At 69.6% G+C, this 44,815-nt stretch carries 37 protein-coding genes, 1 tRNA gene and 3 pseudogenes (1 of these 41 running past the window's edge); 21 read left to right on the top strand and 20 right to left on the bottom strand.

The genetic code is table 11. The annotated features are described in order from the left end of the window. Both VS93_RS05865 and VS93_RS05860 read right to left on the bottom strand, forming a co-directional pair. Positions 1–965 (bottom strand): HAMP domain-containing protein (locus tag VS93_RS05865; RefSeq protein WP_046468984.1); only part of this gene is annotated, 965 nt, incomplete at its 3' end. Between the two features lie 4 nt (positions 966–969). Continuing rightward, positions 970–1,683 carry a response regulator transcription factor gene (locus VS93_RS05860; RefSeq protein WP_046468983.1) on the bottom strand — a complete coding sequence of 238 codons (714 nt, stop codon included), beginning with the start codon at positions 1,681–1,683 and terminating at the stop codon, positions 970–972. A 956-nt stretch (positions 1,684–2,639) separates the two neighbouring features. On the opposite strand from VS93_RS05860, the gene VS93_RS31095 reads away from it, so the two are divergent. Beyond that, positions 2,640–3,251 carry a hypothetical protein gene (locus VS93_RS31095; protein WP_236700367.1) on the top strand — a complete coding sequence of 204 codons (612 nt, stop codon included), beginning with the start codon at positions 2,640–2,642 and terminating at the stop codon, positions 3,249–3,251. 64 nt (positions 3,252–3,315) lie between these two features. Here the strand turns inward: VS93_RS31095 and VS93_RS05850 are convergent, their stop codons facing one another. Beyond that, a complete protein-coding gene (locus VS93_RS05850) occupies positions 3,316–3,630 on the bottom strand; it encodes a sec-independent translocase (protein ID WP_046468982.1) in 315 nt (104 codons plus the stop codon). A gap of 83 nt (positions 3,631–3,713) precedes the next feature. Beyond that, positions 3,714–4,484: a phosphatase PAP2 family protein gene (locus tag VS93_RS05845; RefSeq protein ID WP_052745558.1), complete on the bottom strand. Its 771-nt coding sequence runs from the start codon at positions 4,482–4,484 to the stop codon at positions 3,714–3,716. Positions 4,485–4,651: 167 nt separating this feature from the next. On the opposite strand from VS93_RS05845, the gene VS93_RS05840 reads away from it, so the two are divergent. Beyond that, a complete protein-coding gene (locus VS93_RS05840) occupies positions 4,652–5,509 on the top strand; it encodes an ion transporter (RefSeq protein WP_236700366.1) in 858 nt (285 codons plus the stop codon). An 88-nt stretch (positions 5,510–5,597) separates the two neighbouring features. Here the strand turns inward: VS93_RS05840 and VS93_RS05835 are convergent, their stop codons facing one another. Continuing rightward, positions 5,598–5,801, bottom strand: a complete 204-nt coding sequence (locus VS93_RS05835) for a cold-shock protein (protein ID WP_046468980.1) — start codon at positions 5,799–5,801, stop codon at positions 5,598–5,600. Between the two features lie 306 nt (positions 5,802–6,107). Beyond that, on the bottom strand, positions 6,108–7,745 hold the full coding sequence (locus VS93_RS05830; protein ID WP_046468979.1) for a dolichyl-phosphate-mannose--protein mannosyltransferase: 1,638 nt from the start codon (positions 7,743–7,745) through the stop codon (positions 6,108–6,110). A 128-nt stretch (positions 7,746–7,873) separates the two neighbouring features. On the opposite strand from VS93_RS05830, the gene rsmI reads away from it, so the two are divergent. The 3 genes from rsmI (at position 7,874) to VS93_RS05815 (ending at position 9,497) form a co-directional block, all read left to right on the top strand. Further along, positions 7,874–8,716: a 16S rRNA (cytidine(1402)-2'-O)-methyltransferase gene (gene rsmI / locus VS93_RS05825; RefSeq protein ID WP_046468978.1), complete on the top strand. Its 843-nt coding sequence runs from the start codon at positions 7,874–7,876 to the stop codon at positions 8,714–8,716. 131 nt (positions 8,717–8,847) lie between these two features. After that, positions 8,848–9,108: a hypothetical protein gene (locus VS93_RS05820; RefSeq protein WP_046468977.1), complete on the top strand. Its 261-nt coding sequence runs from the start codon at positions 8,848–8,850 to the stop codon at positions 9,106–9,108. Beyond that, positions 9,105–9,497, top strand: a complete 393-nt coding sequence (locus VS93_RS05815; protein ID WP_046468976.1) for a hypothetical protein — start codon at positions 9,105–9,107, stop codon at positions 9,495–9,497. The genes VS93_RS05820 and VS93_RS05815 overlap by 4 nt, the downstream gene beginning before the upstream one ends. Before the next feature lie 164 nt (positions 9,498–9,661). On the opposite strand, the pseudogene secD reads toward VS93_RS05815, so the two are convergent. Both secD and VS93_RS05805 read right to left on the bottom strand, forming a co-directional pair. Continuing rightward, positions 9,662–12,351, bottom strand: a pseudogene (secD, locus tag VS93_RS05810) (protein translocase subunit SecD). Positions 12,352–12,422: 71 nt separating this feature from the next. Continuing rightward, on the bottom strand, positions 12,423–12,866 hold the full coding sequence (locus VS93_RS05805; RefSeq protein ID WP_046468975.1) for a hypothetical protein: 444 nt from the start codon (positions 12,864–12,866) through the stop codon (positions 12,423–12,425). Positions 12,867–13,004: 138 nt separating this feature from the next. On the opposite strand from VS93_RS05805, the gene metG reads away from it, so the two are divergent. Beyond that, positions 13,005–14,825, top strand: a complete 1,821-nt coding sequence (metG, locus tag VS93_RS05800; RefSeq protein ID WP_046468974.1) for a methionine--tRNA ligase — start codon at positions 13,005–13,007, stop codon at positions 14,823–14,825. Between the two features lie 102 nt (positions 14,826–14,927). Further along, positions 14,928–15,848 (top strand): TatD family hydrolase, encoded by a 921-nt coding sequence (locus tag VS93_RS05795; RefSeq protein ID WP_046468973.1) that lies wholly within the window; start codon positions 14,928–14,930, stop codon positions 15,846–15,848. 19 nt (positions 15,849–15,867) lie between these two features. On the opposite strand, the gene VS93_RS05790 is transcribed toward VS93_RS05795, so the two are convergent. Beyond that, positions 15,868–16,968 carry a CaiB/BaiF CoA transferase family protein gene (locus VS93_RS05790; RefSeq protein ID WP_046468972.1) on the bottom strand — a complete coding sequence of 367 codons (1,101 nt, stop codon included), beginning with the start codon at positions 16,966–16,968 and terminating at the stop codon, positions 15,868–15,870. 303 nt (positions 16,969–17,271) lie between these two features. Here VS93_RS05790 and VS93_RS05785 point away from each other — a divergent pair, with 303 nt between their 5' ends. Together VS93_RS05785 and rsmA are read left to right on the top strand one after the other, a co-directional pair. Next, positions 17,272–18,495: a ubiquitin-like domain-containing protein gene (locus VS93_RS05785; RefSeq protein ID WP_338022677.1), complete on the top strand. Its 1,224-nt coding sequence runs from the start codon at positions 17,272–17,274 to the stop codon at positions 18,493–18,495. A gap of 75 nt (positions 18,496–18,570) precedes the next feature. Continuing rightward, a complete protein-coding gene (gene rsmA / locus VS93_RS05780; RefSeq protein ID WP_046468971.1) occupies positions 18,571–19,449 on the top strand; it encodes a 16S rRNA (adenine(1518)-N(6)/adenine(1519)-N(6))-dimethyltransferase RsmA in 879 nt (292 codons plus the stop codon). 74 nt (positions 19,450–19,523) lie between these two features. On the opposite strand, the gene VS93_RS05775 is transcribed toward rsmA, so the two are convergent. Then, entirely contained in the window at positions 19,524–21,395 is a 1,872-nt protein-coding gene (locus VS93_RS05775) for a serine/threonine protein kinase (RefSeq protein ID WP_046468996.1), read from the bottom strand. A gap of 247 nt (positions 21,396–21,642) precedes the next feature. On the opposite strand from VS93_RS05775, the gene VS93_RS05770 reads away from it, so the two are divergent. The 3 genes and pseudogenes from VS93_RS05770 (at position 21,643) to VS93_RS05760 (ending at position 24,332) form a co-directional block, all read left to right on the top strand. After that, positions 21,643–22,569, top strand: a complete 927-nt coding sequence (locus VS93_RS05770; protein WP_082126652.1) for a 4-(cytidine 5'-diphospho)-2-C-methyl-D-erythritol kinase — start codon at positions 21,643–21,645, stop codon at positions 22,567–22,569. Positions 22,570–22,686: 117 nt separating this feature from the next. Continuing rightward, positions 22,687–23,373 (top strand): thiamine pyrophosphate-dependent enzyme, encoded by a 687-nt coding sequence (locus VS93_RS05765; RefSeq protein ID WP_046468969.1) that lies wholly within the window; start codon positions 22,687–22,689, stop codon positions 23,371–23,373. Between the two features lie 60 nt (positions 23,374–23,433). Then, positions 23,434–24,332, top strand: a pseudogene (locus tag VS93_RS05760) (transketolase family protein). A gap of 100 nt (positions 24,333–24,432) precedes the next feature. Here the strand turns inward: VS93_RS05760 and erm are convergent. Beyond that, the gene (gene erm, locus VS93_RS05755) at positions 24,433–25,278 is read right to left on the bottom strand and encodes a 23S ribosomal RNA methyltransferase Erm (protein ID WP_046468968.1); all 846 of its coding nucleotides are present in this window, start codon (positions 25,276–25,278) and stop codon (positions 24,433–24,435) included. A gap of 312 nt (positions 25,279–25,590) precedes the next feature. Between erm and VS93_RS05750 the strand changes: the two genes are divergently transcribed. Continuing rightward, positions 25,591–27,366: an ABC-F family ATP-binding cassette domain-containing protein gene (locus tag VS93_RS05750; protein WP_046468967.1), complete on the top strand. Its 1,776-nt coding sequence runs from the start codon at positions 25,591–25,593 to the stop codon at positions 27,364–27,366. A gap of 28 nt (positions 27,367–27,394) precedes the next feature. Here the strand turns inward: VS93_RS05750 and VS93_RS05745 are convergent, their stop codons facing one another. The 5 genes from VS93_RS05745 to VS93_RS05725 all read right to left on the bottom strand — a co-directional run bounded on the left by VS93_RS05745 (position 27,395) and on the right by VS93_RS05725 (position 31,451). Continuing rightward, entirely contained in the window at positions 27,395–28,069 is a 675-nt protein-coding gene (locus tag VS93_RS05745; protein ID WP_046468966.1) for a hypothetical protein, read from the bottom strand. A 142-nt stretch (positions 28,070–28,211) separates the two neighbouring features. Beyond that, complete coding sequence (locus VS93_RS05740) at positions 28,212–29,150, bottom strand: GDSL-type esterase/lipase family protein (protein WP_052745557.1); 939 nt, start codon at positions 29,148–29,150, stop codon at positions 28,212–28,214. A gap of 95 nt (positions 29,151–29,245) precedes the next feature. Further along, entirely contained in the window at positions 29,246–29,755 is a 510-nt protein-coding gene (locus VS93_RS05735) for a MarR family winged helix-turn-helix transcriptional regulator (RefSeq protein WP_046468965.1), read from the bottom strand. A 56-nt stretch (positions 29,756–29,811) separates the two neighbouring features. Next, entirely contained in the window at positions 29,812–30,471 is a 660-nt protein-coding gene (locus tag VS93_RS05730; RefSeq protein ID WP_046468964.1) for a TetR/AcrR family transcriptional regulator, read from the bottom strand. 14 nt (positions 30,472–30,485) lie between these two features. Further along, on the bottom strand, positions 30,486–31,451 hold the full coding sequence (locus VS93_RS05725; RefSeq protein WP_046468963.1) for an acyl-CoA desaturase: 966 nt from the start codon (positions 31,449–31,451) through the stop codon (positions 30,486–30,488). Between the two features lie 416 nt (positions 31,452–31,867). Between VS93_RS05725 and VS93_RS05720 the strand changes: the two genes are divergently transcribed. The 8 genes from VS93_RS05720 to cysN all read left to right on the top strand — a co-directional run bounded on the left by VS93_RS05720 (position 31,868) and on the right by cysN (position 40,081). Then, positions 31,868–31,939 (top strand) — tRNA-Gln (locus tag VS93_RS05720). A 318-nt stretch (positions 31,940–32,257) separates the two neighbouring features. Continuing rightward, positions 32,258–33,733, top strand: coding sequence for a bifunctional UDP-N-acetylglucosamine diphosphorylase/glucosamine-1-phosphate N-acetyltransferase GlmU (glmU, locus tag VS93_RS05715; RefSeq protein WP_046468962.1), 1,476 nt, complete (start codon positions 32,258–32,260; stop codon positions 33,731–33,733). 17 nt (positions 33,734–33,750) lie between these two features. Next, positions 33,751–34,725, top strand: a complete 975-nt coding sequence (locus VS93_RS05710) for a ribose-phosphate diphosphokinase (protein WP_046468994.1) — start codon at positions 33,751–33,753, stop codon at positions 34,723–34,725. Positions 34,726–35,046: 321 nt separating this feature from the next. Next, complete coding sequence (locus VS93_RS05705) at positions 35,047–35,682, top strand: 50S ribosomal protein L25/general stress protein Ctc (protein WP_046468961.1); 636 nt, start codon at positions 35,047–35,049, stop codon at positions 35,680–35,682. Positions 35,683–35,717: 35 nt separating this feature from the next. After that, positions 35,718–36,374, top strand: a complete 657-nt coding sequence (pth, locus tag VS93_RS05700; protein WP_046468960.1) for an aminoacyl-tRNA hydrolase — start codon at positions 35,718–35,720, stop codon at positions 36,372–36,374. A gap of 614 nt (positions 36,375–36,988) precedes the next feature. After that, positions 36,989–37,780: a 3'(2'),5'-bisphosphate nucleotidase CysQ gene (locus tag VS93_RS05695; protein WP_046468993.1), complete on the top strand. Its 792-nt coding sequence runs from the start codon at positions 36,989–36,991 to the stop codon at positions 37,778–37,780. A gap of 46 nt (positions 37,781–37,826) precedes the next feature. After that, entirely contained in the window at positions 37,827–38,759 is a 933-nt protein-coding gene (gene cysD / locus VS93_RS05690; protein WP_046468959.1) for a sulfate adenylyltransferase subunit CysD, read from the top strand. Positions 38,760–38,812: 53 nt separating this feature from the next. Next, a complete protein-coding gene (cysN, locus tag VS93_RS05685; protein ID WP_046468958.1) occupies positions 38,813–40,081 on the top strand; it encodes a sulfate adenylyltransferase subunit CysN in 1,269 nt (422 codons plus the stop codon). A gap of 96 nt (positions 40,082–40,177) precedes the next feature. Here the strand turns inward: cysN and VS93_RS05680 are convergent, their stop codons facing one another. The 4 genes and pseudogenes from VS93_RS05680 to mfd all read right to left on the bottom strand — a co-directional run. Beyond that, the gene (locus VS93_RS05680; RefSeq protein ID WP_046468957.1) at positions 40,178–41,686 is read right to left on the bottom strand and encodes a glycosyltransferase; all 1,509 of its coding nucleotides are present in this window, start codon (positions 41,684–41,686) and stop codon (positions 40,178–40,180) included. Then, positions 41,683–42,141, bottom strand: a complete 459-nt coding sequence (locus VS93_RS05675) for a glycosyltransferase family protein (RefSeq protein WP_046468956.1) — start codon at positions 42,139–42,141, stop codon at positions 41,683–41,685. Before VS93_RS05675 ends, VS93_RS05680 begins: the two co-directional genes overlap by 4 nt. A 123-nt stretch (positions 42,142–42,264) precedes the next feature. Further along, positions 42,265–43,509 carry a phosphotransferase gene (locus tag VS93_RS05670; RefSeq protein ID WP_046468955.1) on the bottom strand — a complete coding sequence of 415 codons (1,245 nt, stop codon included), beginning with the start codon at positions 43,507–43,509 and terminating at the stop codon, positions 42,265–42,267. 594 nt (positions 43,510–44,103) lie between these two features. Continuing rightward, positions 44,104–44,815, bottom strand: a pseudogene (gene mfd, locus VS93_RS05660) (transcription-repair coupling factor) (it continues 2,871 nt past the right edge of the window).

Here is a 44,815-nt window from a genome sequence, read left to right as displayed (position 1 = left end):
GCCGCGACCCGCAGCTCGGCGACCGCCCGGGCGTCGACGGCCCCCGCCGGCTGCGGAGCCGCCTCGGTGCGGGCCAGCGAGAGCAGGCTGTCGCAGATTCGGGTGAGCCGGTCGACCTCGTCCAGCGCCAGGGCGTGGTCGCCGGTGCCGGACCCGCGCAGGTGCGCGGCGAGTCCGTCCACCCTGAGCCGGAGAGCGGCCAGCGGGTTGCGCACCTGGTGCCCGGCGTAGGAGACGAAAGCGCGCTGGCGTTCCAGCAGCATGGTGATCGTCTCCGCCATCCGGTTGAAGGACTCGCCGAGATCGCGGAGCTCGGGCGGGCCGCTTTCGGCGCGGACCCGTGTCGTCAACTCGCCCTCGCTGATGGACCGGGTGGCCTGGTCGAGGTCGCGGACCGGGCGCAGTACCCACCCCGTGAGCGGCCCCGCGGCCGCGATACCGGCCACCAGTACCACCAGCACCCCGCCGCTGATGATGCCCCACTGCCAGACGGTCGCCCTCCGGAGGGCGACGGTGGGCGAAACGGTGATGACCGCCCCGACGACCTCCCCCGAGCGGGCAATGGGCTCGACCACGACGAGGGGCCGGCCGTCCCAGGGCCAGAGGACTCCGTCGACGCCACCGCGGTTGCCCGCAAGGCCGGCGCGGATCAGTCCCGCCGTCTCAGGGGCGGTCGCTTCGAAGCCGGAGCGCGAGGAGACGACGATGTCACCGTTGTGGTCGACGACAGCAGCGCGGATCCGGTAAAGGGAGTCGTAGGCGTCGAGTTCGGAGCGGAGGGCTTCGGTCTCCCCGCTCTCCAGAGCGGGGCCGGCCATGCTGGCGAAGCGCACGGTGTCGTTCGAGCGGTCCATGACCATGTCGGCCGTGTTGCCGGCCGCTATCGCCCCGCACAGCGGAAGTGCCAGGCCAAGGCAGGCGACCACGAGCAGGGAGAGGTAGACGACCACCAGTCGACGGCGCATCGGTTCAGTCCTCGGCGCGGCGGGAGGAGGGGGCGTCCGGCTCGGAATCCGTGTCCGGGTGTCCCGGATCGGGAGCGGCGAGCCGGTAACCGACGCCCCGGACGGTCTGGACCAGCCCCGGCTCACCGAGCTTGGCGCGCAGGGTCCCGATGTGCACCTCAAGGGTGCGGTGTGTTCCCTGCCAATCGGTGTTCCACACTTCGATCAGCAGCCGCTGCTTCGGGACCACCGACCCCGGATCCCTGGCCAGCGCGGTGAGCAGATCGAACTCCTTGCGGGTGAGCGGAATGGGCGCCCCGTCGCGCGTCACCTGGTGGGCGTCCATGTCCAGGCGCAGTGGACCGATCCGCACCGGCTGCGGGCGGCTGGTGCGCACCCGCCGCAGCACCGCCTCCATCCGCGCGGTCAGTTCGGCGAAGGAGAACGGCTTGACCACGTAGTCGTCGGCGCCCACGCGCAGCCCGCTGACCCGGTCGCGTTCGGTGCCGCGAGCCGTCACCGCGATGATCGCGACATCGTCGCGCTCGCGCAGCTTCCGGCACAGATCCACCCCGTCGTAGTCGGGCAGCCCCAGATCCAGCAGGACGAGGTCGGCGGGGGCGGCGTTGAGCGCAGCGGCGCCCGTGGTGACGTGCGAGACCTCGTACCCGTGGGCGCGCAGTGCGCTGGTCAGCGCGTCGGCCAGCCGGACGTCGTCCTCGACGAGCAGCACCTTCATCGCCAACTCCACAGTCTTGGGGCGACGGCCACCTGCCGCGGACATCCGGCGCCCGGTGACCGGCCGGCGGCGCGTTTCCGCGCTGGCCGCCACCGCCTGCGGAGGCCACCATACCGGTACCGACCAGGAACGACCGGGTGCGGCCGTGGGAAACGCAAGCAAGCGGGGCGTCCGCGGGCCGACGATAACGTGCCCCGGAACCCCGACCGCGCTATCGTCGGCCCGATAGTTTCGAGGTCGCGGATAATTCTCCTTCCGAGGGATCGGAATTCCACCGCCGTCCCCGGTGATCAGGGATAATGGTTCCGTGTCGCGGTTCGCGGTGCAGCGCTGCCCCCTCCCGTGAATCGCCGACTTTTTCGTTATGCGGAAGACGTGGTCTCGATGTTGTTCGGCGCGCTCGCGTGTTCTGCGTCGTGCCACGTCGCCGTCGTTGATTGGGCGCCCAGAAGGCGTGTGTGTGAAGATTCCATTTTTTCGCTGAAGTTGAATTTTGTTCTATTTCGGAACATATGTGAATGATCGCCATTGGAATTCCGTTTTGGGGCTTGCGTGTCGTGTGACGGGTAGGTCATCTTATAGAGCGGGGATGGACTCCGTTACCGAGGAAAGGTGTGCTGTGCTCAAGAAGATCTGCGCGATAGTGGCCATCTCCGTCGCGGCGGTGATGGGCACAGGTGCGCCCGCTGCTTCCGCGGAACACTCGGTCGCGACCTATGGCTGGAGTTGGGCACGCTGACCTGACTGCTCGACGCGCCTGGCCCAGTCTCCAAGCGGGTCCCGCGCTCGGCCTCCGATCCGAGCGCGGGCGGGTCTCACCTTCCCGCCAGATTTACCTGTTGATTACGCACAGTGAGATTAATGCTCACTGTGCCGGTGATCCTCCGGGAACGGGCAGCGGCCTCGGCGAGGTGGCCGGACCGCCGTCCGCGGCATCGAGAGGAGGCGTCGAGATCGTGGCCGGAACCCCGGAGCATCCCGAGGAGAAAGACCGGTGGTACCAGGAGCCGCCGAGCAGGGACGAGCCTGCGGAGGGTGCAGGGGAGCAGGGCGGCTACCATTACCCGGAAGCGCCGGAGGTCCGCCAGGCGTGGCGGGACCGGGCGAGAGGGCTCGGCGACACCGTCTGGCACCTGAGACGGCCCACGGGGGAGGACCGGAACACCGGTGACGCTCCGGAGGTGGCCGCCGAACGCTTCCGCAGGACGACCCGGGCCCGGAGCAAGTCGATCCCCGCGCTCCCCGGTCGCGGACACTGGCGGCTGGTCCTGTCCGCGGTGCTGTTCGTCATGGTCATCGGCGGCTCGGCCGACTACATCGACCCCGTAACGCGGATCTCGGGGCACGTGCTCTTCTGGGCGCTGATCGGCCTCGGCCTGCTGGCGAGCGTGTACCGCGAGCAGCGCAACGGGTGGGAGCCGATCGCGCGCTGGCCGTGGCCGGCGGCGGCCGTGGCCGGGACGGTGGTCGCCGAGGTGCTCGTGCTCCTCTTCGGATCCCTGGTGATCATTACCGGTTCGGTCATCCTGCTCGGCCTGGGCTTCTTCGTGCTGCTTCTGCTGGATTGACCCGGACCGGCGGGGCCGCGCCGGGTCCGTGCCGCCGCGGCCGGTCCCGGGGAGGTTTTCGCCGTCAGGTCGCCTCGTCGTCGAAGGGAGGACGCTTACCGTTCAGCAGTGAAGCGCGGCGCTTCGGCCTGCTCTCCTCCTCGTCCTCCCAGAAGTGCTTCTGGACGAAGCGTTTGGGGTGCAGATCCTGCACGTCGAAGTCCTTGAACTCCGGCCCCAACCCCTCGCGGATGTCGTTCTTCGCGCTGTCGGCCATCTGCCTGAGCTGCCGCAGCACCCGTCCGATCTGGCTCGCCGCCTTCGGGAGCTGATCCGGGCCGAAGATAAGGAGCGCCAGGACACCGAGGACGATGAACTCGCCCGCACCAATGTTGAACATGCACTCCTCCATCCGCTCTAGTAGCAGGTTAACCGCTTTCACCCGGCTTGCGGCCGGCGGACCGTCCCAACCGGCCGAGATCATCACCGTCCGCACCGCCCGCCGGCCTGCGCCGCCGGGCCGGCTCCGGTGCCGCCCGGCCCCAGGACCAGGCGGCCGAGAAGCGCCACCACCGCGCCCAGGGCCAGCCCGCCCAGCGCCTCGGTGACCCAGTGGTAGTCCAGCAGGGCCATCATGGCCCCGACGATCAGCACCGGGATGGGCGAGGCGGCCAGGGTCCGGCGCAGCGCGACCGTACTGGGGCGCACCCCGTTCGGGCCGAACAGTAGGAAGGCCAGTAACGGGTAGGTGAGCGCGGCGTTGGCGGTATGCCCCGAGGGGTAGGAGACGAACCCGTCGAAGGGAACGGCGCCGAGAGTCACGATCCACCCCAGCCCGTCGGCGACGTTGCCGAGGCCGGCGTCCACCATGTCGATGCCCATAAGCGGGGGAGTGCGGCCGACGTACACCTTGAGCAGTCCGCCCAGGACCGCCAGCGACACCAGACCGGTTACCGCGGCCAGCACCGGCCGCGGGTCGCGCCGCCGTAGAGCGCCCCACACTCCCACGAGCAGCAGGATCGGTGCGGTCAGCCACCGCTGTCCCAGTCTGGCCGCGCCCACGGCCAGGGTGTGCGCCGCGCCTTCCGGCTGCCGGGCGGCGAGGTACTCGTGCGTTGGCCAGTCGAGCGCGGTGAGCGGCCCCCGGGCGACGACCTGCCAGGTGACCAGGGCGAGTATGGTGCCTGCGGCCATCAGCCCCACCGCGTACGGCCGCCACCACCCCCGGGCCGCCGCGGTGTGATCGGACGCCACCGCCGATCGCTCCCCTCTGCTCCCCTCGGCCTTGCATTCTAGGCGGATTCCCGGGGCGGCCGGCGGACGCGCCGATGTGGCGACTCCGCGCGGATGGACACCACCGGCCATGCCCTAGGGTTGGCGAGATTCCAGGAGCGGGAGGCCCCGTGCGGAGGGAGGGTTCGGTGCCGGAGGACGCGTTGCGTGTCCGCGTTGGCCGGATCGTCGACAGCGGTTGGTTCCAATACACGGTCGTCGCGGTGATCGTGCTCAACGCGATCTCACTGGGACTGGAGACCTACGAGGACGAGTTCGCTGCTCTCGCGGGCCGTTTCGAGACCGCGGAGCGTGTCTTCGTCAGCATTTTCGTTGTTGAGCTGGTGCTCAAGATCTACGCGCGCGGGCCGGCGTTCTTCCGCGACGCCTGGAACTGGTTCGACCTGATCGTGGTGGTCATCGCCCTGGTTCCCACCTCGGAGGGGTTCTCGGTCCTGCGCCTGCTGCGGACCCTGCGCATCCTTCGGCTGGTCAGTGTGATCCCGCACATGCGCCAGGTGGTGGGGGCGCTGTTCCGGTCGGTCCCGGGCATGGGCACCGTGATCAGCCTGCTGCTGATCATCATCTACACCGCCGCGGTACTCGGGGAGAAGCTCTTCCAGGAGATCGCGCCGGAGTACTTCGGCGACCTCGGGACCACCCTCTACACACTGTTCATGGTGATGACCACCGAGAACTGGCCGGATGTGGCCGATGCCGTCATGGAAGAGCAGCCCATGGCCTGGGTGTTCTTCGTGGTCTACATGGTGGCCACCGCGTTCATCGCGCTCAACCTGGTGATCGGGGTCATCGTCACCTCGATGGAGCAGGAGGTGAACTCGCAGCGCTGGGCGGCGGACCAGGAGCTGGAACTGGAGCAGCACAACGAGCTGATGACGCAGCTCGGAGGGCTGGCCGAGCAGGTGGAACGGCTCACCGAGCAGGTCCGCGAGCTCCAGGCCGGGACGAACCGGGACCGCGGTGCGGAACGGGAGACCGGCGACTGAGGCCGCCGGAAAGGCCGCGGAGACACAGAGCAGCCCTTCGCCCGGAAAACAGGCGAAGGGCCGAGAAACGAATCAGGCGATGCGGCTACTAGAGCGTGCGCACATTGGAAGCCTGGGGCCCCTTCGGGCCCTGGGTGATCTCGAACTCGACCGACTGGTCCTCTTCCAGGTTCCGGAAGCCGGTACCCGCGATCGCCGAGTAGTGCACGAACACGTCCGGGCCGCCGCCCTCGACGGCGATAAACCCGAAACCCTTCTCAGAGTTGAACCACTTCACGGTGCCCTGAGCCATCTGCTCTCCCTTTGGGGACTAACTGGCGGGACCGCACCCTGCTGGTCCCGGGTTGCTGAGCGCCCGCTCGGGGAGAAACCCAACCGACCAGCGCCCACGTGAAGTTCCGCGAGGCGCCTAGGGCATCCGTGGAAACTACAACCGCAACCGCTTCATGACACTACCAGCCGCCCACCGTAGTTGCCGAGACTTCCGCCTTGGAAAATCAGCGTCAACAGATCGGGGAATGCGGCCGTCTCCCCACGGGCTCCGGCGGTGGCTTTCCTTCTCTGTCCTGGAACGATGGACAGAGCAGGAGCGTCTCGTTCATTCGGGGCCGGCGCTGCCGTAGATCCAGGTCTCGAACCACATGCGCTCCGCCCACGAGTCGTAGGGAATGACCTCCGCGCTCAGCACCGGGTACAGGTAGGCGAAGTTCGCGATGATGAGCAGCAGCACCACTCCGAAGACCACGCCGCCGACGACCCGGCTCCACGGCGAGTAGCCCGGGCTGTCCTCCCCTGCGCCCATGATCAGTCCCAGGGACAGCACGATCGCCAGGACCACGAACGGGAGCACGGGCAGCGCGTAGAACACGAACATCGTCCGGTCCGGGTAGCCGAACCACGGCAACCAGCCGGCGGCCACCCCTATCAGCACCGCGCCCGCGCGCCAGTCGCGGTAGGTCACCCACCAGGCGAGCATCACCAGCACGGCGACGATGCCCAGCCACCAGACAGCGGGGGTGCCGACGTTCAGGATCGTGCTGGAGCAGTTCGTGGCGCCGCAGGTGGTCCCGTCGCCGTCGTAGTAGAACGCCACGGGCGTGCGCATGATGAACCATTCCCACGGGCTCGACGCGTAGTCGTGCGGCGCGTCGAGCTCGTTGTGGAACCGCAGCATCTGCGCGTGGTAATGGAACAGGCTCCACAGCGCGTTCAGCGGCTCCTGGATCCATCCGGGGAGCCCGGCCAGCAGGCCGCCGGTGTTCTGCGCGCTCCACTGCCGGTCGAATCCGCCCGAGCTGAACAGCCAACCGCTCCACGTCGCCACATAGGTGACAGCGGCGACCCCCACCGTCTGGAAGAAAGCGGGTGCCGCGTCGAAGCCGAGCCAGCGCCGCACCACGGACCGCTGTCCGACACCGCGCCGGGCGCCATAGTCCCAGGCCACCGTGAGCAGACCGAACGCGGCCAGGAAGAACACGGCCGACCACTTGGTGCCGCACGCCAGTCCCAGGCACACTCCCGCGGCGACCCGCCACCAGCGCATCCCCAGCCAGCCGATCACGGAACCGACCGGCCGGGTCTCGATCAGGTTCGCCAGCCGTTCCCTGCTCCTGTCGCGGTCGATCACCAGGAAGGCGAAGCCGGCGAGGATCCAGAAGGTCACGAAGACGTCCACCATGGCGATCCGGCTCATGGTGAAGTGCAGGCCGTCGAGCGCCATGATCAGGCCCGCGGTGCAGCCGAGCAGCCACGAGCGCGTCATGCGCAGCGCCAGACGCACCATGACCAGGACTGATAGTGCGCCGACCAGCGCCGCGGCCACGCGCCAGCCTTCCGGGGACATCGGCGTCCCGAACGGCATCAGCCCCCACAGCCAGTCACCCGCGGCGATCATCCATTTGCCGAAGGGCGGATGCACGACGAAAGCGGCCTGGTCGGTCCAGATGTCCTGGACCCCCTGCGCGAGCAGATCGTCGGCGTTCTCTACGGTCTCGCGCTCATACCCGTGGCGCCACAGCGAGTAGGCGTCCTTTGCGTAGTAGGTCTCATCGAAGTAGATCTGCCCCGGCTCGCCGATCCGGATGAACCGGAGCGCACCGGCGAACAGCGCGAGCAGCACGGCGCCAAGCCACCCGACCCAGGCAGGCCTGGGCATCGGCGGCACCAGCCGCGGACGGGCAGAGACCTGGGGCCGGGGAGCCGGTTCGGGATCGGCGGGAAGTGCTGTGGTGGTCATCTCAGCTCGTAGATTGGTTCGGAAGCGGTGAATTCGGCGGAGGCGGCCGAGGCCGGGTCGTGCACCGGCTGGATAACGCCAACCGTAGCGTTTTTTAGAGTGGGTGGATTGTGACTGCAGGAGTCGCGATGGCGGGAGAAACCGGGACGTTGACCCTGGCCGGGCTCCCCATCGGCCACCGCGAGGACACCCCGCCCCGATTGGCGGCGGCGCTGCAGAGCGCCGGGATCATCGCGGCGGAGGACACCCGCAGGCTACGTCAGTTCGCCTCGCGCTTGGGCATCCGGCTCGGCGGTGAGAGCGGTGCCCGGATCGTCTCCTACTACGACGCCAACGAAAGCCGGCGCACCGGGGAGCTCCTCGCGGAACTGCGCGCCGGACACGACGTTCTCGTGGTGACCGACGCCGGGATGCCGGGCGTGTCGGATCCCGGCTACCGGCTGGTGGCGGCATGCGTGGAGGCGGAGGTGCCGGTGACCGCCATTCCCGGCCCGTCTGCGGTCACCACCGCCCTGGTGCTCTCCGGCCTGCCGACCGACCGCTTCTGCTTCGAGGGGTTCCCGCCGCGCAAGGGCCTCGCCGGGCGGCTCCGCGAACTGGCGGACGAGCGGCGCACCATGGTGTTCTTCGAGAGCCCGCACCGGATCGCGGCGACGCTGGCCGCGATGTCCGAGGCGTTCGGGGCGCACCGCCGTGCCGCGGCCTGCCGGGAGCTCACCAAGACCTACGAGGAGGTCCGCCGCGGCCCGCTTGCCGAGCTGGCCGAATGGGCCCAAGCGGGGGTGCGCGGCGAGATCACCGTCGTGGTGGCCGGCGCCGAACCTGCGGCGGCGCACCACGGCCCCGCGGAGCTGGCCGCCGCTGTCGCGGACCGCGAAGCCACCGGTGTCCCGCGTAAGCAGGCCATCCAGCAACTGGCCAAGGAACTCGGTGTTCCCAAACGCGAGGTCTACGACGCCGTACACCGCTGAGGCGGGCTCGTAATCGTCCTGGTTTCGGACACTGACAGCTCACTGAATTCGTCTAGTCTGTCTGAACACTTGGTTTACTAACTGGTTAGTTCATTTGACGCTTGATTGTCTAACTGGTTAGACATACCATCATGGTGAACAAGCGGATGAAGGCACGGGCTGTGCTCAGCCTGGCGCGCATGGCGGCCAGGGCGAACAACCTCAAGGTCGAAGAGCTGAAAGGCCGTGGTAAAGGTTCACACCACGTGTATGTCATCCGCGGCGCGAACGGTGGGGAAGTTGGCCGGTTCAGCCTCACTGACCATTCGAAAGAGGTGAGCTGGACCGTGTTGCGGAGTATCGATGACGGACTGGTTCACCTGTTCGGCGAGAAGTGGCTGGAGAAGCGATGACGACCTACAACGTGACCGTCACCCATGAGGATGACCTCTGGGTCGCGGTCATCGGCGGTCTGCCCAAGGGCACGGTCGGCGCGAGCGATTATGTGCGCTTCGCCGACCTGCGCGACGATCTCCCCGAACTGATCGCTGACCTGACCGGTAGCGACCCCGATGAGCTGGCCATCACGTGGCGGTACGAGTTCGGCGGCCATGATGTGACGACCGAGATCGGGGATCTGCTCGCCGCTGAGGAACGACTCCGCGAGTCGCACGAGGAGCGGGACCAAGCGCGGCGTGCGGCCCTGGCGGCGATGAAGGCCGCCGGGCTGTCCCAGCGGACGATGGCTGACGTGGTCGAGCTGTCGCACCAGCGAGTGAATCAGTTGCTGAAGGCGTCGTAGGGGAGAAGGGGCGGATGCGGGAATCGTTCCGCGGTTCCGCGCCTGACGGCGGTCCGCCGGCACCGAGCGACGAAAGCGCCCCGCCGCTCCAGAAGAAGCGGCGGGGCGCGACGCCCGCGACCGGGTTCGGTAGGGCGCCCGGCGGGGTTCCGCCGGGCGCCCGTTCAGACGACGGCGCCGTCACTCTCCTCCCGGGCGGCGCGCAGCTCCTTGCGCTGCTTGGTCTTGCGCTCCCGGATCACGTGCGGTGCCGGGGTCCTGTCCCACTTCTGCAGCCATTTCGCCAGCGGAACCGCCAGGAACACCGTGGCCAGCACACCGGAGCACAGGCCCACCAGCATCGCGATCGAGAAGTCGCGCAGCGAGGACCCGCCGAAGACCGCCAGCGTGGCGAGGATGAAGACACCGCCGATGGTGGTGTTCACCGTTCGCGGCAGTGTGTTCAGGACCGCTGTGTTGGCGATGTCGGAGAACGAGGACTTGGTGTCGCGCGCCCATTCGTCGCGGACCCTGTCGAACACCACCACCGCGTCGTTGACCGAGAAACCGATGACACTCAGCAGCGCCGCCAGGAACACCCCGTCGATCGGCTTGCCCAGCCAGCAGAACAGGCCGATGACTAGGACTAGGTTGGCGGCCAGGGAGAGCATCGTCGACACGCCGAACGACCAGCGGAACCGCCAGGCCAGGTAGGCCATCTGGAGGACCAGGGCGGCCGCGAGCGCGATCAGCGCCTTGTTGCGGAGTTCCTGGCCCATGCTGGGGCCGATGATCTCGTCGCTGATGCGCTCGGTCTCGCCCGCTTCGGCGCCGATCGCCTCCTGGATCCCCTCGGCGTCGGCGTCGGAGATCTCCCCGGTGCGCACGGTGAGGTCCCCGTCGCCGGCCTCCTGGACGACCGCGTTGGGATGCCCGGCATCGGAGACCGCCTGGCGGGCCTCGGTCACGCTGATGGTCTCCTCGACGGTGAACGCCATGACGCGGCCGCCGGTGAACTCCACACCGAAGTTCGGCGGGCGCACGACGGCCCCCAGGATCGCGACCACGACGATCAGGCCCGAAATCCCCAGCCACAGGCTGCTGCGCTTCATCAGGTTCGGGTTGTTCTCCACCAGCCAGGCGCGGACCGTGCTGATCCTGGAGATACCGCTGACAGCGGGGTGCCTGCGGATGATGCTGCGGCGGACCGCCCACTCCACGAACACGCGGGCGATCACCAGAGCGGAGACCATCGACGCGAGCGTGCCCAGCCCCAGCGTCACACCGAAGCCCTGCACCTGACCGGAGGCGAAGAAGAACAGCAGCGCCGCCGCGATGAGGGTCGTGATGTTCGTGTCGAGGACCGCGCTCCACGCCTTCTGCGTCCCCTGCACGAAGGACTTCTGCAGGTTCGGCGGGATCGCGCGCTTTCGCCGGCGGGACAGCACACCGGCCTCGGCCTGTTCGGTCTCGGCGTCGGTGGCGTCGATCATCCCCGCCGACTTGTTGGTGTCGTAGATCTTCTTCTGCTGCTGGTACTCCTCCCGCGCCCGTTCGAATATCAGCACGTTGGCGTCGATCGCCATACCGATGGCCAGCACGAAACCGGCCAGACCGGGCAGGGTCAGCGTCGCACCGAGCCCCACGAGCGCCGCGTAGGCGATCAGTGTGTAGCAGGCCAGCGCGACCGAGGCGAGGAAACCGACGAGGCGGTAGGCGGCGCAGATGTAGAGCGCGGTCAGCAGCAGGCCGATACCGCCGGCGATGAAGCTCGCCTTGATCGCGTCCTCGCCGAGGGTCGGACCGACGGTCTGGCGCTGTATCTCCTGCACCGGCAGCGGCAGCGAGCCGCCCTCGATCAGCACCGCGAGCTCGTTCGCGCTCTCGTTGTCGAACGTCGGGCTGGTGATGGTGGTGGAGCCGCCCCCCATGCCGACGTCACAGGCGATGTCGGGATTGACCTCGGGAGCGGAGATGATCTGGTCGTCGAGGACGATCGCGACGCGCCGCTTCGGGTCGCCCTGGTCGTTGCAGGCCGCGTCCGCGGTCAGGTTCCGCCAGGCGTCGCTGCCCTCGCCCTGGAAGTCGACGTTGACCTGCCAGTTGGTCTGGTACTTGTCCAGTACGGCCTCGGCGCTGGAGACCTGGTCCCCTTTCAGCTGCGGCTCGCCGAGCTGCAGCATGGTGCCCTGGTCATCGGGCAGGGTCTCGGCGACGTCCTCCGGGTTCTCGGCCGGCTCGCCGCCTCCGCCGGGAGGCGCCATGCCGCCCCCGCCACCGCCCCCGGGCATCAGCTCTTCGAGGTCCTCGGGGCTGATGTCCTCGGGCAGCTCGCCTCCCTGGCCGCCTTCCTGGCCGCCAGCGGGGGCGCGGGCCTCGTCGGCGGGCGGGTTGGCGTTCTCGCCCACCCCCGGGTCCCCGCTGACCGGCCCGCCGGCTCCGCCGCCGGGTGCGCCGCCGCCGGGTGCTCCACCAGGCGCTTGGACGCCGGTGCCCTCGGAGGGTGCCACCCCGAGGACCGGGTGGAAGGTCAACTGCGCGGTCTGGCCGATGATCTCGGCGGCCTCGGTCGGGTCCTGGACCCCCGGCAGCTCGACGATGATCCGGTCCTCGCCCGAGCGCGACATGGTGGCCTCGCTGACACCGAGCCGGTCGATGCGCTGCCGGAGCACCTCGATGACCTTGTCGGTGTTGTCGGCGTTGGCTCGATGCCGTCCTCGCCGTCATTGACCTGGAGGACGATCTGAGTGCCTCCGCTGAGATCGAGCCCCAGCTTCGGCGGTACGAACCACGCGGCGCCGAATGCGGCGACCACGATCAACAGGGAGATGATGCCGCGCGTCCAGCGCGCACCGGCTCCCACTTGACTGGACAATGAAGAAACCTCTCACGAAAGCGGGGTCGGGTGGTATGGGAAAGGGGCCGGCGGTCTCCTGGACCCCCGGATCACACGCGCGCCGTGAGAGGAGGTGCGCGTCCAAGAGGCAGAGCGAAGGGCTCCGCGAAGTCCGGTGCCTTCACCGATTCGGGCAGCGGAGCGACCCCCCAAGGAGCGCCGATATCGGGCAGCAGCGCGTGCGAGGACGAGTGCTCCTGGGGCAGATCCCGCACCAGCAGCCGCTGGTCGCCGTTGTTCGTGGCGGGCAGTGCCAGGGGGACCGCCATCGGGTCCCGCCTGTTGCTGGCAACGGCCTGCGTATTGTCGGACGCTGAAGCGACCCCGTGCGCCGGCTGCGAGCCGGCAGCGGCCAGCGCGGTGCTGAACGGGGGCGAGGGCACCCCGAGCAGGAAGATCGCCGCCACCGCCATGGCGGCCAGGGCACGCGGGATCGTCGTGACCACCGCCTTCGCAGAACACCGGCCGGGCGCCCGCGCGTACGCGCGGGACATGCAGGGAACGTACTCCTCTGACGAGCTTAGGTGCCCACACTACCGATGGGGCCGCATCGGTACCTCCGGGAGCCTGAGCCGGCAGCGGGGGACCGAAAACCGTGCGAAGTCGGCCACCGCCACCTTTAGGCTTGAGACATGTCGTCGAAACGCCACATCCTGACCGCGGTGGCCTGGCCCTACGCCAACGGGCCGCGCCACATTGGGCATGTATCCGGGTTCGGGGTCCCCTCCGATGTCTTCGCACGCTACCAGCGAATGTCCGGCAACAACGTGCTCATGGTCAGCGGTACCGACGAGCACGGCACCCCCGTCCTGGTGCTCGCCGACCAGGAGGGCGTGTCAGCGCGTGAACTGGCCGACCGCTACAACAGGATGATCGCCGAGGACCTCGTGGCCCTCGGACTCTCCTACGACCTGTTCACCCGTACCAGTACCGGCAACCACTACGCGGTGGTGCAGGAGCTGTTCACCGGTCTCTACGAGAACGACTACATCTTCGCCCGCACCACCAAGGGCGCCGTCTCCCCGTCCACGGGGCGCACCCTGCCCGACCGCTACGTGGAGGGCATCTGCCCCATCTGCGGGTATGACGGCGCGCGCGGCGACCAGTGCGACAACTGCGGCAACCAGCTCGATCCGATCGACCTGATCGAGCCCAAGTCCAAGATCAACGGCGAGACTCCGGAGTTCGTCGACACCGAGCACTTCATGCTCGACCTGCCCGCGTTCGCCCAGGTTCTGGGGAAGTACCTGGACTCCAAGAGCGGGCAGTGGCGGCCCAACGTCCTGAAGTTCTCGGTCAATCTGCTCAACGACCTCCAGCCGCGCGCGATCAGCCGCGACCTCGACTGGGGCGTGCCCATCCCGCTCGAAGGCTGGAGCGACGAGGCCAACAAGCGACTCTACGTCTGGTTCGACGCCGTCATCGGCTACCTCTCGGCGTCGATCGAGTGGGCCAAGCGGACCGGCGACCCCGAGGCATGGCGCGCGTGGTGGCAGAGCGAGGACGCCGAGTCCTTCTACTTCATGGGCAAGGACAACATCGTCTTCCACGCCGAGATCTGGCCGGCCATGCTGCTCGGGTACAGCGGCAGGGGAGACCGGGGGGGCACTCCGGGAGCGCTGGGCGCGCTCAACATCCCCACGGAGGTGGTCTCCAGCGAGTTCCTCACCATGGAGGGGCGCAAGTTCTCCTCCTCGCGGCGCGTGGCCATCTACGTCCGCGACTTCCTGGAGCGCTACTCCGCCGACGCGCTGCGCTACTACATCGTGGCGGCCGGCCCCGAGACCCAGGACACCGACTTCACCTGGTCGGAGTTCGTCCGCCGGAACAACGACGAACTCGTGGCCGCCTGGGGCAACCTGGTCAACCGGTCCATCTCGATGGCGGCGAAGAACCTGGGGGCCATCCCCGAGGCCGGCGAGCTCACCGGCGAGGACCGGCGGGTTCTCGCCGACTCCAGGGCCGCGTTCGACACCGTCGGCGAGCACCTGAACAGGTCGCGGTTCAAGGCGGCCCTCCAGGAGGCCATGCGCACCGTCGCCGAGGCCAACAAGTACATCTCCGACCAGGCCCCATGGGCGCTGAAGAAAACCGACCCGAAGCGGATGGAGACCGTCCTGCACGTCGCCCTGCAGCTGGTCAGCGACGCCAAGACACTCCTCACCCCCTTCCTGCCGGCCTCCTGCAACAAGGTGTACGCGATGCTCGGCGGCACGGGCGTGTGGTCGGGCATGCCGCGGCTGGAGGAGGCCGTCGACTCGATCGGCGGCGAGGAGGGCAGTTCGGTCTACCCGGTCATCACCGGCGACTACGCCGGCAACGAGGCACGCTGGGAGTCCACGCCCATCCGGCCGGGCACGCCGCTGTCCCGGCCCGAGCCGCTGTTCGCCAAGCTCGATCCGAGCGTCGCGGACGAGGAGCTGGCGCGCCTGGAGGAGAAGGCGGGCGAGTAGCTCCCGACCCGCGGCACCCCCGCGGGAATATCGGTACCGGCGGACCGTTCTACCGGACGGTCCGCCGTACGCGTGTGAGACGAACGCCGTAAGGAAGTGGTCATGGGCAAGCGCAGTGGCAGAGCGGTGCGCAACCGGAACGCCGAGACTCCGCCGCCCGCGCCGGAGCCGCTGAGTGTTGCGGTGGCCGACAGCCACACCCACATGGACATGCAGGACCCCGAGGTCCCGCGGATCGTCGCCGACGCCGAGGCGGTGGGCGTGACCCCGCTGATCCAGGTCGGTGTCGACCTGCCCTCCTCACGCTGGGCGGCCGAGATCGCCGCGGAGTACCGGGCGGTGTGGGCCGCTGTGGCGCTGCACCCCAACGAGGCGCCCCGGATCGTGCACGGTGACGGCGCCCCCGGCGTCGAGGCCGACGAGACCGACTGGGCGGGGAAGGCCCGGGCCGCCGCGGGGACGGCGGGACTGGACGCCGCCGTCGCCGAGATCGAGCGGATGGCCGCGCTCCCGCAGGTACGCGCGGTCGGGGAGACCGGTCTGGACTACTACCGCACCGGAAGCGAGGGCACCCGCGCCCAGCAGGAGTCCTTCCGCCGGCACATCGATATCGCCAAGCGGCACGGCAAGGCCGTGATGATCCATGACCGGGACGCCCACGACGACGTCCTGCGCATCCTGGACGAGGAGGAGGCCCCGGAGCGGGTCGTCTTCCACTGCTTCTCCGGCGACGCGGCCATGGCCAAGGTCTGTGCCGAGCACGGCTACTTCATGAGTTTCGCCGGCAACGTCACCTTCGCCAACGCGCACCAGCTCCGCGAGGCCGCCGAGGTGGCGCCCCCCGAGCTCGTCCTGGTCGAGACGGACGCCCCCTTCCTCACCCCCAAGCCCTACCGGGGCCGCCCCAACGCCCCGTACCTGATCCCGCACACCCTGCGCGCGGTCGCCGAGGCCAAGGCCATGACCGAGGAGGAGCTGGCGGCCGCCGTGGCGGGCAACGCCCGGCGGGCCTTCGGACTCTGATCCGCCGACCGGCGTGCTCTCAGGACGGTCGTACGCCCCACTCCTTGAGGACGTCCTCGGCGGCGGGGCCGGTGAACTCCGGGTCGCGGGTGGCGGTGCCCGGGGTGCGGCCGAAACGGGGGGCGGGGCCGGGGTAGCGGTACTCCCCTTTGCGCGCCACGGAGCCGCGGGCCCTGACGTGCGGGTGTTCCGCGGCCTCGGACATGGACAGGACGGGCTGGACGCAGGCGTCGGTACCGGCGAGGAGCCCGGCCCATTCGTCGCGGGTCCTGGTGCGGATGACCTCGGCGAAGCGGTCGCGCAGCTCCGGCCACCGCGACCGGTCCCACTGGTCGGGGAGGTCGGCGCCGGCCAGCCCGACCCCCTCCAGGAAGACCGCGTAGAACTGCGGCTCGATGCAGCCGACGGACACGTACCGGCCGTCGGCGCACTCGTAGACGTCGTACCAGGGTGCCCCGGTGTCGAGGTAGTTGGTGCCGCGCTCGTCGCTCCAGGCCCCGCGCGCCCGGTCCTCGTAGACCATCGACATCAGAAACGCGCTGCCGTCGATCATCGCGGCGTCCACGACCTGCCCCCTTCCGGAGGTCTGGCGTTCCATCAGGGCGCTGAGCACCCCGGTGACCGCGAACATCGCGCCCCCGCCGAAGTCGCCGACGAGGTTGGCCGGTGGCACCGGTGCCTGCCCGGCGCGCCCGAACCCGTGCAGGGCGCCGTTGAGCGAGATGTAGTTCATGTCGTGCCCGGGATGCCGGGCGAGCGGGCCCTCCTGCCCCCATCCGGTGATCCGGGCGAACACCAGGCGCGGGTTGAGTTCCAGGCACTCCTCCGGACCGATCCCCAGCCGTTCCATGACGCCGGGCCGGAACCCCTCCAGCAGCACGTCGGCGGCCGCGATCAGCTCGCGTGTGGTGCGGATCCCCTCGGCAGTCTTGAGGTCGACCCCGAGCACCGGCCGCCCCGCGCTCATGTGCGGTCCCCGGCCCGTGCGGGCCGCCTCGGCCGCCGTGGGCCGGTCCAGCCGGATGACGCTGGCGCCGAGATCGGCGAGGAGCATGGCGGCCATAGGTCCGGGGCCGATCCCGGTGAACTCTACGACCCGGATTCCATTGAGCGGACCCATCGGCGATCCTCCCGCGAGGACGGTTCGAATCATGTTCGGTTGCACATTGTGGAGGACGCCCTCCCGGCCGCGCTATGCGCGGGCGATGCCTCTGGAGGAAAGGGCGGCATCCGGATTTTCCCCCGGAAATCGGCTGATGCTAAAGCGCGTTTGCGGCCTCTGTGATAATTTCCGGATGGCTGGACGTGCCGCCGTGACCCCCAAGGGCTGAGCTCTCCGGCCGATCCGCCCGCCATCATCGCGCGGTCGAGGCCATCCGGCCGTACCCCCGTCGTTTCCATGATCGTAAAGGTCAGATGAATCGTGCCTAGCTGGTCGTCACGTTCCCGTCGATCCCACCGCGGTACCCGCAGGGCACCGAACAAGAGCAGCGCGGAAACACAGGCGCAGCGGCTGCTGGCCGTGATCTCGCCGTCCTGGTGGCGCTCGCGCCGTGTGGCGATCGGCGCCGCCGTGGCCGCCGGGGTGGTGCTGATCGGCGGGGGCACCGCGTTCGCCATGGAGCAGCGGATCACACTCGACGTCGACGGCGAAGAGCAGAGCGTGCACACCTACGGCGCGACCGTCCAGGAGGTATTGAACTCCGCGGAGGTCGAACTCGGCGAGCACGACGCCGTCGCCCCCGCCCTCGATACCGAGCTGGCCCCGGGCGACCACGTCCTGGTGCGCTCCGGGCGCGAGTTCACCCTGGAACTGGACGGAGAGCCGGAAACCCATTGGGTCACCGCGCTGACGGTGGGGGAGGCGCTCGACCAGATCGGCCTGGGCGGCGAGGCGCTGGAGCTCTCGGCGGACCACAGCGACCCGGTGCCGGAATCCGGTCTCGAGGTCGAGGCGACCGGAGCCCGGCAGGTGGTGATCCTCCGCGACCGGACCCGTACCGAGGTCGCGACCACCGCGGGCACCGTCGAGGAGGTCCTCGACGACAACGGCGTCGAGCTGGGCGAGCACGACATCGTTGAGCCGGAACTCGACGCCGAGCCCGTCGACGGCATGGTCATCGACGTCCTTGAGGTTCTCAGCGAACCCGAGACGGAGAAGAAGAAGATCGAGGCCGAGACCGAGGAACGCGACAACGACGAGATGGAGAAGGGCGAGAAGGAGGTCGTCCAGGAGCCCGAGGACGGCGTCAAGGAGGTCACCAGCGCCACGGTCATCAAGGAGGGCGAGGAGACCGAGCACGTCCTCAAGGAGAAGGTCCTGGAGGAGCCGATCGACGGCATCGTCGAGGTCGGGACGAAGGAACCCGAGTTCGACCCCAATGTCGGCGGCGAGGCCGACAGCCTCAACTGGGACGCCCTGGCCCAGTGCGAGTCGAACGGGGACCCCACCGCCGTGAACGAGGCCGGCGGGTACTACGGCCTCTACCAGTTCTCCATGGCCACCTGGCAGTCCGCCGGGGGCAGCGGAAACCCCGCGGAGGCCAGCCCCGAGGAGCAGACGATGCGGGCGAAGAAGCTCTACAACCTGGTCGACGGCAACTGGGAGGGCCAGTGGCCGGAATGCGGCAGCAACCTGTTCAATTGAGCGGGCCCGGGCAAGGGGTCGCCTCCAGCGGTGCGGTGAGGCGCGGACGCGTCACCGGCCTGGCAAAATGGGCAGGTGGCTCACTCCGAGACGTCTGAGACCGTCCGCCTGCTGACCCCGGCCGATGTCCGCCGGATCGCCGACCGCCTGGGCATCAGGCCGACCAAGACCCTCGGCCAGAACTTCGTCATCGACCACGGGACGGTGCGCCGGATAGTCCGGCTCTCGGGAGTGGACGAGGACGACGTCGTCCTGGAGGTCGGCCCCGGCCTCGGCTCCCTGACGCTCGCGCTGCTGCCGCGGGTACGCCGCGTCACGGCGATCGAGATCGATCCGGACCTCGCCGCCGCGCTGCCGGCGACCGTGCGGGAGCACGCCCCCGGCCTGGCGGACCGCCTGGAGGTCCGCGCCGCCGACGCCCTGCGCGTTGCGGAGGTCCCCGGTCCCGAGCCGACCGCGATGGTGGCCAACCTGCCCTACAACGTGGCCGTCCCGGTGCTGCTGCACCTGCTGGAGCTGCTGCCGTCGGTGCGGAGGACGCTGGTCATGGTGCAGGCCGAGGTGGCCGACCGGCTCGCCGCCGAACCGGGGAGCCGCACCTACGGCGCACCGTCGGCGAAGGCCGCCTGGTACGCCGGCGTGCGCCGCGCGGGCAATGTCGGCCGCAGCGTGTTCTGGCCCGTGCCCAACGTCGACTCCGGACTGGTGGAGCTGCGCCGCCGCCCGGCACCGAGCACGGCGGTACCGCGGGAAGAGGTGTTCGCGGTCATCGACGCCGCCTTCGCGCAGCGCCGCAAGACCCTCAGAGCGGCCCTGTCCTCGTGGGCAGGGTCCGCCGCCGCTGCGGAGACCGCGCTGCGCGCCGCCGGTGTCGACCCGTCCGCACGCGGTGAGGCCCTCGACGTCGCGGCGTTCGCACGCATCGCCGAACACCGGCCCGGCCGCGTGCGGTAGGGGCCGCCGCGGCCACGCACGCCGTTCGGCTCACCGAGTCCTGAGCATCGAGGTCCGCGGCGGTTGGACGCGGCTCAGTCGCGTCTGGGGACGTCGCTCAGGTCGATCTCCACGCCCTTGCCGCTGTCGCGGCTGCCCAGCAGCAACTCCTGGAGTTCCGCACCGTCGGGGACCATGAACACCAGTTGCCCCGTCGCCTTCTCGCCGGCCGGGATCTCCCGCCACAGCGAGTCGTCGCGCTCCTCGGTCGACGGCTCCAGGGCGAGGGTGAACTCGCCGCTGGCCATCCGGAGGCGCTGCCATTCGTGGTCGAGCTCGATCGTGTGTTCCGAGGTGTTCTCCACACGCAGGTCGAACGCGCAGTACATACCGCCGGTGGTGGTTGAGCGGTTGTTGACGTTGGTCCCGCAGGCGTACTCGTTGACGTTGAAGACCATCCGGCCGTCGGTGGTGCCGTCCGTCTGGGCCCCGCCCGGCTGGGCGGCCGAACCGTCGCCGGAGCCGCCGTCCTCCTCCTGCCGCTCCGCGTCCCGCGGAGTGCCGCCGGTGGTGTCGGCCCTGTTGAAGACGAGCAGGGTGAGCACGGTGAACAGCAGGACCAGGAGCGCCGCGACCAGTGCCGCCAGGATGATCCACTTCACCCGCTTCTTACCGGGCTGCAAGGGGCGGTGCGGGGGTGGCGGCGCCGGCGGGACATAGGGCTGGGCCTGCGGGCGGGCGCCCGTCTGGCCCGGTCCCTCCTGGGGCGGCGGCCCCACTTGCGGGATGGGGCCGGTCTGGCGCGGGGAGGCCACCGGGAACTGTCCGGTCTGGTGCGCCGGAGGCTGGTGGGCGGGACCCGGATGCTGCATCTGCTGGCCGGGGTACGCCTGCTGCGCGGCCGGCATCGGCACCTGCTGCCCCGGATGCGGCGGCTGCGGATGCCCATGGCCGGGGGCGCCGAGTGGCGGGCCCGGAGGCGGCATGCCCTGGTGCGGCCCCTGCGGCGGATGGGACACCGGGTGCGCCTGGGGCCCCTGCGGTGCGGCGTTCGGTGGCAGCGGGGGAAGGTTGGGGCGCCACGACTGGTGGAGCGCGTGGCTGACCATGTCGTTGGCGTTGCCGGAGTCGCCCTCGCCCCCGGCCAGTTCCAGCAGTAGGTCCTGGGCCTTGGGCCGGCGTTCGGGTTCCTTGGCCAGTGCCTTGGCGACCAGCCGGTCGAGAGGGCTGTCGAGGTTGCCGAGCTGCGGTTCGGCGAACAGCACCCGCTTGCCGAGCGTCATGGCGTCGCCGTTGCCGAAGGGATGGACGCCGTTCCCGGCGAACGCCACCAGGCACCCCCACGCGAAGATGTCGGCGGAGGTGGTGACCTTCTCCTCCAGCAGTTGCTCGGGAGCCATCCAGCCCGGGCTGCCCATGACGATCCCGGTCTTGGTGTGGTTGGTCATGGTGTTCATCGCCCGGGCGATACCGAAGTCGATGACGCGCGGTCCGGAGAGCGACAGCAGAACGTTCGCGGGCTTGAGATCGCGGTGGACCAGGCCGGTCCGGTGGATGGCCGCGAGCGCGGCCGCCACGCCCAGCGCGAAGCCGTGCAGGGTGCTGGAGTCGAGGGCTCCGTGCTCGGCGATCTGCTCGGCCAGGGGGGTCCCCGCGATGTACTCGGTGACCATGTAGGGCCGGTTCTCGAACGTCCCGTGGTCGAGGACCTTGGCGGTGCAGAACGAGGCGACTCTGCGCGCGTTCTCCATCTCGTCGCGGAAACGGGCGCGGGTAGCCTCGTCGAAAGCGAGTTCCGGCCGGATCACCTTGATCGCGACCTGGGATCCCTTCTCAGGGGTGCGGCCGAGGTAGACCGTCCCCATTCCGCCACTGCCCAGACGCCCGGACAGCACGTATGGACCGATGGTGGCCGGATCCCCGGCGGCCAGCGGTTCCAGGTTCTTTGGGAGCCCATCCGACGGCAAGCGGTCCTCCCCGACGGTGTCCAAAGTGCGTCCGGCCCCAAGGTAGCGGGGATCGTGTCCTGATACCCACCCGCACAGGCCACGAGGCCCGATTTTGGACACTCAGAGTGACACACCTGCGGGGGGAATCGTCCATGGAACCCCGGCCGCCGTGAAGTACGCGAGGGAACGGCACATGTGTTCCGTTGCGGGTACGTGGGCTCACGGGGGTGGGGGCTTCCTTTACGATTGAGGACTCGTGACCGCTATGACCGCCGTAACCGTACGGGTACCCGCAAAGGTGAACCTTCAGCTAGCGGTTGGGCCGGCGCGCGAAGATGGATACCACGATCTGGTCAATGTCTTCCACGCTGTCTCGTTATTCGACGAGGTTACCGTTACTGCGGCCGGTCCGCGTGCAGTGACGGGCTTCGCGAGGCTGACCGTCGAGGGGGAGCCGTACGCGTACACCGCCGAGGTTCCACTCGACGACACCAACCTCGCCGCCCGCGCCGCACGCCTCCTGGCACGTGAGACCGGTAGCGGCGGCCCGATCGACATCCACTTGCGCAAGCGGATCCCGGTCGCCGGGGGCATGGCGGGAGGCAGCGCCGACGCCGCAGGGGCGCTTGTGGCATGCAACACATTTTGGCGGGCGGGGCTTTCACCGGACGATCTCCTGGCGCTGGCCGCCGAGCTCGGCAGTGACGTCGCCTTCCCGCTCGTGGGCAGGACGGCCGTGGGCACCGGCCGCGGCGAGCTGCTCACCCCCGTGAGCAGTGTCGGGCGCTACCACTGGGTCTTCGCGCTCTCCGGTAAAGGGCTGTCCACGGGGAGGGTCTTCGCCGAGTACGACCGGCTCCGTCCCGACGCGCCCGAGCCGCGGGAGGACACGGCCCTGATGTCGGCGCTCGCTTCCGGGGACGCCCGAGCGCTCGGCGCGGCCCTCAGCAACGACCTGGAGGCCGCCGCGTTGTCGCTGCGCCCGGATCTGGACGCGACCCTGCAGGCGGGCCGTGCGGCGGGAGCACTCGGTGTGATCGTGTCCGGATCCGGCCCCACCTGCGCGTTCCTCGCCGCGGACGAGGCGGCCGCCGGCCGGGTCGCCGCGGCGCTGCGGGAATCCGGGCACTGCGAGCGGACCGTTACCGCCTATGGCGACGTCGAGGGGGCCGTGGTCGTCCCTCAGGGGTGACAGCGCCGGCGGCCTCCGCGGAGGACGCGGCACGGGCCGAGCCCTCTGCCTCCCGTGCCCTTCTCCGCCCTCTCCGGGTATTGACCTCAATTCAACTTGAGGTTTCAGACTGAGGTCATGACTACGACGACCTTCAGCCGCTACGCCGACCTGCCGACCCTCGTCGGGCTGATGACCGGCGACGAGAAGCACCAGGCCGCGGCCGAGTCCACACTCGACGTCCTGTGGGTGCTCTACGACCGGGTGCTCGACGTAACGCCCGAGACCGCCGACGCCCCCGACCGCGACCGCTTCCTGCTCTCCAAAGGGCATGGCCCGGCCGCCTACTACGCGGTTCTCGCGGCGAAGGGCTTCATCGACGTCCAGGCGCTTCGGAACTGGGGCCGGTTCGACTCGCCCCTGGGCCACCATCCCGACCGGGTGCTCCTCCCCGGTGCGGAAATCGGGAGCGGCTCCCTCGGGCACGGACTCGGACTGGGGGTGGGGACGGCCCTCGGGCTGCGGATACAGGGCAGGACCGGCCCCCGCGTGGTCGTCCTGGTCGGCGACGCCGAACTCGACGAGGGCAGCAACCACGAAGCGGTCGCGGTCGCCGGCCGCCTCGGGATCGACAGCCTCACCGTGGTCGCCGTCGACAACGGCTCCGCCTCCCTGGGCTGGCCGGGCGGGATCGCCGAGCGTTTCGCCCGCGAGGGCTGGGCCGCACGCTCCGCCGCCGGCCGCGACCACACCGCCCTCTACGAGGCGCTCACCGGCGCGCACCCCGGACGCCCGCTGGCCGTGATCGCCCAAGTCCGGTCCTGAGGAGGAAACACGATGCCCCTGAGCAACTACGCCGGCGCCGACAACGTAAGGCCGGCCCCAATGCGGGCCGGCTTCGTCGACACCGTCGACGCGGCGCTCGACACCGATCCGCGGCTCGCCGTTGTGCTCGCCGACATCTCCGCGGACCGCTTCGCCGGTGCCGCGGCCCGCCATCCCGGGCGCGTCGTCAACGTCGGCATTCGGGAGCAGCTCATGGTGAGCGTGGCCGGCGGCCTGGCGCTGACCGGTCTGCGGCCCATCGTGCACACCATCGCCTCATTCCTGGTCGAGCGGCCCTTCGAACAGCTCAAACTCGACCTCGGCCATCAGGACACCGGCGCCGTTCTGGTCGGCGTCGGCGCCTCCTACGACTACGCCGGGGCCGGGCGCACCCACATGGCCCCCGGCGACGTCGCCCTCTTCGACACCATGCCGGGGTGGACCGTGCACGTCCCCGGGCACGCGGACGAGGTCGTACGGCTCCTCGAAACCTCGTTCGGCGGCGACGACCGCGTCTACCTCCGGCTCTCCGAGCGAGCAACGCCGCGTCCCGGCCGGTGGGCGGCGGGCTGGTGACCGTCCGCTCCGGATCCGCCCGCTCCAGCGGTGTCGCGGTCGCCGTCGGTCCGATGCTGGACCGGGTCCTGGCCGCGACCGAAGACCTCGACGTCACGGTCGCCTACGCGGCCACGGTCCGTCCGTTCGACCGCGCCGGCCTCAACCGGCTCGTAGCCGCAGCGGGGCGGGCCGATGTCCTCGTGGTCGAGCCGTACCTGGAGGGGACCTCGGCGCACGAGATCGCCGCCGCGCTGGACGACCGCAGGCACCGCCAGAGGTCCCTCGGTGTCTCCCGCGCGACCGAAGTGCGCGGCTACGGCACACCGGCCGACCACGACCGTGCGCACGGCCTCGACACGGAGGGAATCGCCAAGGCCGCGCGGGACTTCTTCCTGGCCTGAGCAGTGTCCGCGGCGCCCACCCGCACGGGGCCGGGGTGGGCGCCGCGCCGGCCTGGGAGGGCGGCGCACGCCGAAGTGGGGGACGGAGCCTACCCAGGACTCAGCGGGACCGGCCCCTGCGGCCCGCCCGCGAGATGCCCGGGGCGGGAGAGCCGCGGCCGGTGTTTCGCGGACGCAAGGGGCTCGCCGTGGTGCGCTCCCACAGTGAGGCCCAATGCTGAGCGGTGAGATCCTTCGGGAGCGCTCGGGGCGACACCCCGTGTGTCCGCGACCACTCGTGCAGCGCCCTCCGGTCGATCCGCCCCGTCCTGGTCAGGATCTCCTGCAACCCGCGACCGGGACCGGTGAAGACGTTCCGGACGAAACGCTGGTAACCCCCGCGGTCGGCGACGAGCGGGGACGACCGGCGGGTGACGGTGAGCAGGCCGCCGTCGACCGACGGGACGGGCCGGAAGGACCGGGCGGGGACCCGAGAGTGCAGCGTGAAGTCGTACCACGGCCACCAGCTCGCGGTCAGCATGCTCGCGCCGCCCACCCCCGCCCGCCGGCGGGCGGCCTCCCACTGCATCAGCAGCACCCCGGCCTGCCAGTGCGGTGCCGCGAGGATCCGGCGCAGGATCGAGGTCGTTAGGTGGAACGGGAGGTTGCCGACGAGGACATGCGGGTGCCGCGGTAACCGGAAGCGCAGGATGTCGTCGTTGACGACGGCGACGTTCTCGGGCGTGCGCCGGTCGAGGCGGCGCGCGCGCCCCGGATCGACCTCGACGGCGGTGACCGGCCGACCGGACCGGCTCAACGGGAGGGTCACAGCGCCGTCGCCGGCGCCGATCTCCACGATCGGGCAACTCGTCCGCGCGACGAGTCCCCCGATCGTGTCGATGACCGACCGGTCGGCGAGGAAGTTCTGGCCGAACTCGTGTCGGCCGCCCTGATAGGGAGAAGGCATGGGAAGCTCCGCGAGGAATCGTCGGAGCCGGGCAGCGCAGTGCACCGCACCGGCGGAGAACTCCGGGATGCGGCGGAGCTGGCGATCGGTGAGGTCAGTCCGCCGCTAAGCGGCGCGGAGCCTCACGGACGCGATTCCCAGGCAGCAGATTCCCATATCAGGGACCCTAGCAGCGGTGTCCGGGCGCGGGCATCCCCTTTTCCTGCGGCCTCCGGCGGCACCGCGCCCGGAACGACCGGCCTTCCAGAGGTGTTCCCGGCGTGGCGGGTGTGGTCGTGCCCGCCCCTCCCGTCCACCACAATGGGAAGCACGATGAATCTGGTCAATCTTGCGGATGTATCCCTGGCCTACGGGCCTCTTGTACTGCTCAGGGACGTGTCGTTCGGTGTGGACGAGGGCGACCGCGTCGGTGTGGTCGGCCGCAACGGCGGCGGGAAGTCCACCCTGGTATCGGTCGTCGCCGGGCTCACAGAGCCCGACTCCGGACGGGTGGTCCACAGCAGGGGACTGCGGGTCGGTTTCCTCCAGCAGAGCGACAGCTACCCCGAAGGCACCGTCGGCGAGTTCGTCCTGGGAGAGCGCGCCGAACACGAGTGGGCCGGCGACGCGCGCGTGCGCGACGTGCTGCGCGGGCTGCTCAGCGGGTGGGATCTCGACACCCCGATGGCCGGCCTGTCGGGAGGTGAGCGGCGCCGGTCTGCTCTCGCGCGGCTCCTCATCGAGACCCATGACCTGCTCGTCCTGGACGAGCCGACCAACCACCTGGACATTGAGGGCATCGCCTGGCTCGCCGGGCATGTCAACCGGCGCAAAGAGGCGCTCGTGGTGGTGACACACGACCGGTGGTTCCTGGACGCCGTCACCAACCAGACCTGGGAGGTCGTCGACGGCCGGGTCGAGCGCTACGAGGGTGGATACGCCGCCTACGTGCTGGCCAAGGCCGAACGGGAACGGCTCGCGGCGGCGACCGAAGAGCGGCGGCAGAACCTCATGCGCAAGGAGCTCGCCTGGCTGCGCCGCGGCCCGCCCGCGCGCACCTCCAAGCCCAAGTTCCGGGTCGAGGCGGCCAACAGCCTCATCGCCGACGAACCGCCGCCCCGCAACACCGTCGAACTCGTGCGCTTCGCGAGCTCCCGCCTGGGCAAGACCGTCATCGACACCCGGAACCTGCTGCTCAAGGGCGGGGAACGGGTTCTGGTCGAGAACCTCACCTGGCAGCTGGGGCCGGGCGACCGGGTCGGCCTGGTCGGGGTGAACGGCTCTGGGAAGTCGACACTGCTGCGCGCGCTCGCCGGGGAGCACGAGCCCGAAGGGGGGTCCGTCCGGCACGGCAAGACGGTGAACCTCGCGCACCTGTCGCAGGGCCTGGCCGAGCTGGACGGGCGGCGCCGCCCGCTGGAGGTGGTCGAGGAGGTCCGGCGGCACGTCACGATCGGCAAGAAGGAGTTCTCCGCCAGCCAGATGCTGGAGCGCTTCGGGTTCCGGGGCGAACGCCAGTGGACCCCCATCAGCGACCTCTCCGGCGGCGAACGGCGCCGCCTGCAGATGCTGCGGCTGCTCATGGGCGAACCCAACGTGTTCCTGCTGGACGAGCCCACCAACGACCTGGACATCGAGACCCTGACCGAGCTGGAGGACCTGCTCGACGGCTGGCCCGGGGCGCTGGTGCTGGTCAGCCACGACCGCTACTTCCTGGAACGCATCACCGACCGCGTGATGGCGCTCATGGGCGACGGCGCGCTCTCGTTGCTGCCGGGCGGTGTCGACGAGTACCTCGCGCGGCGCGCGGGCGCCGACGACGGGGGAGAGGTCCCCGTGGCCGGCGCGGGAAAGGAATCCGAGGACCGTCGCGCCCCGGCCGGTCTCTCCGCGGCGGAGCAGCGGGCCCTCCAGAAGGAGATGCAGCGGACCGAGCGCCGCATCGACCGCATCGATGCGCGCGAGAGCGAGCTCCACGACCTGATGGCCGGCGCCGCCGACGACTACACCCGACTCGCCGAGCTCGATGCCGAGCTGAAATCCCTGCAGTCGGAGAAGGACGGGCTGGAACAGGACTGGCTCGCCTCGGTGGAGAAGCTCGGCGGGTAACCCGGCGGGGCGTCGCCGCCCGGACCGGTCAGGTCCGGGCGGCGACGCGTGCGCGCAGGTTGCGGAACTGGCGGGTCTGCATGACGAGGTGAGCGGGCTCCCCGAACAGCACGTCCGCGGGCCATGTGAGCACCCGCGGGCGGCTGCGGCCGCGCGTCCGCACCACAAGGCGGGTCGTACCGCCGGTGGCCGGTTCGAGGTGGAAACCCCAGATCCCGTCGATGTAGGCCCGGGGCAGCGGTTCGGAACCCGCGTCGAAGGGGAGGCCGGAGGGCAGTTCCAGCTCCGCGCGCAGCACCAGGGTCCGCTCCGGCACGAGGACCGCGACCGTGAACCAGGCCTTGCCGCTGGGGAGCGAGTCCAGGCGCCGGCCCTCGCGCAGATCCTGCCACTGGGGGGCGATGCGCTCCGCGCTCGGCCGCCCGCCGTTGTCCAGCCGGTCCCAGCTGTACCAGCCGCCCCGGTTGCAGCCCATCTGGACCAGCCAGGGCCAGACGTCCTCGGGCGGGGCCGGCAGGGTCGTGGCCATCGTCGAGGAGCCCTGGGCGTCGGGGACGAGCTCGTCGCCCGGGTAGGTCCGCTCGGCCTCCTCGCGGGTCGCTCCCCAGCTCAACACGCGCGGCCGTACCAGAAGGCCGTATCCGGCCAGTACGGCGGCCGCGCCGAGGGAGAGCCGCCACAACCGTGACTGGTACCCGCTCATGCCTTCAGCTTCGCACCTTCGCTTCCCCAGTACCACAGGGCGCGCGGACGCGGATGCCACCGGGGCCGGCCGATCGGCGCCCGCCGGCCGCCGCGGCATCGGAGGGGGCCGTCGGCGTGTCCTTCCGGGGCGGCGACTCCGTTCAGCGGATCTCGACGACCTCGTCGAAGGTCTTCGCGATCTCGTTGGCGCCGGCCTGGTTGGTGTGGATGTCCGGGCCCCGGTCCGTGTTGCACATCCAGGTGTAGTCGCAGACGGACTGCACGTTCGCGGGCATGTCGGTGTCGCTGTCCGGCGGAACGTCGAATTCGTCGGCGTTGAACGTCTGCTCGACGTCGGCGACCTCGACGCCGGCCTCCTCGTAGACGGAACGCAGGACGTCGTTCATCTCCAGCAGGGCATCGGTGGAGTACTCGGCGAGCTCCTCGTTGGAGGGCTCGTTCCGGTTGTCGTCGTCCTCGTCGTCGGTGACTTCCGCGTTCACGTTGTCCAACAGCAGCGCCGCCACGAACGGGTTGTAGTAGGTCATCCCGACGATCTGCACATCGGCTCCCGCCGCCTCGCGCAGGCGCGCGGCTATCTGCGGGATCTCCTCCTCCATGCGGTCCAGGCCCTCCTGCACGCACTCGGTGTCGAGGTCGGCGTCGACGTCGCCGTCCTGGTCGTAGGCGCACCCGGTGAAGTTGTTGCCGCCGATGTCCAGTGTCACCAGCGCGACCTGGCCGCCGTGCCGCTCCAGGAAGTTCTCGGCCGCGGCCAGTTGTGACCCCTCGTCGTAGTCGCAGCCCTCGCGACCGCCGGAGAGGAAGGTCGTGGTGTCCTCGCCGCCGCATCCCAGGCGCTTGTGGTCCAGGGTGGAATCGCGGTCGAACAGCCTGCGGTACAGGGCGTCGGTGTAGCCGTCCGAGGTTTCGCGCAGCTTCCCGTCGTCGTCGGGCTGGAGCCCCACGGAGAGGGAGTCGCCCAGTGAGAGGTAGTAGCGCTCACCCGTGCCGGCCTGGTCCTCCTCTTCCGCGGAGCAGCTCGACACCAGCAGCGTTGCCGCGACCGTCGCTATGGCGGCTCTCCAAGAAGTGTTCAAGTTTCTCCACTGTCCTGAGAAGGGGTTTCGCACACAGCGGTCAAGTCGTGGCGAAATGGACGGTGGAGGAAATATACCGTTCCCCGCCAGGTGAGTCAGGAACCCGGGTGGGTTGCGGACTCGTCGAGGGGGGAGAGGAGGGACCTCAGCAAGAAGGAGAGCCGCTCGCGGTCGGCCCTGCGCATCCCGCCCAGAATCGACTCCTCGTATTCGAGCAGGGCCGCCAGCGCCGCGTCCACCCGCTTTTGCCCTTCGTCGGAGAGGCGCACCAGCACCCCGCGCTTGTCGGCGGGGTCGGGGCGGCGCCGCACCAGGTCGGCGGCGGCGAGGCGGTCGATCCGGTTGGTCATCGTGCCCGACGTCACGAGTGTGGCCCGGAGCAGCCGTCCCGGACTCATCTCGTACGGTGGGCCCGAACGGCGCAGTTCGGCGAGCACGTCGAACTCCCACGGCTCCAACCCGTGCTCGGTGAACACCGTGCGGCGCGCGCGATCCAGGTGGCGCGCCAGCCGCGAGACCCGGCTGAGTACCTGCAGGGGCTCGACGTCGAGATCCGGTCGCTCCGTCCGCCAGGCCTCGACAAGCCCGTCAACCTCATCGCGCATACCTGTAGCATATCTCTTGATATCAAGAGAGTCGCCGGGGCGTGCCTGTTCCGCGCCTACTCGTGCTGGTGCTTGCGCTGCACGCTCTCCAACCGCGGCTTGGTCTCCAAGCTGGACAGGCCGTTCCACGCGAGGTTCACCAGATGCGCCGCGACCACCTCACGCTTGGGTTTGCGGACCTCCAGCCACCACTGACCGGTGAGCGCCACCATGCCCACGAGAGACTGCGCGTACAACGGCGCCAGTTTCGGGTCGTACCCGCGCTCCCTGAACTCCTCGGCAAGGATGTGCTCCACCTGCGTCGCGATGTCACTGATCAGACTCGCGAAACTGCCGGTTCCCGATGCGGCGTGGGAGTCGCGCGCGAGGATGCGGAAGCCCTGGCTGTTCTCCTCCACATACTGCAGCAGCGCGAGGGCGGCCTGCTCTATCTTGCCGCGGGCATGGTCGGCGGTCAGTGACTCGCCGACCATGCCCAGCAACGTATGCATCTCGCGGTCCACCACCACGGCGTAGATGCCCTCTTTGCCGCCGAAGTGCTCGTAGACCACAGGCTTGGAGACGCCCGCGCGTGCGGCGATCTCCTCGATCGAGGTGCCGTCGAAGCCGCGTTCGGCGAAGAGTTCACGACCGATGTCGAGAAGCTGCTCCCGGCGTTCCTTGCCGGTCATGCGTTTCCGGCTCGTCCGGGGTTTCTGCTCGCTCACGGCTCCCATTGTGGCCACTCACTCTAGATAGTGACGCGCTTGGCCGCCAGCCGCTCCGCGTTGGGCCAACGCACCTTGCTTGCCCATCCGAGTTTCTCGAACATCCAGATGACGCGGGCCGTGATGTCGATCTGCCCCTTGAGTACACCGTGGCGCGCGCAGGTCGGGTCGGCGTGGTGCAGGTTGTGCCATGATTCACCGAAGGACGGGATGGCCAGCCACCACACGTTGCGCGAGCGGTCGCGCACCTCGAAGTTCTCCTCGCCGATCGTGTGGCAGATGGAGTTGATCGACCAGGTGACGTGGTGCAGCAGCGCGACCCGGACCAGGCCCGCCCAGAAGAACGCCGTGAGCGCGCCCCACCACGACATCGTGATCAGGCCGCCGAGGAGGGCCGGGGCTCCCAGGGAGAACGCCACGAGCGGGATGAACATCGTGTCGACCCTGCGGATGTCCTTGTCCTTGAGCAGATCCGGGGCGAAGCGCTTCGGGGAGGTCTTCTGCTCGTCGAGGTAGAGCCAGGCCATGTGCGCGTAGTAGAGCCCCTTGGCGACGGAGCGCCAGTCGTCGCCGAAGCGCCACGGCGAGTGCGGGTCGCCCTCGGCGTCGGCGTACTTGTGGTGCCGCCGGTGGTCGGCCACCCATTTGATGACGCTGCCCTGGATCGCGAGGCTGCCGGCCACGGCCAGCGCGATGCGCAGCGGGCGGTTGGGCTTGAAGGAGCCGTGCGTGAAGCACCGGTGGTACCCGGCCGTGATACCGAGGCCGCTGATGACGTAGAAGACCGCGCCCAGAGCGATGTCGGTCCCGGTCAGCCCCCAGCCCCAGGCGAAGGGGACAGCGGCGGCCAAGGCGAGCAGGGGAATGAAGACGAAGGCGAAGACGGTGTAGCGCTCGGCCTTGCCCCGGCCTTCGGGGTCCACCTCCGGTTCTGGTCCACGTTTCGCCGGAGGGCCGGAATCGAGCGCGATCTCGGGTGCTGCGGTCATAGTCCCACCTAGTTCAAGAGGGCCGTGCGACTCGGAGGGTGCGACGCGGGGAGTGGCACTCCCATCACCCGACCGCTCGGCCTTCGCCATAACTTATACCTACGTAACCGTAACCTACGGAGACGTAGGTTTGACAAGTCGCAGCGCGGTCTTTCTGAAAAAAAGGGGGTCGGCCGTGGTCGCCGACCTCGGCGGCCGCATCCGTACGGGAAAGGGAAGGGGTCCGCAAGCCCCTCCGCGCCTTCGGCGGGGAGGCCCGAAGACCTCGGGGCGAGACCGGCGGGGTGGCAGGGAGGGTCGGCCGGTCACGTCGACCGAGATGACCCGCTGGCCGGATAGGCGCTATGTTGGTGCCCGGAACGACGGCGGTTCCACCGTCCGGTCGCCAGGAGGCCGGGGTGGAATGTCTGTTTTATTCCCGGGTGGTGTAATCGGCAGCATAGCGGACTTTGAATCCGTTGGTCCAGGTTCGAGCCCTGGCCCGGGAGCACTCGTGACCAGCGCGAAGGGCGGTCCGGCGGTGGACCCCGAGGCAGGGTCCGGGTGCGCGCCCGCCGGCCCGTTCCACTCATCGGACGCGGCGCGCCCTCTTCGGGCCCGCGGCGGGCAGGCGGCGACGTTGTCCTAAGCCTGCGATCCCCCGCATGTATGCTGCCCATGTCGGCCTCGGGAGACGTCTGTTCACACGCCCGGCCAGCGCTGTCCCCTTCGCCGACACGCCACGTCGACTCCACGGGGCAACCCGTCGCGCCGACCCACGAGCTGTTTTCCGTTTCCACCGCCAGCGACATGAGGAGTCTCCGCCAGTGAGCGCGAGCCGTCCGGCTGCCGTCATCGTCCTTGCAGCGGGCGAGGGCACCCGAATGAAGTCCAGGCTTCCCAAGGTTCTCCACGAGATCTGCGGCCGCAGCATGCTGGGCCACGTCCTGGCCGCGGCAGAAGAACTCCGGCCCGAGCGCACCGTGGTGGTCGTCGGCCACGGGCGCGACCGCGTGACGCAGCATCTCAAGGACACCACTCCCGGGGTGAGCACCGCCGTACAGGAGCAGCAGAAAGGCACCGGCCACGCCGTTCGCATGGCCGTCGAGGAACTGCGGGCGCAGGGCGTCGACCTCTCCGGCACGGTGGTCCTCACCTACGGCGACACGCCGCTGCTGCGGGGCGAGACCCTCTCCGACCTCGCGAGCGCGCACGAGGCCGCGGGCAACGCCGTCACGGTGCTCTCCGCCAGGGTCCCCGACCCCGCCGGCTACGGCAGGATCGTCCGTGACGCCTCCGGGGCCTTCGTCGGGATCGTCGAGCACGCCGACGCCACCGAGGAGCAGCGGGCGGTCGACGAGATCAACTCCGGTATGTACGCCTTCGACGGAGCGCACCTGGCCGACGTCGTCGACCGGCTGTCGACGGACAACGCCAAGGGGGAGGAGTACATCACCGATGCGGCCGCGATCCTGCGCGGCGACGGCCACCGGGTCGACGCCACCGTGGCCCGCGACTGGGTGGAGATCCAGGGCGTCAACGACAGGGTGCAGCTCGCCGAGGCACGTCGGCTGCTCAACGACCGGCTGCTCACCGGGCATATGCGCGAGGGGGTCACGGTCGTCGATCCCGCCACGACTTGGGTCGATACCGGGGTCCGGATCGGGCGCGACACCGTCATCGAACCGCAGACGCAGCTTCGGGGCCGCACCGCCATCGGCGAAGGAGCCCGCGTGGGGCCCGGGGCGCTGCTGGCCGACACCACGGTCGGCGACGACGCGGTGGTCCGGCACCTCGTCGCCGAAGAGGCGGAGATCGGCTCCGGCGTGAGCGTCGGCCCCTACGCCTACCTGCGTCCCGGCGCGGCACTCGACAACGGGTCCAAGGTCGGCACCTTCGTCGAGGTGAAGAACTCCACCATCGGGAAGGGCTCCAAGGTCCCGCATCTGACCTACGTCGGTGACGCCGACATAGGGCAGGGGGTGAACGTCGGCGCGTCCTCGGTGTTCGTCAACTACGACGGGGTCACCAAGAACCGGACCACTATCGGGGACCATGCCCGGACCGGCAGCGACAACATGTTCGTCGCTCCTGTGAACGTTGGAGACGGCGCCTATACGGGTGCCGGGACCGTGGTGCGCGAAGACGTCCCCCCCGGCGCACTCGCGGTTTCCAGCGGCGCGCAGCGCAACATCGAGGGATGGGTGAGCCGGAAGCGCCCCGGATCGGCTGCGGCGGAGGCCGCGCAGCGGGCACTCCAAGGGGGAGACGCGGACAGCGCCGGCAAGGCGGATGATCAGTGACTGTGGGGGAACTCAAAGTGACCGGCATGAAGGCCGCGGGTCAGAAGAAGCTCATGCTGTTCTCGGGGCGCACGCACCCCGAGCTGGCCGAACAGGTGGCCGAGCAGCTCGGTATCGAGGTCGCGCCGACGAAGTTCCAGGACTTCGCCAACGGCGAGATCTATGTGCGCTACCTGGAGTCGGTGCGCGGATGTGACGCGTTCGTCCTGCAGAGCCACTCCGAGCCGATCAACCAGTCCGTGATGGAGCAGCTCATCATGGTGGACGCGTTGAAGCGCGCGTCGGCCAAGCGCATCACCGTGGTGACGCCGTTCCTCGGCTACGCCCGGCAGGACAAGAAGCACCTGGGGCGCGAGCCGATCTCGGCGCGGCTGATGACGGACCTGTTCCGCACAGCGGGCGCCAACCGGCTGATGTCGATCGATCTGCACACCGATCAGATCCAGGGGTATTTCGACGGTCCGGTGGACCACCTGTTCGCGCTGCCGCTCCTGGCCGACTACATCAAGAGCCGGGTGAGCGGTCTGGGAGCGACCGTGGTGTCGCCGGACGCCGGGCGGGTGCGCACCGCCGACCGGTGGGCCGACCGGCTGGGCCTCCCGCTGGCGATCATCCACAAGCGCCGCGATCCGGACGTGGCCCACCAGGTCAAGGTGCACGAGGTCGTCGGTGATGTCGAGGGGCGCACCTGCATCCTGGTCGATGACATGATCGACACTGCGGGCACGATCGTGAAGGCCGCCGACGCGCTGGTCGAGCAGGGGGCGAGCGATGTCATCGCCGCGGCGACGCACGGTGTGCTGTCCGGCCCGGCGCCGGAGCGCCTGCAGAAGTCGCAGATCTCCGAGGTCGTCATCACCAACTCGTTACCGGTCGCGGAGGAGCGCCGGTTCGACAAGCTGACGCAGCTCTCGATCGCTCCGCTGCTGGCCCGCGCGATCAGCGAGGTCTTCAGCGACGGCTCGGTGACGAGCCTCTTCGAGCCGAAGTGAGCACCGGCAGCGGGCCGGTACCGGCCCGCTGCCGGGGAGAATGTTCGGAGGCGTCGGCAGAGCCATTAGACTGGGTCGGGTATCCCCGCGTCCGCCGGGCTGCGTGTGCCGCCATGGGCCCGGACCGAATGGCTGCGTGGACCAGGAGTATCCGGCGAATGCTTCCGGATCGGCCGGGCCGAGACGGTTCGCCGGATGCGGCTGGCCACGGCACAGTTGTGTTCGCCGGCTTGGCGGGGTGGTCCCGTAGTTTCCTCGCTGAGGCGGGGATGAATCGTTGTGTTCCTCGCTCAGGCGGGGATGATCCCGAGGAGTTTTGTCGTGTCCGAGGTACGCATCGCTGCCGAGCCGCGCACGGAATTCGGCAAGGGCGCCGCGCGACGCGCCCGCCGCGCGGGTAGGGTGCCGGCCGTCCTCTACGGCCACGGCACCGACCCTCGCCACATCACCGTTGACGGCCACGAGATGATGATGGCCCTGAAGACGCCGAACGTGCTGCTGCGCATCGACGGCCTCAAGGGCAAGGACAACCTGTGCCTGCCGAAGGACGTGCAGCGCGACTCCATCAAGGGGTTTCTGGAGCACGTCGACCTGCTCGTCGTCAAGAAGGGCGAGAAGGTCACCGTCGAGATCCCGGTGACCCTCACCGGTGAGATCGCCCCCGGCGGTGTGCTCAACCAGGAGCTGACCCAGGTCGAGGTCGAGGCCGAAGCCACCCACATCCCCGAGGGCGTGGAGGTCGACGTCGAGGGGATCGAGGTCGGTACGCATGTCACCGCCGCCGACCTGAAGCTGCCCGGCGGTACCGAACTGGTGAGCGACCCCGAAACACTGGTCCTCACGATCGCCGCTGAGCGGACCGAGGAAGAGGTCGAGGCCGAGCTCGGCGAGTCCGTCGAGGAGGCCGAGGAGCCGGTCGCCGAAGCGGCGGAGGAGAAGTCCGAGGCCTCTGAGTAGCCTCCGCAGTCCTTTCGGATAAGGATTCAGCACCGATGCGTGGTCTCCTGCAGCGCTGGTTGGGAGACCGCGCGTCTGTGTCTGGGAGGGGATCGGAGAGCGGAGAAGGGGACGCGAGCGTGGACCGCTGGCTGATCGTGGGCTTGGGCAACCCCGGTCCCAAGTACGCGGGGAACCGGCACAACGTGGGTTTCATGGTCGCCGATGTTCTCGCCGGACGGTCCGGCGTCCGCTGGAAATCGCACAAGGCCCACGCCGAGGTCGCCGAGACCCGGATCGAGGGGGTCCCGGCGGTGCTGGCCAAGCCGCGATCCTTCATGAACCTCTCCGGCGGCCCGGTGGCCGGGCTGAGCAGTTTCTACAAGGTGCCCCTGGAGCGGATCGTGGTCGTCCACGACGACCTCGACATCGCCTTCGGCGCGTTGAAGCTGAAGCGCGGCGGCGGGACCGGGGGGCACAACGGCCTGCGTTCGATCAACAAGTCCCTCTCGGGGCCCGATTACGTCCGGCTGCGGTTCGGGGTGGGCCGCCCACCGGGCCGCATGGACGCCGCGACCTACGTCTTGAAGGACTTCTCCTCGGCGGAGCGGAAAGAGCTCGATCTGGACATCGAGCGCGCGGCCGACGCCGCGCAGACCGTGCTGACCGATGGACTGGAGAAGGCGCAGCACGTGTACCACACGGCGCAGTAGGCCGGCGCGCCGTGCGGGACCGCGGATCTGTGGTGTTGCCCACGCCTGTGCCGCTCCGCCGGGTACTGCGATATCGCCGGCGCAGGCGGCTGCGCCAATGGCGCAGTACGGGTAAGGGCATGCGCGGGGGAACGTGGTGGGGTGGCCGGTCCCGGCGCGCTCGCGGTGCCGCCCCGTCCAAGGGCAGGCTGAGCCCGCGCGCCGCGCGTTTCGTATCATGGTTGCGGACGCGGATGTGCTCAGGACGGTGCGGCGCCTCCGCCACGAGCACAACGGCGTGCTGCCGTGCGGGGATCTCCGGATCACCTTCGTCGGTGCCCGTCCGCGCCGCCGTTCGCGCGACGGGTTCCCTCGGTCGTCCGGTACACCGCGGATGCGCGCACCCCTGGCCGGCCTCCTGATTGCCCGAGGAGGTCGCCGGGTCGCCCGTTGGCGGCTGGTGGACGCGACCGGCGTGACGAGACCACAACGAGCGGGCGGCGCGACCTCTCATGGGAGGAATCCGTCCGTTCGGGCCCACGTTACGTGGAAAACTGGTTCCCTGTCGTGGACGTCCAGATTCTGTGGAAGACGCGGTCCGTGGTGATCTGTGGGGCGGGAGCATACTGAGTCCGGTGAACAGCATTCGAAACGATCATGAAGTGGCGCGCGACCTCGCGACGGAGGCGGGCCAGCACCTGCTGCGCCTCCGCGCCCGACAAGGCTTGGAGGAGCCCGAGGTACTCCGCACGCTCGGGGACCGAACCTCGCATGAGTTCCTCTTCTCCGCGCTGGGCCGGCTCCGGCCGAGCGACGCCGTGCTCTCGGAGGAGGGCGCCGATGACAGCGCGCGGCTGGGCGCACGGCGGGTGTGGATCATCGATCCGCTCGACGGTACCCGGGAGTTCGCCGAGACCGACCGGACCGACTGGGCGGTGCACGTCGCCCTCTGGGAGGACGGCGAGCTGACCGCCGGCGCGGTCGCCCTGCCGGCGCAGGGCAGCACACTGTCGACGGTCGATCCGCCGTGGCTGCCGGAGGAGAGGCCCTCGGGGCAGCGGTTGCGGATCACCACCAGCCGAACCCGGCCCCCGGAGTTCGTGCAGCGGATGGCGACGCAGCTCGGTGCGGAAGTGGTCCCCCTGGGGTCGGCGGGCGCGAAGATCTGCGCGGTGATGCTCGGGATCGCCGACATCTACGTGCACGCGGGAGGGCAGTTCGAGTGGGACAGCGCCGCGCCGGTGGCCGTCGCGAAGGCGGCAGGTCTGCACACGTCCAGGATCGACGGCGCAAAGCTGACCTACAACGAGGCGGACCCGTCGCTACCGGATATCCTTGTATGCCGACCGGAATTGTCGAGTACGTTGTTGGCGAGTATCCGCGACGTCGCGGATCGGAACAGCGCGGGCCCACACACGGGAGGCTGACCGCAGCCCCCGCTGGTGTGCGGAACACGAGCGTGAGGCGGGGTTCATGAGTCAGGTTGGTCAGTCGGCGCTCGGGCGGTATCAGCTCTCTCAGCTCGATTTCCTCGAAGCCGAAGCGATCTTCATTATGCGCGAGGTGGCCGCGGAGTTCGAGCGGCCGGTGCTGCTCTTCTCCGGAGGCAAGGACTCCATCGTCATGCTCCGTCTCGCGGAGAAGGCGTTCTGGCCGGGAGCGATCCCGTTCCCCGTGATGCACGTCGACACGGGCCACAACTTCCCGGAGGTCATGGAGTTCCGGGATCGCCGTGTGGCCGAGGCGGGCGTGCGGTTGATCGTGGCGTCGGTGCAGGAGCAGATCGACGCCGGAAAGGTCACCGAGCCCACGGGCCGCTGGGCGAGCCGCAACCGGCTGCAGACCGCGGCCCTGCTGGAGGCCATCGAGGAGTACGGTTTCGACGCGGCGTTCGGCGGCGCCCGGCGGGACGAGGAGAAGGCCCGGGCCAAGGAGCGGATCTTCTCGTTCCGTGACGAGTTCGGCCAGTGGGACCCCAAGGCGCAGCGCCCCGAGCTGTGGAACGTGTTCAACACCCGGACCGAGCGCGGCGAGCACATCCGGGTGTTCCCGCTGTCGAACTGGACCGAGCTGGACGTGTGGGGCTACATCGCGCGCGAAGGCCTGGACCTGCCCGCCATCTACTTCTCCCACTCGCGCCAGGTGTTCGAGCGCGACGGCATCCTGCTCGCCGACACCCCCTACATCTCCCGGGGTGAGGACGAGGCGGTCTTCGAGACGACGGTCCGCTACCGCACGGTCGGCGACATGACCTGCACGGGGGCGGTTCGCTCCACCGCCACCGAGATCGGCGACATCATCGCCGAGATCGCGGCCACCCGCATCACCGAGCGCGGCCAGACCCGCGCCGACGACCGCTCCAGTGAAGCGGCCATGGAGGACCGCAAGCGCGAAGGGTACTTCTGACCGCCGCCTCCGGCCACCCCCGTCCGCCCTCAGACCCTTTGGACCACCTGCACATGAGTACTGACATCCTGCGGCTCGCCACGGCCGGCTCCGTCGACGACGGAAAGAGCACCCTGATAGGTCGGCTCCTCTACGACTCCAAGTCCATCTTCGAAGACCAGCTCGACGCCGTGGAGCGCACCAGTCAGGACCGCGGCGAGGAGCAGACGAACCTGGCACTGCTCACCGACGGGCTGCGCGCCGAGCGCGAGCAGGGCATCACCATCGACGTGGCCTACCGCTACTTCGCCACGCCGCGCCGGACGTTCATCATCGCCGACACCCCCGGCCACGTGCAGTACACGCGCAACATGGTGACGGGCGCCTCGACGTCCGACCTGGCGATCATCCTGGTCGACGCGCGTAAGGGGCTGCAGGAGCAGAGCCGCCGGCACGCGTTCCTGACCACACTGCTGCAGGTGCGGCACCTGGTGATGGCCGTCAACAAGATGGACCTCGTCGACTACTCCGAGGAGCGGTTCGAGGAGATCAAGCAGGAGTTCTCGGACTTCGCCGCGAAGCTGGACGTGGGGGACCTGACGTTCGTCCCGATCTCGGCGCTGCACGGCGACAACGTCGTCGACCGTTCGATGAACATGCCCTGGTACGAGGGCCCGTCGCTGCTGCACCACCTGGAGAACGTGCACATCGCCTCCGACCGCAACCTCATCGACGTGCGTTTCCCGGTGCAGTACGTGATCCGGCCGCAGAAGTCGGCCGACCCCGAGCTGCACGACTTCCGGGGCTACGCCGGCCAGGTGACGGGCGGTGTCCTCAAGCCCGGCGACGAGATCACGCACCTGCCGTCCGGGCTGAACAGCCGCATTTCCACGATCGTCACCGCTGACGGCGAGGTGAGCGAGGCTTTCCCGCCGATGTCGGTCACCCTGCTGCTCGAGGACGACATCGACATCTCCCGGGGCGACATGCTCTGCCGGCCGAACAACAAACCGAGCACCGCGCAGAACATCGACGCGATGGTGTGCTGGATGGCGGAGAGCAGGAAGCTGACACCGCGCTCCAAGCTGCTCGTCAAGCACACCACACGCACCGCGAAGGTCATGGTGCGCGACCTCCTCTACCGGCTGGACGTCAACACGCTGCACCGCGATGAGGAGGCGGAGCACCTGGAGCTGAACGAGATCGGCCGGGTCACGCTGCGGTCGGCCCAGCCGCTGTTCGCCGACGAGTACAAGAAGAACCGGCTGACCGGCGGCTTCATCCTGATCGACGAGGGCACGAACCAGACGGTCGGCGCGGGGATGATCCTCGGAGCGGAATGAGCGGTCCCGGCGCCGCCGGGTGAGCCGCCCGCCGGCCGGTCGGGCCCGCTCCGGCCTTTGTCCGCGGGGTCGGCAGCCTGACTTCCGTCCGGGCTGTCAGATTCCCCGGCCCCGTTTGTGGAGTGCGCGTACGATCCGGTCCGCGGACAGCCCGCAGACAACGGCCAGCGCGAGGTAGGCGCGGGCCTCGGTAGGGCGGGCCCGCAGCGCCGCCAGCGCCCATTCCAGGGCCGCTCCGCGCCGCCCCGACGCGGCCTCGGCGAAGGCGATCTTCCCGGAGATCCGCGCGAGACCGCGTGGCACCAGCCGGAACTCCGGGTACTGGGAGAGCAGCCACCGCAGTGCGGTGGAGATCGTCTGCCACCGGCCGCCGGAGTGCGACCTGTGGTGCCACAATACGCGCACCCCGGCTTCGGGGATGTTCCGGATGGGGGCGCGCCGGGCCAGGCGCAGCAGCAGCTCGTAGTTCTCGCCGTAGCTGCCCGGAATGTCCTCGCTCACCGGGCCGCAGCCGTGCACCATGGCGTCGCGCCGGATGAGGAACGTCGAGGGGTGCAGATCCGCCACCCGGGAGCTGAGAAGGTCGGCGAAGGTGACGCTGGTGCGGTACAGGACACGCTCGGCTTCGCTTCGGTCGTAGATGACCCGGACGCCGCAGCAGACCACCTCCGTGTCCGGCTCGGCGCGCATCACGTCGACCTGGCTGCGGAGCTTGTGCGGGAGCCAACTGTCATCGTCGTCGCAGAAGGCCACCAGTTCGGTCCACGAGGCGAGCACACCGGTGTTGCGGGCCCCGGCCAGTCCCGGTGTCAGAGTGTTGCCGAGGATCCGCACGGGGCGCTCCTCGGAGTCGTCGGCGAGGGTGTGGTCGGGGTCGTCGTTGTCGTAGACGAGCAGGGTGATGATCCTGCCCGGGTAGTCCTGGTCCACGATGGAACGAAGGGTGCGCCGGAGCAGACCGGGCCGGTCCCGGGTGGCGACGATGACGGTCACCTCGGGCCAGTCGTCGTCCGCCGGCAGACGCACGGGACCGGGAAGCGGACGCTCTTCGGAAGCGGTCGGGGCGAGGAGGTCGATGAGGTCGCCCGCGTGGCGGGCGACAGCCGCCGTCGTCTCGTCGGGGTCCCCGGCGAGACGGAAGTCGCCGGGCTGGGCGAGCGCCTTGTCGAGCGTGGCCGTGAGCTGCTGGAAGCTGGCACACGAATAGACCATGCCGGAGGAGTCCAGTCGCGCCACGAAGCGCGGCTGGTGGTTCTCGGTGTGCTCGCCGAGTTCGGCGTCGCGCGCGACGGCGATCGGCAGATGTCCGGTCTGGCGTGTTTCGGCGATGGTCGCCGGACCGCCGTGCGTCACCACCGCCGCGGCCTGGCGCATGAGGGAACGCAGCCGGTTCTGCTCGATGAAGTCCTCCCCACGGACCGCGGACGGCGCTCGGCTGTACCCGTGCTGCACCAGGAAGCGGACCTCCGGATGCTCCGCGGCATAGGCGTCGATCCAGTCGATCAGCCGGGTGAACGGGTGGTCGTTGGTGCCGATCGTGACCAGGACGAATGGGCGTTCCTCGGCAGCGCTCCGGCGGGTCTTGGGACTCTCAACATCTGTCAAAGCAGTGGTCCTACGGTGATGGCCGCCGGCATGAACTCCCGCTGCTCCTCCCATTGGGCGAGGAACAGCCGGGTGAAGGGCCGGCACAGCCGAGCGGTCAGGGTCGGGGTGTCGATGCGGTCGTAGACCTCGATGTAGACGGTGGGCACGCGCATCAGCCAGGCCACGATGAAGAACGGCAGGGCGACACCCGCCCCGGTGGAGATGACCACGGCGGGGCGGCAGCGGGCGAGGACCCGTACCGCCAGCACCGTGTTGCGCAGCAGGTTGCGGACATGGCGGGTGGTCGGATGGTGCGCCCAGCACACCTCTTCGTCCTTGAGGAGCTCCGCGGCGTCAGGTGTCGGGAAGCTGATCCAGGCGCGATTCCGCCGCTTCCACCAGGGGCGCAGCGACCACAACTGCGCCAGGTGGCCGCCATCGGAGGCGACGAGGAGGATCGGCGGTGCAGACATGGAGCCATGATTGCATAACCGAAGGTTATTTTACCGTCACCTCTTGTTATGTCGCGAAGAGGTTGCGGTGAAACGGCCGGACCGCGGGTCCGGCCGGAGGAGTACGCGCGGGCGCCCGATCGGTCAGCAGGTGCGCGGCGCTTCGTGCGCCGCGCGTTCCTCCAGCCCCGCGAGGGCCGGAAGCAGCCAGTCGTCGACCGCGGCCAGCTGCCCGCTGGCATCCGCCTGCCGATCGTGCAGGTAGCGGGTCGCCAGATCGATGAGGTAAAGGGCCATGACCGTCGAGACCGCGTCGGGCCGCAGGCCGGCACCGGTGACAAGCGGGTCGCGCAGCAGGCGGGCGCCACTCTCCAACCACCGGTGCACGCCGGGGTGCACCCCGGTCTGGACGCATTCGTTCAGTTCGTAATGGAGCGCGTCGAAACCGATCGGTACCTCAAGTGCCAGCCGCTCCCAGTCCCACACGAAGGCGCGGCGCGCCGTGCTCGCGATGTTCCACCGGGTCAGGTCGCCGTGCCAGGCGCCGAACGGTACCCGGACATCGGGGAGCCGTTCGAGCGCGGCGCACAGGGCCGGGGCTTCCGGGCGCCCGCCCAGCGCGCTGATCCGGTTGATCAGGGTCCGGCGGTACGGGCTGTGGGACAGTCGGCGCTCGCGGACCGTCTCCAGGTTGCAGATCTCCAGGACGCAGCGCAGGAGTTGCCGGCGTGTGGGCCTGTCGGTCTGGTCGCCGACGGGAAGCGCCTCCTGCACGAGAAGGGGATGGCCGTTCCAGTCCCCGGCGTGGAGCAGCCGAGGGGTGGTGACGCCGCGCAGCCGCACTTCGGCGAGACGCTGCAGCGCCTGCGTCTCCGCCCGTACCAGTCGCGAGGTCAGCTCGTTGACGCCGATCTTGGCGTAGCCCACTGTGCGGCCGGCGGGAGTCAGCAGGAGCAGGACGGGTTTCCGGTTGGCGCGCGGCGGGCCGATGTGGATGGCGATCACCACTTCCCGGTCCAGCGCTGCCGACAGGGCGTGTTCGATGGTGCGGCCCGCCCCCACGTGCAGCCGGTCGCGCAGCAGCAATGGGGCCAGGCCGCTGGCGAACGCCGTGGTCAGTACGGTCGTTCGGAGCCGCTCCCGGAAGGAGTGACGAGGGGCGAACGCCGAGATCCCGCGTACCGCCGCGTAGCGGTTGGCGACCGGGAGGATCACCCGCGGATTGTGCGCCGAGGGAACCGGGAGGTACTCGCGCACCCTGCTGCCGCGGAGTCCGGGGACGACAGCGGCGTTCCGGGGAAGGCCGCTGTCGCCGCCCCGCCCCATGAGCCCGCCGCATGGCCAGAGCACCTCGGCGAGGTCGGTCAGGTAGGTGGTTTCGCCGTTCACCGTCTGACACCCCCAACCTCCCTCGCCGAGGCCGCGCCCCCTTCGGCGGAAGGCCGCCGGAGCGGTGCGGCGGCCAACGGCGCCGTGAGCACGACGTGGCGGAACACGCACCGGAGGAGCGGCGGAAGAGCACGGGAACCGCCGCGGCCGCGGGCGGTGCGCACCAGCCCGAACCGCCCGCTGTTGCACGCCGTCCGACCGCCGTGTCCGGAACGGTTCCCCGCCGAGCGGGCGGCGACGGAGGAAGGAATGCCCAGCATGTCCCGAGTCGTTCCCCACCCCAGGACCGGCGACGCCTCCGCCGCGCTCACAGCGGCAGCGCTGGCAGCGGCCCGGCCACCCGGCGGCGCAGCGCGTCCGTGCAGTCGCTGAGCATCGGTCCGGAGGCGGTGTCCACGGGCCACGATCCTTTCCGCGACTACCACTGGGCATAAAACTTAGATAACCAAGGGTAGTGGTTCTGGGGGTGTCAAAGGCTGAGCGCAACGGGTATTTTCCGCAGCCCCGTAAAGCGGCCACGCCGCTGCGTTCCCTGACGCTCTCCGGCACGAGCGGTCCGTGCACCGAGTACGGGACAGGTCCCCGAGGAGGGTGTCAGCCTTCCGCCGCTGGCTTCCTCGGCTCGAACAGCGCCTCGACGAGATCGGTGCACCACTTCAGCAGTTCCAGGTCGCGCAGTGGCTTACCGCCCAGCCCTCCGGCCTTGGGGACCGGAACCAGCAGGGTTTTGGCCGGCTCCTTGTAGACCGCCTTGGGATAGAGCCGCCGCAGCCGCAACTGCTGGGACTCGCGCAGTTCCACCGGAGAGAAGCGGATCTGGCTGCCCTGGAGCACGACATCGGTCAGCCCTGCGGCCTTGGCCAGCACCCGGAACCGGGCCACCGCGAGCAGGTTGTCCACCGGCTGCGGCGGCGGACCGTACCGGTCGTTCAGCTCCTCGTACGCCGCCGCGATGTCCTCGTCGCCCGTGACACTCGCGATCCGCTTGTAGGACTGCAGCCGCAGCCGCTCACCGGGGACGTAGTCGTGCGGGATGTGGGCGTCGATGGGTAGCTCGACCTTGGTCTCGGTGTCTTCGGCGGCCTCCGGATCGCCCTTCAGCTCGCGGACGGCCTCGCCGACCATTCGCACGTACAGGTCGAATCCGACCCCCGCGATGCTCCCGGACTGCTCGGCGCCGAGGATGTTGCCCGCGCCGCGGATCTCCAGGTCCTTCATCGCCACATACATGCCCGCGCCGGTCTCGGTGTGCTGGGCGACCGTGGCCAGCCGCTCATGGGCGGTCTCGGTCAGCGGTTTCTCGGGC

Source organism: Allosalinactinospora lopnorensis (assembly GCF_000981225.1).
In the GTDB taxonomy this organism is placed as follows: domain Bacteria; phylum Actinomycetota; class Actinomycetes; order Streptosporangiales; family Streptosporangiaceae; genus Allosalinactinospora; species Allosalinactinospora lopnorensis.
The sequence above is the reverse complement of the archived record's forward strand: the minus strand, read 5'-3'. Positions and strand labels throughout refer to the sequence as shown.

Coding starts and splice junctions, on each gene's coding strand:
- VS93_RS05860 (WP_046468983.1), bottom strand. CDS start 1,683: ATGAAGGTGCTGCTCGTCGAGGACGACGTCCGGCTGGCCGACGCGCTG.
- VS93_RS05850 (WP_046468982.1), bottom strand. CDS start 3,630: ATGTTCAACATTGGTGCGGGCGAGTTCATCGTCCTCGGTGTCCTGGCG.
- VS93_RS05835 (WP_046468980.1), bottom strand. CDS start 5,801: ATGGCTCAGGGCACCGTGAAGTGGTTCAACTCTGAGAAGGGTTTCGGG.
- VS93_RS05830 (WP_046468979.1), bottom strand. CDS start 7,745: ATGACCACCACAGCACTTCCCGCCGATCCCGAACCGGCTCCCCGGCCC.
- rsmI (WP_046468978.1), top strand. CDS start 7,874: ATGGCGGGAGAAACCGGGACGTTGACCCTGGCCGGGCTCCCCATCGGC.
- VS93_RS05820 (WP_046468977.1), top strand. CDS start 8,848: ATGGTGAACAAGCGGATGAAGGCACGGGCTGTGCTCAGCCTGGCGCGC.
- VS93_RS05815 (WP_046468976.1), top strand. CDS start 9,105: ATGACGACCTACAACGTGACCGTCACCCATGAGGATGACCTCTGGGTC.
- VS93_RS05805 (WP_046468975.1), bottom strand. CDS start 12,866: ATGTCCCGCGCGTACGCGCGGGCGCCCGGCCGGTGTTCTGCGAAGGCG.
- metG (WP_046468974.1), top strand. CDS start 13,005: ATGTCGTCGAAACGCCACATCCTGACCGCGGTGGCCTGGCCCTACGCC.
- VS93_RS05795 (WP_046468973.1), top strand. CDS start 14,928: ATGGGCAAGCGCAGTGGCAGAGCGGTGCGCAACCGGAACGCCGAGACT.
- VS93_RS05790 (WP_046468972.1), bottom strand. CDS start 16,968: ATGGGTCCGCTCAATGGAATCCGGGTCGTAGAGTTCACCGGGATCGGC.
- VS93_RS05770 (WP_082126652.1), top strand. CDS start 21,643: ATGACCGCCGTAACCGTACGGGTACCCGCAAAGGTGAACCTTCAGCTA.
- VS93_RS05765 (WP_046468969.1), top strand. CDS start 22,687: ATGACTACGACGACCTTCAGCCGCTACGCCGACCTGCCGACCCTCGTC.
- erm (WP_046468968.1), bottom strand. CDS start 25,278: ATGCCTTCTCCCTATCAGGGCGGCCGACACGAGTTCGGCCAGAACTTC.
- VS93_RS05750 (WP_046468967.1), top strand. CDS start 25,591: ATGAATCTGGTCAATCTTGCGGATGTATCCCTGGCCTACGGGCCTCTT.
- VS93_RS05745 (WP_046468966.1), bottom strand. CDS start 28,069: ATGAGCGGGTACCAGTCACGGTTGTGGCGGCTCTCCCTCGGCGCGGCC.
- VS93_RS05735 (WP_046468965.1), bottom strand. CDS start 29,755: ATGCGCGATGAGGTTGACGGGCTTGTCGAGGCCTGGCGGACGGAGCGA.
- VS93_RS05730 (WP_046468964.1), bottom strand. CDS start 30,471: ATGGGAGCCGTGAGCGAGCAGAAACCCCGGACGAGCCGGAAACGCATG.
- VS93_RS05725 (WP_046468963.1), bottom strand. CDS start 31,451: ATGACCGCAGCACCCGAGATCGCGCTCGATTCCGGCCCTCCGGCGAAA.
- pth (WP_046468960.1), top strand. CDS start 35,718: ATGCGTGGTCTCCTGCAGCGCTGGTTGGGAGACCGCGCGTCTGTGTCT.
- cysD (WP_046468959.1), top strand. CDS start 37,827: ATGAGTCAGGTTGGTCAGTCGGCGCTCGGGCGGTATCAGCTCTCTCAG.
- cysN (WP_046468958.1), top strand. CDS start 38,813: ATGAGTACTGACATCCTGCGGCTCGCCACGGCCGGCTCCGTCGACGAC.
- VS93_RS05675 (WP_046468956.1), bottom strand. CDS start 42,141: ATGTCTGCACCGCCGATCCTCCTCGTCGCCTCCGATGGCGGCCACCTG.